The 56,062-nt window shown below is 71.1% G+C and carries 55 protein-coding genes and 1 pseudogene; 32 read left to right on the top strand and 24 right to left on the bottom strand.

Annotated features, from left to right (window positions below):
• Positions 1-170 precede the first annotated feature (170 nt).
• Positions 171-2,093 (top strand): glycoside hydrolase family 5 protein, encoded by a 1,923-nt coding sequence (locus tag ACFW6B_RS37655; RefSeq protein WP_386603729.1) that lies wholly within the window; start codon positions 171-173, stop codon positions 2,091-2,093.
• A gap of 184 nt (positions 2,094-2,277) precedes the next feature.
• On the opposite strand, the gene ACFW6B_RS37650 is transcribed toward ACFW6B_RS37655, so the two are convergent.
• Positions 2,278-2,913 (bottom strand): MerR family transcriptional regulator, encoded by a 636-nt coding sequence (locus tag ACFW6B_RS37650; protein ID WP_386603727.1) that lies wholly within the window; start codon positions 2,911-2,913, stop codon positions 2,278-2,280.
• Between the two features lie 79 nt (positions 2,914-2,992).
• Here ACFW6B_RS37650 and ACFW6B_RS37645 point away from each other — a divergent pair, with 79 nt between their 5' ends.
• A complete protein-coding gene (locus ACFW6B_RS37645) occupies positions 2,993-3,493 on the top strand; it encodes a DUF4188 domain-containing protein (protein WP_386603726.1) in 501 nt (166 codons plus the stop codon).
• Between the two features lie 16 nt (positions 3,494-3,509).
• Here ACFW6B_RS37645 and ACFW6B_RS37640 read toward each other — a convergent pair whose 3' ends face one another.
• Together ACFW6B_RS37640 and ACFW6B_RS37635 are read right to left on the bottom strand one after the other, a co-directional pair.
• On the bottom strand, positions 3,510-4,229 hold the full coding sequence (locus tag ACFW6B_RS37640) for a hypothetical protein (protein WP_386603724.1): 720 nt from the start codon (positions 4,227-4,229) through the stop codon (positions 3,510-3,512).
• Positions 4,230-4,554: 325 nt separating this feature from the next.
• Positions 4,555-4,830: pseudogene (locus tag ACFW6B_RS37635) on the bottom strand (hypothetical protein); the annotation flags it as partial.
• Positions 4,831-5,961: 1,131 nt separating this feature from the next.
• Here ACFW6B_RS37635 and ACFW6B_RS37630 point away from each other — a divergent pair.
• From ACFW6B_RS37630 to ACFW6B_RS37615, 4 genes are all read left to right on the top strand, one after another.
• Positions 5,962-6,192: a DUF397 domain-containing protein gene (locus ACFW6B_RS37630; protein ID WP_386603723.1), complete on the top strand. Its 231-nt coding sequence runs from the start codon at positions 5,962-5,964 to the stop codon at positions 6,190-6,192.
• A gap of 409 nt (positions 6,193-6,601) precedes the next feature.
• Positions 6,602-8,500, top strand: coding sequence for an FHA domain-containing protein (locus ACFW6B_RS37625; protein ID WP_386603721.1), 1,899 nt, complete (start codon positions 6,602-6,604; stop codon positions 8,498-8,500).
• Positions 8,501-8,641: 141 nt separating this feature from the next.
• On the top strand, positions 8,642-9,247 hold the full coding sequence (locus tag ACFW6B_RS37620) for a TetR/AcrR family transcriptional regulator (protein WP_386603719.1): 606 nt from the start codon (positions 8,642-8,644) through the stop codon (positions 9,245-9,247).
• Positions 9,248-9,568: 321 nt separating this feature from the next.
• Positions 9,569-10,543, top strand: a complete 975-nt coding sequence (locus ACFW6B_RS37615) for a patatin-like phospholipase family protein (RefSeq protein ID WP_386603717.1) — start codon at positions 9,569-9,571, stop codon at positions 10,541-10,543.
• 20 nt (positions 10,544-10,563) lie between these two features.
• On the opposite strand, the gene ACFW6B_RS37610 is transcribed toward ACFW6B_RS37615, so the two are convergent.
• Both ACFW6B_RS37610 and ACFW6B_RS37605 read right to left on the bottom strand, forming a co-directional pair.
• Complete coding sequence (locus tag ACFW6B_RS37610) at positions 10,564-11,256, bottom strand: VOC family protein (protein WP_386603715.1); 693 nt, start codon at positions 11,254-11,256, stop codon at positions 10,564-10,566.
• A gap of 58 nt (positions 11,257-11,314) precedes the next feature.
• Positions 11,315-11,845: a hypothetical protein gene (locus ACFW6B_RS37605; protein WP_386603713.1), complete on the bottom strand. Its 531-nt coding sequence runs from the start codon at positions 11,843-11,845 to the stop codon at positions 11,315-11,317.
• Between the two features lie 287 nt (positions 11,846-12,132).
• On the opposite strand from ACFW6B_RS37605, the gene ACFW6B_RS37600 reads away from it, so the two are divergent.
• A complete protein-coding gene (locus ACFW6B_RS37600; protein WP_386603711.1) occupies positions 12,133-12,876 on the top strand; it encodes a class I SAM-dependent methyltransferase in 744 nt (247 codons plus the stop codon).
• Positions 12,877-12,916: 40 nt separating this feature from the next.
• On the opposite strand, the gene ACFW6B_RS37595 is transcribed toward ACFW6B_RS37600, so the two are convergent.
• A complete protein-coding gene (locus tag ACFW6B_RS37595) occupies positions 12,917-13,582 on the bottom strand; it encodes a tetratricopeptide repeat protein (RefSeq protein ID WP_386603709.1) in 666 nt (221 codons plus the stop codon).
• A 361-nt stretch (positions 13,583-13,943) separates the two neighbouring features.
• On the opposite strand from ACFW6B_RS37595, the gene ACFW6B_RS37590 reads away from it, so the two are divergent.
• Entirely contained in the window at positions 13,944-14,594 is a 651-nt protein-coding gene (locus tag ACFW6B_RS37590) for a hypothetical protein (RefSeq protein WP_386603735.1), read from the top strand.
• A gap of 230 nt (positions 14,595-14,824) precedes the next feature.
• Positions 14,825-15,550, top strand: coding sequence for a spermidine synthase (locus tag ACFW6B_RS37585; protein WP_386603707.1), 726 nt, complete (start codon positions 14,825-14,827; stop codon positions 15,548-15,550).
• A gap of 40 nt (positions 15,551-15,590) precedes the next feature.
• On the opposite strand, the gene ACFW6B_RS37580 is transcribed toward ACFW6B_RS37585, so the two are convergent.
• The 5 genes from ACFW6B_RS37580 to ACFW6B_RS37560 are packed head-to-tail and all read right to left on the bottom strand — an operon-like array spanning position 15,591 to position 20,865.
• Complete coding sequence (locus ACFW6B_RS37580) at positions 15,591-16,487, bottom strand: STM4011 family radical SAM protein (protein WP_386603705.1); 897 nt, start codon at positions 16,485-16,487, stop codon at positions 15,591-15,593.
• 7 nt (positions 16,488-16,494) lie between these two features.
• Positions 16,495-17,844 carry an STM4012 family radical SAM protein gene (locus tag ACFW6B_RS37575; RefSeq protein WP_386603703.1) on the bottom strand — a complete coding sequence of 450 codons (1,350 nt, stop codon included), beginning with the start codon at positions 17,842-17,844 and terminating at the stop codon, positions 16,495-16,497.
• Positions 17,841-18,647, bottom strand: a complete 807-nt coding sequence (locus tag ACFW6B_RS37570) for an STM4013/SEN3800 family hydrolase (RefSeq protein WP_386603733.1) — start codon at positions 18,645-18,647, stop codon at positions 17,841-17,843. Before ACFW6B_RS37570 ends, ACFW6B_RS37575 begins: the two co-directional genes overlap by 4 nt.
• A gap of 58 nt (positions 18,648-18,705) precedes the next feature.
• A complete protein-coding gene (locus ACFW6B_RS37565) occupies positions 18,706-19,869 on the bottom strand; it encodes an STM4014 family protein (protein ID WP_386603701.1) in 1,164 nt (387 codons plus the stop codon).
• Between the two features lie 27 nt (positions 19,870-19,896).
• Positions 19,897-20,865, bottom strand: a complete 969-nt coding sequence (locus ACFW6B_RS37560; RefSeq protein ID WP_386603699.1) for an STM4015 family protein — start codon at positions 20,863-20,865, stop codon at positions 19,897-19,899.
• Between the two features lie 348 nt (positions 20,866-21,213).
• Here ACFW6B_RS37560 and ACFW6B_RS37555 point away from each other — a divergent pair, with 348 nt between their 5' ends.
• Both ACFW6B_RS37555 and ACFW6B_RS37550 read left to right on the top strand, forming a co-directional pair.
• Complete coding sequence (locus ACFW6B_RS37555; RefSeq protein ID WP_386603697.1) at positions 21,214-21,540, top strand: hypothetical protein; 327 nt, start codon at positions 21,214-21,216, stop codon at positions 21,538-21,540.
• A gap of 87 nt (positions 21,541-21,627) precedes the next feature.
• Positions 21,628-22,656 carry a DUF6745 domain-containing protein gene (locus ACFW6B_RS37550; RefSeq protein WP_386603695.1) on the top strand — a complete coding sequence of 343 codons (1,029 nt, stop codon included), beginning with the start codon at positions 21,628-21,630 and terminating at the stop codon, positions 22,654-22,656.
• A 34-nt stretch (positions 22,657-22,690) separates the two neighbouring features.
• On the opposite strand, the gene ACFW6B_RS37545 is transcribed toward ACFW6B_RS37550, so the two are convergent.
• Positions 22,691-23,488, bottom strand: a complete 798-nt coding sequence (locus ACFW6B_RS37545) for a class I SAM-dependent methyltransferase (protein WP_386603693.1) — start codon at positions 23,486-23,488, stop codon at positions 22,691-22,693.
• A gap of 343 nt (positions 23,489-23,831) precedes the next feature.
• On the opposite strand from ACFW6B_RS37545, the gene ACFW6B_RS37540 reads away from it, so the two are divergent.
• Complete coding sequence (locus tag ACFW6B_RS37540) at positions 23,832-25,139, top strand: phosphatase PAP2 family protein (protein ID WP_386603731.1); 1,308 nt, start codon at positions 23,832-23,834, stop codon at positions 25,137-25,139.
• A gap of 65 nt (positions 25,140-25,204) precedes the next feature.
• Here the strand turns inward: ACFW6B_RS37540 and ACFW6B_RS37535 are convergent, their stop codons facing one another.
• From ACFW6B_RS37535 to ACFW6B_RS37525, 3 genes are all read right to left on the bottom strand, one after another.
• Positions 25,205-25,555 (bottom strand): PRC-barrel domain containing protein, encoded by a 351-nt coding sequence (locus ACFW6B_RS37535; protein WP_386603691.1) that lies wholly within the window; start codon positions 25,553-25,555, stop codon positions 25,205-25,207.
• Between the two features lie 175 nt (positions 25,556-25,730).
• On the bottom strand, positions 25,731-26,486 hold the full coding sequence (locus ACFW6B_RS37530; protein WP_386603689.1) for a tetratricopeptide repeat protein: 756 nt from the start codon (positions 26,484-26,486) through the stop codon (positions 25,731-25,733).
• Between the two features lie 250 nt (positions 26,487-26,736).
• Positions 26,737-27,417: a DUF4328 domain-containing protein gene (locus ACFW6B_RS37525; protein ID WP_386603687.1), complete on the bottom strand. Its 681-nt coding sequence runs from the start codon at positions 27,415-27,417 to the stop codon at positions 26,737-26,739.
• Positions 27,418-27,846: 429 nt separating this feature from the next.
• Here ACFW6B_RS37525 and ACFW6B_RS37520 point away from each other — a divergent pair, with 429 nt between their 5' ends.
• From ACFW6B_RS37520 to ACFW6B_RS37460, 13 genes are all read left to right on the top strand, one after another.
• Complete coding sequence (locus tag ACFW6B_RS37520) at positions 27,847-29,055, top strand: globin domain-containing protein (protein ID WP_386603685.1); 1,209 nt, start codon at positions 27,847-27,849, stop codon at positions 29,053-29,055.
• Between the two features lie 115 nt (positions 29,056-29,170).
• On the top strand, positions 29,171-29,800 hold the full coding sequence (locus tag ACFW6B_RS37515) for a class I SAM-dependent methyltransferase (protein ID WP_386603683.1): 630 nt from the start codon (positions 29,171-29,173) through the stop codon (positions 29,798-29,800).
• A 208-nt stretch (positions 29,801-30,008) separates the two neighbouring features.
• Positions 30,009-31,025: a GlxA family transcriptional regulator gene (locus ACFW6B_RS37510; protein WP_386603681.1), complete on the top strand. Its 1,017-nt coding sequence runs from the start codon at positions 30,009-30,011 to the stop codon at positions 31,023-31,025.
• Positions 31,022-32,920 carry a thiamine pyrophosphate-binding protein gene (locus ACFW6B_RS37505; protein WP_386603679.1) on the top strand — a complete coding sequence of 633 codons (1,899 nt, stop codon included), beginning with the start codon at positions 31,022-31,024 and terminating at the stop codon, positions 32,918-32,920. Before ACFW6B_RS37510 ends, ACFW6B_RS37505 begins: the two co-directional genes overlap by 4 nt.
• Positions 32,892-33,545 (top strand): SRPBCC family protein, encoded by a 654-nt coding sequence (locus ACFW6B_RS37500; RefSeq protein WP_386603677.1) that lies wholly within the window; start codon positions 32,892-32,894, stop codon positions 33,543-33,545. Before ACFW6B_RS37505 ends, ACFW6B_RS37500 begins: the two co-directional genes overlap by 29 nt.
• Entirely contained in the window at positions 33,542-34,561 is a 1,020-nt protein-coding gene (locus ACFW6B_RS37495) for a 3-oxoacyl-ACP synthase III family protein (protein WP_386603675.1), read from the top strand. The genes ACFW6B_RS37500 and ACFW6B_RS37495 overlap by 4 nt, the downstream gene beginning before the upstream one ends.
• 241 nt (positions 34,562-34,802) lie before the next feature.
• Positions 34,803-35,120 carry a hypothetical protein gene (locus ACFW6B_RS37490; RefSeq protein WP_386603673.1) on the top strand — a complete coding sequence of 106 codons (318 nt, stop codon included), beginning with the start codon at positions 34,803-34,805 and terminating at the stop codon, positions 35,118-35,120.
• A gap of 71 nt (positions 35,121-35,191) precedes the next feature.
• Positions 35,192-36,082: a GNAT family N-acetyltransferase gene (locus ACFW6B_RS37485; protein ID WP_386603671.1), complete on the top strand. Its 891-nt coding sequence runs from the start codon at positions 35,192-35,194 to the stop codon at positions 36,080-36,082.
• A 94-nt stretch (positions 36,083-36,176) separates the two neighbouring features.
• A complete protein-coding gene (locus ACFW6B_RS37480) occupies positions 36,177-36,719 on the top strand; it encodes a GNAT family N-acetyltransferase (protein ID WP_386603669.1) in 543 nt (180 codons plus the stop codon).
• Positions 36,720-37,026: 307 nt separating this feature from the next.
• Positions 37,027-38,388: a hypothetical protein gene (locus ACFW6B_RS37475; protein ID WP_386603667.1), complete on the top strand. Its 1,362-nt coding sequence runs from the start codon at positions 37,027-37,029 to the stop codon at positions 38,386-38,388.
• Positions 38,385-39,815, top strand: coding sequence for a radical SAM protein (locus tag ACFW6B_RS37470; RefSeq protein ID WP_386603665.1), 1,431 nt, complete (start codon positions 38,385-38,387; stop codon positions 39,813-39,815). Before ACFW6B_RS37475 ends, ACFW6B_RS37470 begins: the two co-directional genes overlap by 4 nt.
• Before the next feature lie 10 nt (positions 39,816-39,825).
• Complete coding sequence (locus ACFW6B_RS37465) at positions 39,826-41,739, top strand: ferritin-like domain-containing protein (RefSeq protein WP_386603663.1); 1,914 nt, start codon at positions 39,826-39,828, stop codon at positions 41,737-41,739.
• Entirely contained in the window at positions 41,736-42,734 is a 999-nt protein-coding gene (locus ACFW6B_RS37460; RefSeq protein WP_386603661.1) for a hypothetical protein, read from the top strand. Before ACFW6B_RS37465 ends, ACFW6B_RS37460 begins: the two co-directional genes overlap by 4 nt.
• 210 nt (positions 42,735-42,944) lie before the next feature.
• Here the strand turns inward: ACFW6B_RS37460 and ACFW6B_RS37455 are convergent, their stop codons facing one another.
• From ACFW6B_RS37455 to ACFW6B_RS37445, 3 genes are all read right to left on the bottom strand, one after another.
• Complete coding sequence (locus tag ACFW6B_RS37455) at positions 42,945-43,430, bottom strand: hypothetical protein (RefSeq protein WP_386603658.1); 486 nt, start codon at positions 43,428-43,430, stop codon at positions 42,945-42,947.
• Between the two features lie 177 nt (positions 43,431-43,607).
• Complete coding sequence (locus ACFW6B_RS37450) at positions 43,608-44,072, bottom strand: NUDIX domain-containing protein (RefSeq protein WP_386603656.1); 465 nt, start codon at positions 44,070-44,072, stop codon at positions 43,608-43,610.
• On the bottom strand, positions 44,069-44,962 hold the full coding sequence (locus tag ACFW6B_RS37445; RefSeq protein ID WP_386603654.1) for an aminoglycoside phosphotransferase family protein: 894 nt from the start codon (positions 44,960-44,962) through the stop codon (positions 44,069-44,071). The genes ACFW6B_RS37450 and ACFW6B_RS37445 overlap by 4 nt, the downstream gene beginning before the upstream one ends.
• A 547-nt stretch (positions 44,963-45,509) precedes the next feature.
• Here ACFW6B_RS37445 and ACFW6B_RS37440 point away from each other — a divergent pair.
• Both ACFW6B_RS37440 and ACFW6B_RS37435 read left to right on the top strand, forming a co-directional pair.
• Positions 45,510-45,662, top strand: coding sequence for a hypothetical protein (locus tag ACFW6B_RS37440; protein WP_386603652.1), 153 nt, complete (start codon positions 45,510-45,512; stop codon positions 45,660-45,662).
• 52 nt (positions 45,663-45,714) lie between these two features.
• Positions 45,715-46,026 (top strand): hypothetical protein, encoded by a 312-nt coding sequence (locus tag ACFW6B_RS37435; RefSeq protein ID WP_386603650.1) that lies wholly within the window; start codon positions 45,715-45,717, stop codon positions 46,024-46,026.
• A 200-nt stretch (positions 46,027-46,226) separates the two neighbouring features.
• Here ACFW6B_RS37435 and ACFW6B_RS37430 read toward each other — a convergent pair whose 3' ends face one another.
• Positions 46,227-46,586, bottom strand: a complete 360-nt coding sequence (locus ACFW6B_RS37430) for a winged helix-turn-helix transcriptional regulator (RefSeq protein WP_386603649.1) — start codon at positions 46,584-46,586, stop codon at positions 46,227-46,229.
• 80 nt (positions 46,587-46,666) lie between these two features.
• Between ACFW6B_RS37430 and ACFW6B_RS37425 the strand changes: the two genes are divergently transcribed.
• Both ACFW6B_RS37425 and ACFW6B_RS37420 read left to right on the top strand, forming a co-directional pair.
• Positions 46,667-47,371 carry an SDR family oxidoreductase gene (locus tag ACFW6B_RS37425; protein ID WP_386603646.1) on the top strand — a complete coding sequence of 235 codons (705 nt, stop codon included), beginning with the start codon at positions 46,667-46,669 and terminating at the stop codon, positions 47,369-47,371.
• 66 nt (positions 47,372-47,437) lie between these two features.
• Positions 47,438-48,106, top strand: coding sequence for a hypothetical protein (locus tag ACFW6B_RS37420; protein WP_386603645.1), 669 nt, complete (start codon positions 47,438-47,440; stop codon positions 48,104-48,106).
• Between the two features lie 471 nt (positions 48,107-48,577).
• Here ACFW6B_RS37420 and ACFW6B_RS37415 read toward each other — a convergent pair whose 3' ends face one another.
• A complete protein-coding gene (locus tag ACFW6B_RS37415) occupies positions 48,578-48,889 on the bottom strand; it encodes a hypothetical protein (protein WP_386603643.1) in 312 nt (103 codons plus the stop codon).
• Between the two features lie 194 nt (positions 48,890-49,083).
• On the opposite strand from ACFW6B_RS37415, the gene ACFW6B_RS37410 reads away from it, so the two are divergent.
• A complete protein-coding gene (locus ACFW6B_RS37410) occupies positions 49,084-49,521 on the top strand; it encodes a VOC family protein (RefSeq protein WP_266309316.1) in 438 nt (145 codons plus the stop codon).
• Positions 49,522-49,569: 48 nt separating this feature from the next.
• Here ACFW6B_RS37410 and ACFW6B_RS37405 read toward each other — a convergent pair whose 3' ends face one another.
• The 4 genes from ACFW6B_RS37405 to ACFW6B_RS37390 form a co-directional block, all read right to left on the bottom strand.
• Complete coding sequence (locus ACFW6B_RS37405; protein WP_386603641.1) at positions 49,570-50,760, bottom strand: IS110 family transposase; 1,191 nt, start codon at positions 50,758-50,760, stop codon at positions 49,570-49,572.
• A 236-nt stretch (positions 50,761-50,996) separates the two neighbouring features.
• Positions 50,997-51,746, bottom strand: a complete 750-nt coding sequence (locus tag ACFW6B_RS37400; RefSeq protein WP_386603639.1) for a transposase family protein — start codon at positions 51,744-51,746, stop codon at positions 50,997-50,999.
• A 138-nt stretch (positions 51,747-51,884) separates the two neighbouring features.
• The gene (locus ACFW6B_RS37395; RefSeq protein ID WP_386603636.1) at positions 51,885-52,457 is read right to left on the bottom strand and encodes a dihydrofolate reductase family protein; all 573 of its coding nucleotides are present in this window, start codon (positions 52,455-52,457) and stop codon (positions 51,885-51,887) included.
• A gap of 196 nt (positions 52,458-52,653) precedes the next feature.
• Positions 52,654-52,974 (bottom strand): hypothetical protein, encoded by a 321-nt coding sequence (locus ACFW6B_RS37390; RefSeq protein ID WP_386603634.1) that lies wholly within the window; start codon positions 52,972-52,974, stop codon positions 52,654-52,656.
• A 173-nt stretch (positions 52,975-53,147) separates the two neighbouring features.
• Here ACFW6B_RS37390 and ACFW6B_RS37385 point away from each other — a divergent pair, with 173 nt between their 5' ends.
• On the top strand, positions 53,148-53,474 hold the full coding sequence (locus tag ACFW6B_RS37385) for a hypothetical protein (RefSeq protein ID WP_386603632.1): 327 nt from the start codon (positions 53,148-53,150) through the stop codon (positions 53,472-53,474).
• A gap of 268 nt (positions 53,475-53,742) precedes the next feature.
• Positions 53,743-55,815: a glycosyl hydrolase family 28-related protein gene (locus ACFW6B_RS37380; protein ID WP_386603630.1), complete on the top strand. Its 2,073-nt coding sequence runs from the start codon at positions 53,743-53,745 to the stop codon at positions 55,813-55,815.
• Positions 55,816-56,062: the final 247 nt, after the last annotated feature.

The raw sequence follows: 56,062 nt of genomic DNA, 5'->3' as shown, positions 1-56,062 counted from the left end.
TTGGGCGGGTGGGGGGGGGGGGGGCCGCCCCGGGGGCCCCCCCCCGCCGCCGCCACGGACATGAACCCGGCCCGCCTCGTCACGCCACGACACGGCGGCCGGCCCTGCTTTCCGGGGCCGGTGGACACAGACCCGCACGTCCCCGTACCCACACCCCTCACAGAGGTCCGATGCCCACCCTCAAGTTTGGCAAGTACCTGACATTAGCGGCAGTTTCCCTGCTCCTGCTGGCCACGGCTCCCGGGGCGGTCGCCGCCACCGCGGGTCCCGCGGACGGCGCGCGGGAAGCGACGACCGCGGCTCCGGCGGCCGAGACGTGGAAGGCGCCGCTCTCCACCCGCGGACGGTACGTCGTGGACGCCGACGGCAACCGTTTCCGGCTGAAGTCGGCCAACTGGGACGGCGCCCAGGGCTCCTGGACGGGCAGCGGCGGCAAGGACGACCCGGCCAACCACCACGCCGGCCAGGACTCCCACGGCATCCCCCTCGGCCTGGACCGCGCTTCGCTGCCCCAACTGCTCGACGACTTCCACCAGCTGGGCATCAACAGCATCCGGCTGCCCTTCTCCAACGAGATGATCCGTTCGACGACCCCGGTGCCGGACTCCGCCGTCGCGGCCAACCCGGGACTGCGGGGCAAGACGCCCCTCCAGGTCTACGACGCCGTGGTCGCCGCCCTCACCGGGAGCGGGTTCGCCGTCATTCTCAACAACCACACCAATACCTCGCGCTGGTGCTGCGGCGTCGACGGCAACGAGCGCTGGAACAGCAGCCAGTCCACCCAGCAGTGGGCGGACGACTGGGTCTTCATGGCCCGCCGTTACGCCGGTGACCCGCGAGTGGTGGGCGCCGACCTCTACAACGAGGTACGCCGCGACGTGCTGGACGACCCCAACTGGGGCCTGGGCGACGCCCACGACTGGTACGCGGCCGCCCAGCTCGCCGGGGACCGCATCCTCTCCGAGGCCAATCCGAACCTCCTCGTCGTCATCGAGGGGATCAACTGGACCGGTATCCCGGTCGACGGGTTCGCGCACGGCCGCCCCACCCTCACCCCCGCGCGGAACCTCTCGCACACCCTCGTCGCCTCTCACAAGCTGGTGTACTCCGCCCACTTCTACGGATACACCGGCCCCAACCACAGCGGGGCGACCGGGATCGGCGAGACCCACGACCCCCGCTACCAGGACCTCACCCGCGACCAGCTCCACCAAGTCCTGAACGACCAGGCGTTCTTCGTCTCCTCCGAGGCGAACCAGCACTTCACCGCTCCCGTGTGGATCAGCGAGTTCGGCATCGGCTCCGGTGAGACCGGAGCGGCGGCCCGGACCTGGTTCGGCAACATCACCGACTACTTCGCCGACCACGACGCCGACTTCGCCTACTGGCCGCTCGTCGGCTGGGAAGGCCACGACGACTGGTCCCTGCTGCGCTACGACACCTCCGGCAACCGGTACGGAATCCTCGACCAGTCGGACTGGCGCGGTACCGCGTGGAACCGGCTCATGACCGCGCCGAGCCGCACCGGGTCCGTCGCCCCGGTCCCGAGTCGGCACATGCTCGCCACCGATCACGGCGACCACGTGCAGTCCCTGCGGGTGCGCGCGGGCGGCGACTGGAACCCGGGTGCGTCCAAGGCGGTCTGCCCCGACGGCGAACGGCTGATCGGACTCGGTCACAAAGGTGTCCGCGCGCTGTGCACCGACGTCTCCACCGGCGACCTCCGCTCAACGGCCGCCACCCAGACGGTCGTCACCGACGAGCGCCACGTACCCGCGGGCGGCGACTGGGCCTCCGGCTACACCAAGTTGCAGTGCCCTGCGGGGAACTTCCTCATCGGCTACAGCCGCCGCGGTGGCCGTACGTCCGCGGCCCTCTGCGTTCCGGCGGCGACCTCGCTGGCGGGCGCCGGGCGAACCGTGTGGTTCGACCGCTCCGACAACCGGCCCGCGGGCGCGGCCGGAGGAGACTTCGCGAACGGCGACTACAAGGGCCAGTGCGCCGATGACGAGTACGCGGCCGGAATCGCCTTCACCACCCGCTTCGGTGCGGCGCAGGGCCCGGCCGCGCTGTTGTGCCGCAAGCTGAACTGATCGCGACGCGGCCGCCGTCGACGCGGCGCGCACGCCCGGACGGACCTCGCCCGCGCCGTGCCGTGACGTGACGACGTACGACCGCCCCGAAACCGCCGGGACCTGGCGGACCGAGCCCGCGCGCAAGGGCCGGCCGGGTCCCGGCGGCGTTTCCCGCCGAGCGGGCCGAGTCGGCCGAGCGGCCTCAGAACCGCCGGGCCGATTCCTCCGCGTGGGCCATGCGCCGCAGGTTCAGCAGCACCGGTTCGTACAGCACCGTGAGCGCGACGGCCGCCTCGATCTGCTGGGCCGGGGTCGGCTGTTCCTCGACCAGGTCCAGGTCGGTGACCGCCAGTTGCGCCGCCAGCCGCCCGTACGGCAGCAACTGCTCGGTGTCGCAGGGGTAGCCGAGCCGGACCAGCGCGGCGACCGAGTCGATCAGCCGCCGGTGGGCGGGGTTGAGCATGTCCACATCGGAGTTGCAGGACCACCCCAGTCGCTCCAGCAGCGCCTCCACCGAGCGGCAGGCGGTCGCCACCGCCGGATCGTCCTCGTCGGGCTTCTCGGCGCAGGGCAGTGCCCGGGTCGCCGCGCCCAGCCGCAGATGGTGGTCCAGAGACTCGTCCTCCGCGGCGGCGATCACCCCGCGCGCGTCGGCCACCGACACCCCGCCGATCTGGATCAGCGCCCGCACGAGACGCAGCCGGCGCAGGTGGTCCTCCCCGTACTCGGCCTGGGTCGCGGAGATCCGGCGGCCCGGCTGGAGGAGTTCTTCGCGCAGGTAGTACTTGATCGTGGCGGTCGACACACCGCTGCGCTCGCTCAGCTCCGCCAGCCGCATCCTGTTGCACCTTTCCTCGGACAGTGGCACTATCCAAGCATGGATAGTGTCACTGTCCAACAGGGGAGCGGGGAATCCCATGGGTAATGCACAGACCTCCGGGCAACGGGTCACGGCCGCCGCCGAGGGCGACGTCGTCGTCTTCCTCATCGGCATGCGGATCAACCGCTGGAGGGCCGTCCGCCACTGGTTCCCGGCCCTGAAGGCGATGCCGCGCATGCTCAGGGAACTCTCACGGGACGGCGACAGCGGACTGCTGGGCCACCGGGGACTGGGCGGCGGTCCACGTGTGTTCACCATCGCGCAGTACTGGGAGTCGCGCGAGAAGCTGCTCGCCTACGCGTCCGACCGGTCCGGGGAGCACCATCCCGCGTGGGCGGCGTTCAACCGCCGCCTGCGGAACAGCAAGGGCAGCGTGGGGGTCTGGCACGAGACGTACATCGTCCCGGCGGGTTCGTACGAGTCGGTCTACGTGGACATGCCGCCGACAGGTCTGGGCGCGGCATGGGGGGTCGAGCCCGTGGGACGACGCGGGGACCGCGCGGCGCAGCGGCTGGAGAGCCGGGCTCCGCGGCGCTGAACCGGCGTCCCGGGTCTCAGTCCTGTCCCGGGTGGATCCAGACCCGCAGCGGGCCGACGGGTTCGAAGCCGTGACGCAGGGCGGCGGCCAGGTCGTCGCCCTGCTCGTAGCCGACCACGGGCAGGGCGGGGAACAGCGAGTGGACCGTGTGCAGAACATCCGGCCAGGCCGTTCCGGGGTCACCGTCGCGTACGAAGACGTTGGAGACTCCGACCGCCCGGCCGCCGAGGCTTGCCACCGCTCCGGCGGCCACCCGGCCCCCGGCCGAGCGCCCGGCGAGCACGAGAACGGCCGGGTCGCCGAGCAGCTCGGGACGGAACAGGTCCGCGTCGCCGTTCCCGTCGTCCCGGGCCAGCGCCCAGTCCCGCAACGAGTCCGGGGTGTCCGCCACGTTCCAGGCGAGGGCCGGGGCTCCGGCGGGCTCGTGCGCCGGGCGGTGGATCCACTGCGCTTCGAACAGGACCCGGAAGCCGGCCCCGGTCAGGTCGAGGTCGGCGAAGCTGTCCTTGACGGAAGCGCCGGGTGCGGTGGTGTCGATCAGGGCCGGCAGCGCGGCGGGGTCGGCACCGGGCACCAGTGTCACCGCCTCCGGGTAGTACGGCGGGGTACGGGCCGACGAGACCCACGCCTGCTCCGTGAACCCGCCCCCCACGCCGTGTGACCGGCTCATCGCCGCGCACCACTCGGCGTTGTTGCGGGCGGCGGCCCGGACCATGGACGGATTCGGTGTCCTCATGGGTCCGGATCATGGCATGTCCCGCCCGGACGGGTCCTCGGCCCGTCCGGGCGGGCAGGAACCCCGAGAGGGGAAGGAGGTGGGGGAGGGACATGGGGGAGGGTTGTGAGGGCCCGAGACCGGGCAGGGATTCGGGCCCTCACGTGTCGCGCATCCGTCGGGGGCGTTTGCGCGCTGACCACTTCAACGAGCTTCATCTCCGAGGGATACGTTTCTTTCGCCGCACGGCCCGGCGGCCCCGGCTCGCCGGAGGCGGAAACGGTCGACGGCCCCGGATCACCGGAGGCTCCGGACCGCCTGAGGCGGAAACGGTCCGGCGGGCATCTCAGTCGACGTTCCAGCCGGCCGGCAGGTCCTCGTCGCAGAACACGCAGACGAAGTGGTCCTCGCGCACGACATTGACCTGTCGGCAGGACACGCAGCGTCGGAACACCACCTCGTGCGTGAACCCGTCGGGACACTCGAACCCGGCCCGGCCCAGAGCACCGGCGACGACCGCCCACGAACCGACGTCCGGGCAGTATCCGGTCGACTGGTTGCTGACCTCGTGGACGGCCCAGCGCCCGCACTCCTCGCGGAAGCTCATCTCCCCCGCGCCTAGGGCCTGTCGTCAAATTCCCGTCGTCGCCCGAAGGGCGGCCTCGCGGCGTCATGGGGGTCCCCCCTGCTCGAGCGGAGCCGAGAGCTCGGGGGAGCGTGCTCTGGGGGTCCCCCCGGCCGAAGGCTGGGGGAGTGCCGGGCGGAAGTCCTCGTACTGGACGTACTGGGGCTTTCGCCCGGTGCGGCGAGTGGGGGTCCCCCCTGCTCGAAGAGCTAGGGGGAGTGCCAGGCGTCGCGAGGCAGGCGGGAATTTGACGACAGGCCCTAGGACCGCTTCTCCGCCCGCGCACACCACGTGCTCGCTGCGGCGCGGCGCCAGGCGCAGTACGCCCTCGACGTCGACCACGAAGGTGAAGGGCTCGGCCCGCTCCCCGGCGTCGCGGGCGGACACCCACCGCGTGAAGTCCGCCGCGGAACGGATGCGCGCGCCCTCCCCGTCCGGCCGGACAAGACCTCGGAGTTCACCGGGCCCGACATAGCGGTAACCGGTTCGCGGCTCTTCCACGCGGGTCACGGTAGACCGGATCCGTGGCGCCGGCCGTCCCTGAGGCGCCGGCCGGTCCCGCCGGAGGGTGCCCGCTTCGGTACGGGTGGAGGCTCTTGCCGCCGGGTGGCGGCCGTGCCCCGGGGCCACGGGGGCGCGCGGGGAGCCCGGGCCGGTGCGCGGCGGCACGGGGATCATCAGACCTGTCGGTGAGGGGCAGGGTCATGGCAGACTGCTCGGCGTCCAGGGGGTCGATGAGGCGTGAGACGTGAGCGCACCGCGGTCTGCTCCGACCGTTCGCGATGCGGTGCCGGGCGTACGGCCGCGTCGGCGGTGACGGACGTGCAGCCGAACTTCCATGTCTTACAGGTGAGTTGTGGCCGTGCCGTCGTTCCGCCGAACCCGGAAGTGCCCGGGTCCCCGTCCCGCCTTCCGCTCCAGGACGCCCCGGACACCGTCGGCATGACCGACCTCGACCGTGCCGGTAAGGCCAGGACCGCGAACAAGTCGCCCCGGACCACGAGGAGTTCCGCCGCGCCCCGACGAAGTCGGCCCGAACCGCGCGGTGTCCGGCCGGACGAGTGCCACGCCCCACCCACACGACGTACCGGGCAATCCCCGGTGGACGTCCGCAAGGAGACAGAGACGATGAAGCACGCCGTGAACGCAGCCGAAGAGCTGGGAGCCCACGGGTGGAGCAAGCCCTGGAGCGCCGGCGGCGACGACGGCTGCGTCGAGATCAAAGAACTCGGCGGCGGCATCGTGGCGGTCAGGCAGGCGATGGACCCGGACGGCCCCGCCCTCATCTGTACCTCGTCGGTCATCGCCGAGTTCGTCGGCGGCGCCAAGGAGGGGCGGGCGGACTTCCTCGTCGGCTGACACGTATGCCCCCCACCACGGTGCCCGACCGCCACCCGGCCAGTTCCCACGACCACGCCCGTGACGGCGGAGGACCGAAGTGACAGACACAGGAACAGGTGCCGACGGGATCGGCACGAGCGGATCCCGCTGTACGTCGGCGTCGCCCGGAAGCCCTGGGGCCCGTTCCACCGGCGCCGGACGGCCTCTCCCGAAACGCTCCGGAATCGGGCATGATGGGGCATCCGTACCGATCAAGCGGCTCTACGCCGTCGTCGGACCGAACCGTTCACCGTTCCCGTACGTCGAGTGAATGTCGCTCCGCCCTACCCGTCGCGCGCCGCCCGGTCACGCCCGCCACGAGGTGCGTACGGGCGGCACCGCGGCAGCGGCAATGTCGTCAACCTGGGGAGGAAGTCCCGTGGCGCCGGTGCTTGTTGGACGCGAAGGACCGCTGGCCGGAGAACGGATACCGGTGATCGGCACCCGGGTCACGTTCGGACGCAATCCCGAGAACACCGTCGTCGTCTCCAGCCTGAGCGTCTCGCGCTTCCACGCGGAAATCGTCCTGGACGACACCCAGGGCTACGTCCTGCACGACTGCGGCAGCAGCAACGGCACGCTCGTCAACGGTGAGGAGATCGACTTCCGGCTCCTCAAGCCGGGGGACGACATCACCATCGGCGACCAGGAGTTCCGCTTCGAGGTCGCGGACGCCATGGAGACGATCATGGCGCTCTCCCTGCCCAGGTCGCTGACGCACGGCGACGAGGAGGTGGACAGGGGGCCGGTGCTGCGGGTCACCGTCGCGGGCGGAGGCCCCGTCGGTCTGTCGCTCGCCCTGCTGCTGGAGCACTTCCTCGGCGCCCAGGTGGAGATCACCGTCTACGACGGCCGGTGGCGCAAGCAGGGCCGCAGGATCGTCTGGAAGGACGAGAGCCAGGGCAACGTGCGGCGCCAGCAGGTGGTGACCGTACAGAGCCGCCAGTACCTCAGCCTGCCCGAGGAGGTGCAGGGCCGGCTCTTCGACCCGGACAGCTACACCGAGATGTGGCCCTCGGGGCCCGACTCCATCGGCGATCACCACCCGCGCAACATGCGCATCGCCTACATCGAGGACCGGCTCCTGGAGGTGGCGAACGAGAAGCGGGGCCGCATCAGGCTCGTTCCCGCCCGGTTCGGCGTCGAAGAGCAGCAGGACGCGCTGGCCGGCCAGCACGTCCTGGCGATCTGCGACGGCGGACGGTCCCACACGCGAGAGCACTTCGCCGCCAAGTTCGGCAAGGCGGACGAATCCATCTACTCGCTGAACGACCGTCATCTCCAGGACGTCGTCCTCGGCCTGCGCGTGAAGTCTGCCCTGGCCGACCCCATGGCCGTCCTGCTGACCGTCGGACAGAACCGGTTCCTGCTCAACTCCCTGCGTGGCGAGGGCTTCCTGAACATGCGCCTGACGGACACGGAGGCCGCGGAGGTCGTCGGCATCGATCCGGTCCGGCGGGTGTTCGAGGAGTGCATCGCCTCCCGGCCCTGTGTGATGGGGCGCGACGAGCACGGCGACTTCCGCTGCTCCACCCACAGCACGCTGTTCCTGCCGGCCCTCATCAGGGGTTCCGCCCTGTGGAGGCGGGTGGCCGAAGGACTGCGCCTGTTCGGCGTCGAGCCCGGAGAGCTGAGCGCGGTCACCTCGTTCCGCCTCAGCATGGTGCAACGCCCGCGCTTCACGGCCGAGTTGCTGCCGCCTGCCGCCGGCTCCCCGGGCACGTACGGATTCCTGCTGGGCGACGCCGCCAACGCCATCCACTTCTGGCCGGGCCGGGGACTCAACAGCGGTCTGGCCTCGGCGATCTCGCTCGCCCGGTCCCTCAACGGCGCGTGGAACGGCAAACCCTTCAGGGACGCGGACTTCCTGCGCCACGAGGCCGCCATGTCGATGCTCCAGTACCGCCACAAGAGCCGCGCCTGGAAGGCGATGGTGACCACCGACGGCGAGGGTGCCACCTGGGCCATCAAGGACATCATCGCGCACGGCATCGACGGGATCGCCGAGGAACCCGATCGCGAGGCCGACACCGCGACGCTGCTGGAGCGGCTGCGCGGGATCCGTTCCCGGCTGGCCACACGCATGACCGGAATGCCGGACGACGAGGCGATCCTCGAACGGCTGGGGACCCTGGAGGACAGGACGCTGCGCATGCTGGTGCTCAGCGGCGCCTGGGACACCCTCACCATGGGTGGTGAGGAGGTCGACATCGACATCTTCTACGGCCCGGACTCCGCCGCCGCGGCGGCGGCCGTCGAGGCCCTCGAACCGGCGGCCCAGGTCTGAGGCGTGCCGGGCCCGCCCGGGCGGGAACCGGACGGCCGGCCCGGTGTCCGCCGGCCGCCGGACCGCGCGGGTAAAGTGGGCGGTTCAGTCTCTTGTCACCAGCAGCCCATCAAGGCAAGACCCGAGCGGGAGCGAGCGAGCGTGCCCAGCGAGCGAGAGCCGGGCGTCCCGGTCGTCAGCCGATCCGCCCAGGCCGCGGCGACGAGACGACAGATCGTCGAGACGGCCCAGCGGCTCTTCGCCGGCCGTGGCTACCAAGCGACCTCGTTGCAGGCGATCGCCGACGAGATGGGCCTCACCAAGGCCGCGGTCTACTACCACTTCCGGACCAAGGCTCAGATCCTCCAGGCGTCGCTCGATCCGACCGTCGAGGAAATGACGGTGCTCCTGGACGAGTTGGCGGGCATGCCCTCGCGCCAGGAGAGGCTGGACGCGTACGCGGTCGGCTGGGTCGACTTCCTGGTGCGGCACCGCGCACTCGGAGCCATGCTCCTGCACGATCCCGAGATCCGGGCCGCCAGCGTCTACGCCGAGAACGACCGGCGCAGGCGACGCATCCTGCGGGTGCTGTTCGGCAGCTCGCCCACGCCCGCGGAGCGCATGGCCTACGTGATGTGCCTGTGGATGCTGGAGGGACTCGGCGAGCTGTCCGACCTCTCGGACGACGACCTGCGGGCCACCTTGCTGCTGACCGCCCGCGGCCTCCTCGCCGTACCGGGGGCCGCGGAGTCCGAAGGCGCGCTCTGACGCGGCGCCTCGACGCGGCGCTTCGAGGCGGTGTCTCGACGCGGTGCGTCGACATGGCCCATCGAGGTGGCCCATCAACGTGGCGCACCTTTGGCTAGCCGTCGGCTAGTGAGCGGCTTGTCGCTGCTAAAGTGACGGCCCGGGCGGGCGGTGCCTCCCACCCTGTGGCACGCGGCCGAGACCGTGGGGCCGACCGGCGGTCGGCCGCTCGACGACGGTCGGCCACGATCCCGGGTGGCGTGCGCGCTCGTGCCGCACCCCGCAGTCCCCGGGTTCCGCGTGCGGAAACCACCCCGAGCCGTCCCTGGAGCCCTGACCACGATGACGACCGCCCCGACCCCTCCCACGTCCGTACCCGAGGAGCCGCACGCGGTCTGGCGCGTGCTCACCGAGCGCGCGCGAACCGGCAGCCTCCCCGGCGCACGCGCCGACGGGCACCGCGTCGCGCTGGCCATCGAGGGCGGCGGGATGCGCGGCATCATCGCCGGAGGGATGGCCCTGGCCCTCCACGAACTCGGACTGACGAACGGCTTCGACGCCGTCTACGGCGCCTCGGCCGGTGCCGCCTCCGCCGCGTGGCTGCTGAGCACGAGCCCGGAGTCGCTGCGCTTCTGGGCGGTTCCCAAGTACGCCAGAACGCTGATCCGGCGCTCGAACCCGCTGCGCGGCAAACCGCTCGTGGACCTGCACGCCTTCTACGAGGTGCTCTACCGCTACGGCGACCAGGACTGCGCGCCGATGGACTTCGCCTCGATCCTCGCCCGCGACATCGAGTACCACCCGCTCGCCACCGACGCCGAGACCGGGGAATCCATCGACCTGCGGCCCTTCATAGGCGACGCCGCGGAACTGCGCCTCGCGCTGCGGGCCAGTGCCTCCCTGCCGCTCCTGGCGGGCGAGCCGGTGACGCTGCGCGGACGCCGGTACTACGACGCGGGCGTCTCCGAGTCCGTGCCGTACCGCACCGCGCTGGCCCAGGGGGCGACCCACGTCATGGTGCTGCGGTCGCGGCGAGCGGCCGACGTCGCGCGGCCCTCCCGCTCCGCCCCGCTCATCGCGAGGACCGTGCTGCGGCGCGAGCCCGCGGCCTTGAGGGAGGTGTTCCTCGGCCGCGAAGCCCGCCTGGCCGAGGACGACGCCCTCCTGGCCGACCACGCGGCCGTCGTCTCCGTCCGTCCCGCCCCGGACTCGCCGACCGTCAGCCGTCTGGCACGCGAGGGCGACCTCCTCGAAGCCGCGCTGGAGGCGGGACGCACCGCCGTGCACGGCGCCCACGGCCGGCTGTACGGCGCCTAGGCCGTGACCGGCACGTCGTGTCAGCCGTCCCGGCCCTGCCACGTGGTGACGCAGGCTTCGTTCCCCTCCGGGTCGGCAAGCACCCAGAAGGCGGGGGCGCGGGTCGAGGACACGAGCCGGCCCCCGGCCGCCAGCGCGGCTTCGATCCGCCGGGGTGCCTCGTCGTGCGGAACGCTGATGTCGATGTGGATGCGATTGCGCTGCGAGCGCGCGCGGTCCATTCGCTGGAACCAGACGGCCGGGCCTTGCCAGAGCGGGTCGACGAGGGGGTCCTCCGGCCCCTCGGCGCCCGCCTCGTCGGCATAGCCCAGCACCGCCTTCCAGAACGGCCGGATCCCGGCGATGTCCAGGGCGTCGATCGCGATCTCCAGAAGCTGGACGGACCGTGGCGTCCCCGTTCCGGGCCCGGGCTCCGGCAGGAACCCGGACCCGCCGACGGTGGCGGAGATCCGGCGTGCGAGTTCGACATCCCGGGCGGTGACCGCCGCGTGCTCCGACGACTGCAGGGTGAAGACGGCCAGGTCGGCACGGACGTCGACCCGAAGGTGGCGATCGGCGTCGTCCCCGCACACCGCGACGGCGTCCGCCGCCAAGCCGATCGCCTGGGCCAACGTCCCCACCGGAACCGACGTCTGCAAGGTGCCCAGCAAGTAGCGCCACCCGTGGTCCTGGACCGCCTCCGACGCTTCCCGTCGACTCAATGTCCGCTCCATGACCACATCCTCGCAGCCCCGCCCGCCGGTATCTCCGATATGTGGCACCAGTGCCGCGTCACTGGTCGCCCAGGTCGACGAAGCGGCCCGCCCAGGCCCTGAAACGGTCGTCCTGCTCCTTGCGCGCGTTCCAGAGCGCGTCCGGGTCCTCCGGCGGGCGAAGCCCGAACGTCCGGTCCAGCCAGGAGACGAACTCGGCGTGTCCCTCACTGTGTTCCTCGATGCCCCCGGAGCCCGAGAACCCTTCCGAGACGGGCTCGCGATCGATGGCGAGGAGCCGGAACAGCTCCCTCAGGTCGCGCGCGATCACATAGAGGTCGCCTTCGTCGCCGACGAACACGACGGGCAGCGTGGCGAGGTCGGAGCGGTCGTCGCAGCGCCACAGGGCGTAGTCGGAGCCGGTGCTGTTGGCCTTCGCGAAGGGGATGAACCGGCTGGTGAACCCGGGGTCCTCCGACCAGGTGCGGAGGCCCGCGTCCCCGTCGTACTCGACGAGCTCGAAGCCCTCGGAGTAGAGGACGGGACCGAGCCGGTCCTCGAACTCCTTGAGCAGGTTCAGTTCGGGGACGGGCGAGTACGACTCGCTCATACGGCTGCGACCTCCCGGTCTGATAGTATTGATCTTGAGGCGGTCGGGAGAGGTTACCCCGGTCCGCGATGCGTTGGTGGTCCAAGGAAAGACGCCCCGCTTCCTGCGGGGAAATGCAGGTGCAAGGCCTGCCCGGCGCTCCATGAAGACCCTGTCCCGTTTCGTCCGGGACAGGGTCTTTCTCGTCCCGGACGCTCCGGTGGAGGCGGCGGGGCCGTCCCCTCCGCAAGGTCACCGGTTCACACGAGGGGGCCCGGTGAGGGCGGCTTCTTCGCATACTGAGGGACATGGCCATCTATGACACGCTCGGCGCGACGTACGGCCGGACCCGGCGGCCCGATCCGCGGATCGCCACGCAGGTGCACGCCGCGCTCGGGGACGCCACGACGGTGATCAACGTAGGGGCGGGCACCGGTTCCTACGAGCCGGAGCAGACGGTTCTCGCCGTCGAGCCCAGCCAGATCATGATCGCCCAGCGCCCGTGCCCCTCCGCGCCCGCCGTGTGTGCCGTCGCCGAACGTCTTCCGCTGCGCGACGACGCCGCCGACGCCGTCATGGCGCTGCTGACCGTCCACCACTGGACCGACCTGGCGGCCGGCATCGCCGAACTCCGCAGGGTCGCCCGTCGCCGTATCGTCGTCCTGACCTGGGACCAGGAGATCTTCCGCGAGAGGTTCTGGCTCGTACGCGAATACCTCCCGCAGGCCGCGGTGTTCGACGATCACCGGGCCGTGCCGATCGACCGGCTGGCCGCACTGCTCGGCGGGGCACGGCAGGAGCCCGTCCACGTCCCGCACGACTGCACGGACGGATTCGGCGCGGCGTACTGGCGCCGGCCCCACGCCTATCTCGACCCCCAGGTGCGCGCCGGGATATCCATGTTCGCCCAGACCGGGGAGGACGCCCTCGCCCCGGGCCTGGCGGCGCTCACCGACGACCTCGCGACGGGCCATTGGCACCGGCGCCAGTCCGATCTCCTCGCGCTCGACACCATCGACGTCGGCTACCGACTGCTGGTGGCCGACGTCTGACCTCCACCGGGACGCCCTGGCCGAGCGCCACGACGAAACGTCACCGCTCGATGCGGTACCTCTCCCGGAGCCGCGCCTGCGCCTGCTCGATCCATACCGACACGCCCTTGGCCCCGCACTGTTCGGCCACGGTCCGGGCCTCGTCGAGATGTCCGACGGCCGCCTCGCGGTCGTCGGTGTCGACGGACAGGTGGGCGAGCGCCACCAGACCCGCCGCCACTCCGGGCATGAACCCGATCTCGCGCCTCAGCTCCACCGACTCGGTCAGCGACGCGCGGGCCCGGTCGAACCGCCCCGCCTCCACCGCGGCGAACCCGAGATGGCGGACCGCGTAGGACATGGTCCTCCGGTCACCGACGGACCGCGCCAGCTCGTAGGACCTCTCGAAGTACGGCACTCCGGTGGTGCCGTCACCGCGCACCACCTGGTGCCAGCAGCCGATCCAGAACAGGGCGTCCGCTTCTCCACCCGTATCCTCCAGCCGCCGGTACAACTCGGCCGCGCGCTCGAAGAGCACCAGCTCCCGCGGGTCCTCCCGGCGATCGTCGAGGAAGCGTACGTGCATCACCTTTCCGCGTTCCAGCGACACCGCCGCCTCGACGGCGTCGAGCTCCTGATCGGCCGCCGCGAGCGCGGAGGCGTCCCCGCCGAACATCGCCGACTCGTAGAGCTCCCGAACCCGCTCCATCCGGTCCCGCTCCCGCATCCCCCGTCCCTTCCGGGCGTGTCCGCCCCTGTTCGTGACACCGCACGCGCCCGCACGGTTCAGCAGCCAACCATCGTGCACATCCGAAGCGGAGACCGGTCCGGAACTCCGTTATGGCCGAAGACCGGCGCAATGAGGCCGCATCGCGTTCATTCCTGTCATGTGCATCGAAAGCGCGGGCCGCGCACCCGTCCGGGCCACAGGGCGCGCGGACCCGGCGGCCGGGCGGCAGGGTGATGGTGCCGACGCGGGGAAGCGGCGACGGAATCGCCGTCCGGGCCGTCGTGGCGGTGTCCGCGGTGGCCGCCTTGGACTCGAGGCCGGCCTTCGAGCGCGTTCATCAGGAGGTTTCGTGCACGACATGCCGCTCCTCAAGAGCGTCGGAGAACTGCTGCGCCGACGGCACGGTTCCTCGAGCCGCGATCGCCAGGTGGCGCTGCCCGACGGATTCACCCTGGACAGCGCGAAGGTCAGCGGGTTCACCACCGGAACGCTCGGCGCCGAGGACGAGGCGAGCCTGGCCGACGAGATCGCCCGGCTGCTCCCTCACCACTGGGACCTCCCCACCAAGTCGGTGGAGGCGCTCACCCCGGTCGTCGACCACCTCGGTGGCCAGCAGCAGTTGATGGCCTGGCTGGACCACCACCCCGGCCGGCCGCGGCTGATCGCGCGGATCTACGTCCTTCTCGGCCACCTCGACCGGTACGGCGAGGACCCCGCGGTGCTCGAGGCCGTGCGGCACGCCAGGGCCCAGGACCCCTTCCCCGTCGGCCTGCGCGGCTACCTGGTGCCGGAGACGAACGCCGAGACCCTGGGCAGTCTCGCCTTCAGGGTCGAGGAACTCCTCGGTGACGACCGCGTGGAAGACGCCGTCGCACTTGCCCTGGCGACCGCCGACTGGCTGCGCGGCGCGGCGGAGAACGCCGAGTCACCGAGTGCCGACGTCCGCGAGATGGGTGAACTCATGGGCCATGTGCACCGGGACATCAGCGAGGCGGCCGCTCGGTCCTGACACGGTGGGGCGCACGAACGGCGGGCCCGCCGCCCTGCTCGATCCGGTGCCGTCCGACCGTTCGGCCACCCGCCGGCGGTGTTCCCGTGTCAAGATCCTCCACAGCGTCGGGCCCGAGCCGGACCGTGCGGTGCGTCCTTCCGCCCGCACGGCCCCGGCCGGGACGCCCGGCGCCGGTGCCCGTCCCTCCGTCCGCGGGGGTGGGGCGAGGCTGGGGTGAAAGGCATCGGATGAGCGCGCGCTTCGAGGAGATCGACTGGCGGCCGACGCCCATGGGCGAGATCAGCCTGCGCCGACGGCGCGATCCGCTCTCGGGCGACGACGTGTACGAGGTGAAACTCGGCGACGAGTACCTGATGTCCAGCCTCTTCACCACGGGGGAGGTCGAGCTGGCCCGGCTCGGTCTGGCGGAACTGCCCGACGGCCCGCTCGACGTCGTGGTGGGCGGCCTCGGCCTCGGGTACACGGCCAGGACGGCCCTGGACGACCCGCGTGTGCGCTCGCTCGTCGTCGTCGACACCCTGGCCGAGGTGATCGACTGGCACCGGCGCGGGCTCGTACCCCTGGGCGCGGGTCTGGCTTCCGATCCCCGGTGCAGGCTGGTGCGCGGGGACTTCTTCGCGATGACCACCGGTGAGCCGCGGGGCCTCGACCCCGAAGCCCCCGGACGCCGTTTCCACGCGATCCTCCTGGACGTCGACCACTCGCCGCGCCATGTGCTGCACCCCGGCCACGCCGTGCTCTACACGCGGGGCGGTCTGACGGCCCTGGCCGAACTGCTCCGTCCCGGCGGTGTGTTCGCGCTGTGGTCGAACGACCCGCCGGACGACGAGTTCGGCTCCGTGCTCGCGGAGGTCTTCACGGACACCGCGGCGCACGTCGTGGACTTCGACAATCCGCTGCAGGGCGGGAGCTCCGCCAACACCGTCTACGTCGCCCGAAGGCGCGACGGCTGACACCACCCGGACCGGACGGCCGCCCCCGCGGGCCCGGCCCTCAGACGGAGCCGGCCGCGGGGACCACGGGAAGCAGCGGCCGGTCCCCGCCCGGCAGCGCCCGCGGGACGCGTTCCAGGACGCCGCCCGCGAAGACGTCGTACAGCGGCAGCGTCTCCAGGTGCACATAGCCGATGTGGCAGTCGCACACGGCCAGGGGGCAGGGGCGTGGGGCGAGGGCGGCACGGTAGGAGCCGTCGTACAGTCGGCCCAGTTCGGTCCGCACGAAGTGGCAGCGGCTCACCTTCCCGTCGCCGTCCACCGAGATCACCGACTCGCCGGTGCGGCAGGGCAGGCCGGCCGACCGGTGCGGGTGGCGGCTGAAGGGGAAGAGCGGGTCGAGCGCGGTCCACTCGTCGGCCTCTGCGTCCGTGTAGGTGTGCCCTTCGGCGGCGTTCACCCACAGGTACACATGCTCCGGGAGCTCCGCGCGCAGTCTGCGCGCGGGCTCCAGGTGCTCGGGCAGGCCGACGACGCCGACACTGAAACGGACGCCCAGCTCGCCGAGCCGCCGGGTCTTGGCGACGAACCGTTCGTGCGGTGTCTGCCCCGGGTGGTACGTGCACCACAGGGCCACCGTGTCCCGGTCCGCCGCCTCCAGCCAGTCGGTGCGGCAGCTGAGGTTCGTCTGGATGGCCACACGCCTGATGTGCGGCAGGTGCGACAGCTCCACGAGCGCGCGGCGGTACCAGGAGCGGACCAGTCCCTCGCCCCACGGGGTGAACAGCACCGACAGCCGGTCCTCGCGCTGCTCGCCCGCCCAGGCGGTGAACCGTTCCAGCGCAGCGCGGTCGGTCCGGAGCTGCGCGGTGGTGTCGCGGCGCTTCGCGAACGGACAGTACGGACAGTCGTAGTCGCAGGAGGCGAGCGGGCCGCGGTACAGGAGCGTCAGGTCCACCGGCGCCTCACTTCGTCTCGTAGGCGGCCATGGCGTCCCGGACGGCCGGGGAGAAGAACTCGGGGCCTATCGCGTCCGAGTGGGCGAGTCCTTCCGCGGAGAGGCACAGCCGGTCCTCGTCCCCGTGCGCGAGCCATCCCCGTGCGGCGAGCGTGCCGATCTCGGACGGGAAGTCGTCGCGGGGATCCGACCCGAAGCGCAGCCGGTAGTCCGCGACGGGCAGGCCCTCGGTCTGGAGGAGCGACTGGAGCAGGTGCCGGCGCCGCGCCTCGTCCTCGTCGACACGGCGGCCGTGCAGCGCGCGAGAGAAGTCCTCGGTGGCGGTGTAGTCGTCGATGATGCCGCGGATCTCCCGCATCGACACCGCGTAGTCGAAGGAGTAGTGCAGCGTGGACGTGTAGGAACGGGCACCACAGCCCAGACCGATCATGCCGTCGGTCTGGCAGGCGTAGTCGTCCGGTCCCTGCGGAGGGGCGTCCGAGCGCCGGAACATGCGCATCGACACCTGTTCGTAGCCGTGCGCCAGCAGGTGGTCACGGCCCTCCCGGTACCGGCGCAGCCGCTGTTCGTCCCACTCCAGGTCGGCCGTCCGCGCGTCGGCGTGCCGGCCGAGACCGGTGAGGGGACGGATGTAGAGGGGGTAGAGGTACAGCTCCTCGGGGCGCCAGGCCAGGGCCGCGTCCAGCGAGTGGCGCCAACTGGCCGCGGTCTGGCCGTCGATGCCGTAGATCAGGTCGATGTTGAGGACGGGGACGCCGGCCTCGCGGATCCGGGCGAGCGCCGCCTCCACGTCGGCCCGCCGCTGCGGCCGTACGGCGGCACGGGACTCCTCCTCGACGAAGCTCTGCACCCCGAGGCTGAGACGGGTGGTGCCCCGCTCGACCAGCACCGCCAGCCGGTCGGCCGTGGCCGTGGAGGGAGAGGCCTCGACGGACAGCGGGATCGCTCGGAGATCGGCGCCCATCTCCCGCTCGGCGATGTCGCACAGCCGCTCCAGCTCGGCGGCCTCCAGGAACGTCGGTGTCCCGCCCCCGAACGCGGCGTTGGCGAACCGGGGGGTCTCCTCGTCACCGAGGGCCTCGCGCATCGCGACGGCCTGGCGGCGCACCGCGTCCAGATAACGTCCCGTCAGGTCGCCGGGGGCGCCGATCCGGGTGAACAGGTTGCAGAAACCGCAGCGGACCTCGCAGAACGGGATGTGCAGGTACAGCGAGAGCGACCGCCGGGACTCGCCCGCCCACAGGTCCTTCAGCACGGGGCGCGGGGCGAGCGGCCGGTAGGCGGTCTTGTGGGGATAGGCGTAGGTGTAGCTCTGGTACGGGCGCGGCGGGCCGGCCGGGGCGGTGGCGAGCGTCATGCGGTCGGCTCCAGGAAGAAGTGGCTGTAGGGCACGGTCCACACGCAGTCGTGACCGAGACGGTGGCCGGTGTAGCCGTCGTCCCCGTAGGCCGTGCCGTGATCGGAGCAGACGACGGCGAAGCAGCGGCGGCGCGAGCTCATCGCGCGGAACAGCCGTCCGACGTGGGCGTCGACGTACTCGAGGGCCGCCGCGTGGGTGGCCCGGCTGTCGCCCGCCTCGCGGGTGGCACCGGGCAGGTGGAACCAGTTCGGCTGGTGCAGCGCCGACGCGTTCAGGAACAGGAACAGCCGCTGCTCCGCGGGAAGTCCGGCCACGACCTTCTCCGCCCGCGCCACCTGCGCCTCGAACGAGGTGGGCGAGGCCACCCCGAACTCCGGCTCCCAGTGGCTCTCCTGGAAGAGTCCGGGCAGCACGCCGCCGAGCGCGCCCTGCTTGTTGAAGAAGCCGACGCCCCCGATGCACACCGTGCGGTAGCCGTGCGCGGCGAGGCCGGACACCAGGTCCGGGGTGTCGAAGACGAACGTGCGGTCCGCCGTCGTCTCGCTGCCCGCGAACCGCGCCGCGAACAGCCGCGGATGCGGCCCCGGTGCCGCGGGGGTGGGCAGGAAGCCCGCGAACATGGCCTGGTGGGAGGCGTAGGTGAAGTTCCCCGGCGCGTGCCGCCGCTCCCAGGTGCCGCCGGGCAGGTGCGCGGTCAGGTTCGGCAGACGGCCGGCCGCGGAGAGCTCGACGGCCACGTCGTGGCGCAGGGTGTCGAGGGTGAGCAGGAGCAGGTCGTCCCGCCCCACCACCTCGTTCATGTCCGGCGTTCCGGCCGGTCCGGGGGCGGAGGGCGTCATGACCGGTGCGCGGTCGGGATCAGGCTGGGGCATGTGCTGTCCTGGCGGGGGTGTCGAGCGGAGGTGCGGGTCGTACGGGGAAGCGGTCGGGGGCGAGGGAACGATACGCGGCGACCTGCGCCGCGTACGTGTCCATGCCTTCCGCGCCGCTTCCCGGCAGGCCGGTCAGCCGGGGGAGCAGGTCGCCGAAGGCGTTGACCTCCCCGACGGCGAACCGGCGCCATCCCACGGCGGGCAGCAGGTCGACGCCCACGCACAGGGTGCCGGGGAAGCAGGCGGCGGCCCGTTCGCCGACGGAGAGCGCCTCCGCCCACCGGTCACCGGCCAGTGCGCGTACGGCCGCGAGGTCGCCGCGGGTCCCGCCCAGATGCAGATTGGTCAGGGGGGAACGGCTCGTGCGGACGACGGCGTGGGTCGCGCGTCCGGCCACGACCACGACACGCAGGTCCGCCGACCTGCCGCCGAGCGAGGCCTTCGGCAGCCAGCGCTCGACGTGCAGTCCGTCCGGCGCCAGCGCGTCCACGATCGCCGCGATCTGCGCCTCGTCCGTGTAGCGGCGGATCCGCAGGGAGTTGTGGAGGTCGCCGGCAGCGGTGCGTTCGACCGAGGTCGTGGCCCGGATCCGGCCGGAGGCGGTCGTCTCGACGGCGAGCACGCCCGACGCGGACGAACCGTGCGCGATCTTGACGAAGACCCGCCTCAGCGCGGCCTCCGCCATGAGTTCCCGGACGCCGTTCCAGTCCTCCACGGTCCGAAGCGCCCCCGACGTGGGGGACTGCGGCACCGGCACACCCGCCGCGTCGAGCCGGGCGTGGCACAGCCTCTTGTCGAAGAGCACCGCCAGGTCCGTTGGGTCGTCGAGCCGCCGGCCCCCGCGCAGCGACCCCACGCACTTCAGGAAGCCCGCGTACCAGCGCGCCGACCCCTCCACCCGGGTCGGCTCGTCGACGCCGCGCAACAGCCGGTCCACCTCGGCGTTCTCGCCGGGGGACTCCAGCCGGACGACCTCGTCGTCCGTGAAGTCGTGCCCGCCGTCCCGCAGGACGTCCCGCCACTCGACCACGCGAGGCGTGCCGCAGCCCGCCTTCTCGGCCGCCGTCCTGAACAGGTCCACCCGGCGGTTCTCCCCGTTGGCGACGACCGCCCACTTCACCGGCGCGCCCCGCGGCCGCAACCCGCCCATCCCGCCTCCTCGTTCTTCGTCGCGGAGCTACTCGCCCACCGCGACGAAACGCCACACCGTGCCGTCCTCCTCCTCGTCGGACTCCGCGTCGTCCTCGTCGGCGCGGACCTCGACGCCGGCGGCCTCCAGCGTCTCCAGCAGGCGGGCCCGCACCGCGGTGCTGAGGTAGTTGTGGTGCAGGTCGAGCACCTTGAGGTGAGTCAGCGGCTGGCCGGAGAGCAGGGCCGTCGCGCCGTCGTCGGTGAGCACGCCCATGGAGACGTCGAGGTGTTCGAGGCGTGCCACGACCGGGGCCGAGGCCAGCGCCGTGCAGATGGCGTCCTGGATCTCGCTGTTGCGCAGGGCCAGCCGGGTCAGGCCGGGCAGGCGGCTGCCCGCGAAGAACGGCTCCAGATCGGCGATGTCGGCGTCGCCGCCGTACTCGGAGGTGCCGAGCCACAGGTCCAGCGCGACCAGCGAGGGCAGGTCGCTGGCGGCGATGCCGCGCACCACCTCGGCGGGCAGGCCGCCGCTCTCGACGGTCAGCGTGCGCAACCGCTCGTGCCGGACGGCGGGGAAGACCAGCTCGTTGCCGCCGCGCACACCGAATTCGGTCAGCGAGGGGAACGCCTCCAGGAGGGGCGACACATCCCCCTGGACGATCCAGGAGATCTCGCACTCCTCCCCCACGATGTCGGCGAGGAACAGGGCGCGCAGCGCGGGCAGCCGGTCGCGGGCTGCCACCAGGGCGTCGATCACCGCGTGGGGAGACGTGTCGTAGACGTCGCTCCACGCGCCGACGATCAGCGCCCGCACCCGCTCCGTGTCCACGGCGGCGAGGAAGCGCGCGAAGGCGTCCTCCCACGGCTCCTCGCTGTCGTAGGCGTCCACGGCGACGCGCCAGGCGACGGTCTCGGGCGCGGGGAGCGAGGTGGCCCGGGGCGACTTGTCGCCGGCCTCGGGGAAGGTGAAGGCCGGCAGGCCGTGGAATTCCTCGAGATGGCTGTTGACGGTCATGCGCGCCCGCTCCTTCGTGCTGATTCCGGTGGACCGACGGTGGCGAGTCCGGAGCGCGCGGCCCGCACCCAGACAGACGATTTCTACCAAGAGCCACTGACATCACGGCGAACGGGGGCGGCACCTGTGGACAGGAGGCGGTGGAACGGCCGACGGGCGCACGGCCCCGGGCGGTCCGGCCGGGACGACGGCCGGCCCTGCGGGGCACGCCACCTGGTCACCGGGGGTGCGTGGCCGGTCCGGGGCCGGTGACGCCGGGGGCGCGCGGGTGGTCAGGGGCCGGTTGTCAGTGGTCGCCTCTACGGTTTTTCCCATGGCACATCCCGTGCCGTGCCGGGAGGGAGACCCATGTTCCGCCAAGGAGACGTGCTGATCGTGCCGTTGGACGAGAAGGCGGTGCCGGACCACGTCCTCGACGCGGCGTCCGAGCCCCGTGACGGCCGCGGACGACTCGTGCTGGCCCTCGGCGAGGTCACCGGGCACGCCCACGCCGTGGTCGGTCCGGGGCGCCTGATACGGGAGGGCGGGGTGTTCGGCCCGATGCTGCTGCACGTCCCCGACGGGGCACGGCTCGTGCACGAGGAGCACGCGGCGATCTCCCTCCACAAGGGGTGGTACCGGGTGATCCGGCAGCGCGAGTACGTGCCGGGCTCGGTGCGGATCGTCGCCGACTGACGGGTCCGCCGGCGGTCCTGGTGCCGCGGCACCAGTCTCCGGGCGCGCGCCGCCGCCCGGGCAGAGGGGAAAACGGAGAGGAACGGTGTGATGGAGCAGGGCAGTTGGCGTGCCACCGCGACGCGGACGGGGGCGGCCGACCGGGCGGCGGCCGAGGAGGGCGTCAGGCTCGCCTATCGGAGGGCCGGGCTGGACGGGCCCGAGCGCATCGTCTGGGCGCGGTCACCGCACGAGGCCGTACGCATGCTCATGGGCACGGCGCCCGTCGACGGCGCGGTGCTGGGCGACACCGGCCCCAGCGTCCGGAACGCCGTCGTCACCGGTCCCTGGGCCGAGGAGCGGGCGCGTGCGCACGAACGGCTGGGACCGGAGGGCTGGAGCGGACACTGGCGGGCCACGGGCGCGGCCCTGTGGGAGTCGGCCCGCACACTGGCCGACCGGGTGCGTGCGGGCATCGTCGAGGACCTCGCCACCGGGCGGCGGGAGGAGAGCCGGGTGCGATTGCTGCTCCTGGACGCGACCCTGGGCCAGCACGACGCGGCGTGGCTGAGCGCCTTCGACCCCGACGGGGCGAGTGCCCTGGCCGGGATCGCGGCGGTGGCGCGCGAAGCGGGCTGGTGGTGGCCGTACGAGAAGGTGGCGGTCGTCAGCGAGCGGCCGCTGAGCCTGTACCGCGACGAGGCCGGACGCCTGGACCGGGGGGACGGGCCGGCACTGCGCTACGCGGACGGCTTCGAGCTCCACGCGTGGCGCGGGATGCCGGTCCCGCGCACCTTCCTCGACGAACTCACCGCGCTGACGCCCGAGCGGATACGCGACGAGGAGAACGCCGAACTGCGCCGGGTGATGCTGGAGTACTACGGCTACGACCGGTACCTGGACGAGTCGGGGGCCGTTCCCGTCCACCGCGACGAGACGGGTGTGCTGTGGCGGGTCGAACTGGCCGGGGACGAGGACGTGGTCATGGTCGAGGTCGTCAACTCGACCCCCGAGCCCGACGGCACGAGCCGTACGTACTGGCTGCGCGTCCCGCCGGCCACCCGTACGGCTCGTGAGGGAGTGGCGTGGACGTTCGGCCTCGCCGCCGAGGCGTACGAGCCGTCCCGGCAGACGTGAGGACGGCCGACGCTCCCCCGAGGGAGGGCCGGGCTCAGGGACGCTGCCCCCAGGCGGTCATCATGCCGGGGCCGAGTTCGGCGAGCCGGGGTGAGGCCAGGTAGGCCACCGCCTCGTCGATGACGGCGGAGTCGACCCGTCCGGTTTCCTCCAGGGCGGGGCGCATCCGGTTCCACGTCTCGGACCAGAAGCGAGCCAGCGGGCCGCCGGGGACCAGTGGTGGGCAGACCAGTTCGCCTGCGACGTTCCGGAGTCCTTCCTCCCTCAGGAAGTGCGGATAGGCCGGGACGTCCGACGTGTCGGTGCCGATGGTCGACCGCAGCGCCTGCCACATGGCGTCCATGGTCCGCCGGTAGGCCGATGCGGAGTCCAGCGGATTCGGTACCTCCACGGCGTCGCCAAGCACGAGCCAGCCGCCCGGATTCAGCCATCGCGCGAGACGTGAGACGAGTCGGCGGCGTTCGGGCAGGTGCATGAGGACGAACCGGGCGTGGACGAGGTCGAAGCCGCCGAGCTCCAGGCCCTCGTCCCGGAGATCGGCGGTGACCACCTGGACGCGCGGGCCCGCGAGGGTCCCCAGGCCGCCGGTGTCGCGGTCCAGCGCGACCACCTCCGCGGCTCCCGCCTCCAGCAGCCAGCGGACCACGGTCCCGGTCCCGGCTCCCACCTCCAGGCAGCGGCCGCCCGGCGCGGCGGCCAGCGCGTGCAGACGGTCCGTGGTGACGGGGTCGTAGACCAGTGCCGCCGCGTCGATGCGCTCGGCCTCCTGCGGATGCTCCGGCTCGAACAGGTCTTCTCCGTAGTGGCCGCCCGAGGCCGGGGAGCCGCTCACGACCGGCTCTCCGGTCCTGGTCCCGCGAGGGGTCCGCCGCCTGTCCACGCCATGAGAACCCCTGTGTGCCGAGGATCGATTTACCGACAGAATGGCAGAATTCGGGCTCCCCGGCAGATCGCCGCATGCGGGATCCGGCGACCTTTGTACGGGCTGTGGCCCTTGAAACCCACCTGTAACGCTCATAGCATGATCGAACTCACGACGATTGCCCTGATCGTCCGTCCTTCACTAGAAGAACACGCTGTCTAGCGCGAAGGGTGAGCCACATGACCAATACCTAAACAAATCGGCCAAACAGTTGATATCTATAACATCACGAGCAATTTCACGAATAAAAAACATAGCCGAATTCGACGAGCGGCGCCGGTCACGGATAATCCTGGGGACCGTCGCGGGCGTGGTGACCTTCGGGTTCCTCGTCGCGATGGAGATCATCGCGCGTCACTACGGCGATCACGGGCCGATCGTCAACCAGGCCCGAGAGGTGATATTCACCCCCACCTCGGGGCCGCTGCTGTACGCCGGCCTGGCGTTGACGATGGTCGTCCTCTCCTGGCGGCAACGGTTCATCGCGCTGGGAATCGCGGCCGGCATCGACGTCGTCTTCTTCCTGGTGCGCCTGGTCGTCGACGCCAAGATGATGTTCGGCAACGGAGCCTTGTGGGTGATCCTGGGCTATGCGTTCATCGCCGTCACCCGCCGCACCGGCAAGGAACGCGTCCTGCTCCTGAAGGGCGTCGGACTGGGACTGCTCCTGGTGGCCGGTCACAAGACGGGCGACACCTGGCTGATGATCACGTCGGAGACCCGCCCGTCCGTCCTCGACGCGTACGTCGCCACGGCCGACCACGCGCTGGGCAACCCGTCGTGGGTGATGGGCCGGATCGTCGAGGCCACCGGCCCGATCGGCTACCACGCCATCCACCTCGTCTACGGCCAGCTCCCGCTCGCCGCGGCCGTCTTCGCGCTCTACCAGCTGCGCCACGTGGCCCAGGAGCGCCGTTTCCCGGCCCATCACCTGGTGCGCACCTTCCTGGCCATCGGACTGGTCGGGCCCGCCGTCTACATGATCTTCCCGGTGGTCGGGCCGATCTTCGCCTACGGCGCCGAAGGCGGGCAGTGGGCGGCGGCCAACCTGTGGCCGCAGACCCCGCTGCCGGTCGGTACCCCGCACGCGATGCCGTTCGACGAGATCACTCCACGCAACTGCATGCCCAGCCTCCACACGGCCTGGGCCACCACGCTCTTCATCCACACCCGCGAGGGCTCCCGGCTCCTGCGGAACGCGGGCACGTTCTGGCTGACCGGCACGCTCGTGGCCACGCTCGGATTCGGCTACCACTACGGCGCGGACCTCATCGCCGGTGTGGTGTTCGCGCTCACGATCGAGGCGACCATGCGCTCGTTCGCCCGGGGATGGGACCGCTCGGGAGCCGCGCTGGTCGCCTACGGCTCCGTGGTCTTCGTCGCGCTCGTGACGTCGTACCGCTATCTGTCGGTGGAGATGGCCAGGTACCCCTGGGTGTTCGGACCGCTTCTCCTGCTGGCGCTGGCTTCCGTGATCTACGTGTATCTGCGGACCGTCCGGCAGTGGAATCCGCAGGCCGAACCCGTGCAGCAGCCTGAACCGCAACTCGCGCGGGCGTGACCGCTCCGTACCCGCCGTCGGAGCGGGGGGAGGGGGCCGGACCGCCGGCCCCCTCCCGGGGCGGGTCAGGCGCGGTGGCTCTGGTAGTAGTCGCCGACCGACTCGTGGTAGTCGGCGTCCCCGACGTGTCTGGCACTGTCGAACTCGGGTGATTCCCTGATCTGCTCCTGGGTGAGCGAGACGTGGACCGTCCGCTCGGCCCGGTCGACCCGTTCCACGGTGCCGGCCGGCAGCAGGACGTGCCTGCCGAAGATCCACACGCCGATGTCGACGACGAGATACGAGGAGTCGACGTCGTCCGAATGCCTGTCGACCTTGCCGATGGCGCCGTCGACGGCCTTGACCTTGTACCCGACCAGATCCGTGCCCGCCACGTGCCCGGTGGCCGGATGGTAGCCCCAGATGCTGTCAGTCATGACCGGCTCCCTCATCGAGAAACCCTCGCTCGCCCGCAGCGGAACAGGGGAGTCGCGCAGGCGTCATCCACGTTAGACGAAGCCGGCGCGGGATGACGGACGGGACCTCCCGGACCTGCCGGAACCCCGATCGTCCCGCGCCCGTGCCGGGGCGCGATTCCCGGGAGCGGCGATGTCAGGAGAAGTCGCTCCGCCGCTGCGCGGGGTTGACGGTGTCACGTCGCTGCTGGAGCCGGCGGGCCGACCTGAGGGCCGCTATCTCCCGCAGGTGCGCCTGGCTCTGAAGCGTCATCATCGACCCCAGGGCGTGCCGCGCGGTCATGGGGTTGTCCACACAGGACTGGTACATCACGGCGGCCCGCTCGTTGTCCTGGTAGAGGGCGCGGTAGATCTCCGCGGCGCGGTACTGGGCGTAGGGGTGGCTGCGCGTGGCGGCGGCGAGGAAGCACTCCAGGGCGTGTTCCGCCGGGGTCCGAGTGGCCGGAATGAGTTGTTCCAGGTACAGGTCGCCCAGGACGAGCATCGCTTCGGGCTCGCCCAGTTCTGCCGATCTGCGGTACCAGCCGGCCGCTTCGTCCAGCGACTCGACGATGCCCGCTTGCGGGCAGCCGTGGTGGTACAGCGAGGCGAGGTAGAAGGCCGCTCGCGGTGAACCACTGCTGTGCCGCAGCCGTGGTACCGCGCTCGCGTACCGCCCCTGGGTGTAGTCGATGTGCCCCAGCAGTTCGATCGCGGCACTGTGGCCGGTGGCCGCCGCGGTTTCCAGGAAGTGGACCTCCGCGCCGGGGTGCTGCCCGCTGTTCCAGCAGTGCAGGCCGATCCGGTAGTACTCCTCGGCACCGGTCGGCTCGTGCCCGTCCACGGTGAAGTTGGTCCCCTGCCACTGCACCATGTCGCTGCCTTTCGCGTCGTGGCCTGCCCCGGCGGACACGTGGGGCTCGTCGTTCCACCGCCTCGCGAGGAGGCGGGGCTCGACGACGGGGACAAGTCGGCCGTCGGCCGGTGTTCCAGCCGTTCCCGTGCGTCGTCCCGGCAGGCCGGGGCCTCAGCAGATGGTACGGCTCGTCAACCGGCACAATCGTAGGCCGGGTTGCCCGAAGATCCGCCCGTTGTGCGGCATCGATCGCCACTATGGCCCGATTTCAGCGGCAGTGACAGATGTTGGGGTAGGCAGGTCCGGATCATGCCGACGGCGTCGGGTCCGCCCCCTGCGCGGAGGCCGTCCGCAGGGCGTTCCGCAACCTGCGGCTGAGCTGCCGGACGACGCACATGGACAGCACGGCGGCACAGACGCACAGACCACCGCCCAGCATCACCTGTTCCAGGGCCTGGCCGGTCTGTGACGTGGTGTCCGCCTGCTTCATCGCGGACAGGCCCTTGCCGCCCTCCGTGCCGGCGGCGAGGACGAGGAGCCACCAGACGGTGAGCAGGTGATGGCCGCGCGGGCGCCGCGGACCGGGTTCGGCGGCCGCCCACAGGTCATTGACGATCATCTTGGGGACGAACAGGTTGGCACCCGGGAGCACCCATCCGAAGAACAGCCAGGCGCGGTGGCGACGCTGCCCCTCGGGCCAGAGCCGTTCCGCGATGCCGCGCATGCCGGTCATCCAGAGCATCAGGAGAAGCACCGCCGCCACGGTCATGGCCTGCCACCAGCCCAGCAGGTTCCCGAACCACATGTCGGCGTCGAGCAGACGCAGCGCCTCGGCGTCATCGAGGTGGGACCGTGCGGACGACGCCGACAGGACCTGGTGCTTGTGCCATGCGGCCAGCCCGGTCGCCCCGGTCAGCAGGGTGTATGCGGTGAGCACGCCGCAGGTCCACAGGGCCGGCCCGCCCAGCGGCTTCACCGCTCTGTCCACGACACACCTCCGCAAGCCGCTGTTCGGACTTTCCGCAGGTCGGCGGGCGATCCTAACCCGTGGAGAGAGGAAGCCGCGGTTCTCCGCCGAACCGCCTTCGACGCCCCCGGACTCCCGGACTCCCGGACTCCCGGACTCCCGGACTCCCGGACTCCCGGACTCCCGGACTCCCGGGCCCCCGGACTCCCGGACCGGGTCCCGCACCCCCGACGATCCATGGCGAAGCCCACCGATGCAGGAACAGCGGGTGCGAGGGGCGCGGTCCCCTCCTAGCGTGGAGCGCGGGCGCCGCGGCGCGCTTCCGGCGATCGGCTCCCCCAGGACGGCGGCCCCGGTGTCCGTGCGGGCGGAGCGCCCCGACCGCCGCCGGACGATGCCGTGGCCGCCCGATGCCCGCCCCGCACCTCGCCCGCGCTGGAGATACGCGTCATGCTCTCGAACACGTCTCAGCCCATCATCACGGCGACGCTGCCCGTCGTCGGCGAACACATCGGTGAGATCGCCCAGCGCTTCTACCGTCACATGTTCGCCAACCACCCCGAGCTCCTGGACGGGGTCTTCAACCGGGGGAACCAGGCCCACGGAGAGCAGCAGCAGGCACTCGCCGGATCCGTGGCGGCGTTCGCGAGCGGGCTGGTGAGCACTCCGCAGCGGACCCCCGAACACCTGCTGAAGCGCATCGCGCACAAGCACGCGTCTCTGGGGATCCGTCCGGACCAGTACCAGACCGTCCACGACAACCTGATGTGGGCCATCGTCGACGTCCTGGGCGACGCGGTCACCCCGGAGGTCGCCGCGGCCTGGGACGAGGTCTACTGGCTGATGGCGAACGCCCTGATCAACCAGGAACGCGGCCTCTACAGCGCGCGCGGGGTGACACCCGAGACGGTCTGGCGCAAGTGGGAGGTCGAGAAGAAGATCAGGGAGACCCGGGACGTCGTGACGTTCGTGCTCAAGCGGGTGGACGACCGTCTGGTGACGACCTCGCTCCCCGGCCAGTACGTCACCGTGCTGATCGACATGCCCGACGGGGTGCGCCAGCCGCGCCAGTACAGCCTGACCCGGGCCGACGACGGCGAACACCGTCAGTTCTCGGTCAAGCGGGTACGCGGCAACGGCGAGCCCGAGGGAGAGGTGTCCGCCCTCCTGCACGACACCGTCGACGTGGGCGACGTCCTCACCCTGTCGCTGCCCTACGGCGATGTCGTGCTCGACGACTCGGGACGGCCGGTGGTGTTCGCCACGGCGGGCATCGGGATCACCCCCATGGCCGGAATGCTCTCCCACCTCGTCGAGGCCGAGTCCCGGCTGCCGATCACCGTGCTGCACGCCGACCTCGACGAGGCGTCGTTCGCGCTGCGCCGCCAGGTGGTCAGCGACGTACTCGAACTGCGGAACGCCGAGATGTACCTCTGGTACGAGAAGGGCGCGCGGACCAACGAGCCCGTGAAGGGCTGCTTCGAGGGGATGATGGACCTCTCCCACGTCGATCTGCCGGACGACGCCGTGTACTACATGTGCGGGCCGCTGGCCTTCATGCAGCCACTGCGGAGCGCGCTGCTCGGACGCGGCGTCGCGCCGCAGGACATCCAGTACGAGGTGTTCGGCCCGGACCTCTGGCAGGCGGACCTCGACTGACGACGCCCCCTCGAACCGGCCGGCCCCGTCAGCCGTACACAGGCGCCGCACAGCGGCCGGCCGTGAGCGTCTTCGGGCAACTCCCTTGGACAGCAAGGGTGTTACGGTCTCGCGAATGACGGAACACCAGGACGAGACCAGGGCGGCCTACGACGGCGTCGTCGAGTTGTACGCGTCGTTGTTCGCCGACCGGCTGGAGACGCGGCCGTTCGCGCGGGCCATGCTCGGCGCCTTCGCCGAGCTGGTGCGCGACACGGGGAACGTGCGGACGGCCGACGTCGGGTGCGGGCCCGGCCATCTGACGGCCATGCTGCACGGGCTGGGGCTGGACGCCTCCGGGTTCGACCTCTCCCCGGCGATGGTCGACCACGCCCGCCGCGCCCATCCGGTACTGCGGTTCGACGAGGCGCGCATGGAGGCGCTGCCGGTCGAGGACGGCGCGCTCGGCGGGGTGCTGTCCCACTACTCGATGATCCACACCCCGCCCGGGGAACTGCCCGCGCTGCTCGCCGAGCAGGTGCGTGTCCTGGCGCCGGGGGGTCTGCTCCTGGTCTCGTTCTTCGGGACGGAGGGGTCGGAGCCGGTCCGCTTCGACCACAAGGTGGCGCCCGCCTACAGCTGGCCGGCCGACCGGTTCGCCGGCCTGCTGACGGGGGCCGGGTTCGTCGAGGTCGCCCGGCTCCTCCACGACCCGGTCTCCGAACGGGGCTTCCTCGACGCCCACTTGCTGGTCCGCCTCCCCTGAGCCGCGGTCCGCGGTCCGGGACACCCCGGGCTCCGGACCGGGGGCGGCCACCCCCGTGCCTGTGAGTTGCCTCACCCGCCGGGACCGGCGGTCGTGCGCGAACCGCCTGGCCAGCGGCCCGTGACCCGCCTCGGACGTACGCCCGTTGGCCGGATGCGTCAATGATCTGTCATTGCGGTCAGTCGGAGATCCGATACAGGCTGTGACCGTGTCAGAGCGACGTGTTGTTGTGGTGGTGTACGCGGGTTCCATGGCGCTGGACATCACCGGGCCGATCGAAGTGTTCGACATCGCCAACCGGCTCCTCGGCCCGGGGGCAGCCCCTTACCGGATCGAGCTGGTCTCCGCCGACGCGCCCCTGGTGCGGACGAGTTCAGGGGTGAGCGTGGAGGCGCTGCCCCTGGAAGCGGGACAAGGGCAGGTCGACACGCTCCTCGTGCCGGGGGGATGGAGTGTCGGCGAGGCGCTGCGGGACCAGGTGCTGGTCTCGTGGATCGGTGCGGCGGCGGCCCGGTCGCGCAGGGTCGCCTCCGTGTGTGGCGGATCCTTTCTGCTGGCCGAGGCCGGCCTGTTGGACGGCAGACGCGCCACCACGCACTGGGCGTACGGCGAGACGATGGCCGGCCGCTATCCGGCGGTCACGGTGGACACCGAGCCGATCTTCGTCTGGGACGGTCCCTTCGTCACCTCGGCGGGCGTGTCGACCGGGATCGACATGGCACTCGCCCTGGTGGAGGCCGACCACGGAGCGGCACTCGCCCTGGAGACGGCACGGTTCCTGGTCCTCTTCCTCAAGCGGCACGGAGGCCAGTCCCAGTTCAGCGCCTTGCTGGACGCCCAGTTGGCGGACCATCCGCCGATCCGGACGGCGCAGGAGTGGATTCTGGAGAACCTCCACAACCCGTTACCCGTGGCCGAGATGGCCGAGCGGGCCAACATGAGTCCGCGCAACTTCGCCCGGGTCTTCCGGCGAGAGGTGGGTACGACCCCCGGTCAGTACGTCCAGCGCACCCGGATCGCCCGCGCCCGCGAACTGCTGGAGACGACCGACCTGCCGATCAGCCAGATAGCGGGCCGCTGCGGGTTCGGCGCCCCCGAGACGTTCTTCCGCTCCTTCGGGCGGACCCTCGGACTCACCCCGAAGGAATACCGGCACCGCTTCCAGATCGTCACGCCGTCCGGCCTCGTCGACCGGCACCACGAGAGGGACGGGAGCCCCGTATGACCACGACGGCGGACGTACCCGGAACCGGGACGACGCGTATGGCCGACTACCTGGCCGACGAGCTCGCCCGGGCCGGAGTCACCCACATGTTCGGGGTCGGCGGAGCGAACATCGAGGACCTGTACGACGCCGTGCACCGCGGCGGAGCCGTTCGCGGCGTGGTCGCCAAGCACGAGTTCTCGGCCGTCACCATGGCCGACGGATACGCCCGGACCACCGGGCGCCTCGGGGTCGTCGCCGCCACCTCGGGCGGTGGCGCGATGAACCTGGTGCCGGGCCTCGCGGAGGCGTACGCCTCCCGGGTGCCGCTGCTCGCCCTCGTGGGCCAGCCGCCGACGGTCCAGGAGGGGCACGGCGCGTTCCAGGACACCAGCGGCAAGGGGGACTCCTTCGACGCGGGCGAGGTCTTCACCCCGATCTCCCGGTTCTGCGCCCGGGTCGAGGACGCGGACTCGCTCGTCGAACTGCTGCCGCGGGCGATGGCGGCGGCGCGGACCGAGCCGCGCGGTCCCGCGGTCCTGCTGCTGCCCAAGGACGTACAACAGGCGCGCATACGGACACCCGGCCGCGCTCCGGCGCCGGCGGGGGCGGGGCGAACAGGGATCACGCGAGCGGAGGCCGCGCGCTCCGGGGTCGTACCGGCGAGGGGCACACGGGCAGGGGGCGTGCCGGCGCCGGCCGGGTTCTCGCAGGCCGCCCTCACCGAGGTGTCGGACGTCCTCCGTGGCGCGGACACCGTCCTCGTCATCGCCGGTGAGGGCGTCGCCGCAGCGGACGCACGTGCGGAACTGTCCGTACTGGCCCGGAACCTCGGGGCGTGGGTCGCGGTCACCCCGGACGCCAAGGACGTGTTCGACAACCGTGATCCGCGGTTCGCGGGCGTGGCCGGGGTGATGGGCCACGCCAACGTCGAACACTGTCTGCGGCGGGCCGACGTGTGCCTGCTGGTCGGCACACGGCTGCCGCTCCTGGCGCGCGGCGGGCTGGAGCGGGCCCTCGCCGCCACCGACGTCGTGTGCCTGGATCCCGAGAAGCCGTTCGTGGCGGGGACGGCGCTGGGCGGGGACCTGAGGGACGCGCTGCGCGCGGTGACCGGCCGGATCGCGCCGGACCCGCGTGCCTGCCCACCGCAGCCCGGCCCCCTCCCGGCCACCGCGGCGGGCCCGGACTCCCCGGCCGCCCGCGGAGCGACGGTCCCGTATCCCCAGGCCATCGCGGCGGTGGAGGCGGCGCTGCCCGAGGACGCGCACGTCTTCGTGGACGCGGGCAACACCGGTGCCAGCGCGGTCCACCTCCTCCCGGCACCGCGCCACGGCCGGTTCGTGGTGGCGCTCGGCATGGGGGGCATGGGCTACACCTTCGGCGTGGGCATCGGCGCCGCGCTCGCCACCGGGCGGCGCACCTACGTGCTCGCCGGTGACGGGGCCTTCTTCATGCACGGCGCGGAAGTGCACACCGCCGTGGAGCACTCGGCGCCCGTCACCTTCGTCGTCTTCAACAACAACGCCCACGCCATGTGCGCGCTGCGCGAGGAGTTCCTCCAGGGCGGTGGCCGCGACGACGACACGTTCGGCCGGACCGACATCGCCGCCGGGGTGGCCGCCGCCTTCCCGTCCCTCGACGTGACCGGTGCGGAGAGCGCGGTCCAGCTCCGGGAGGCGCTGCTGCGCGGCAACGCGGGCGCGGGGCCCGCCTTCGTGGCCCTGGACTGCGACCCGAAGGAGATCCCCCCGTTCCTCCCCTTCCAGCCCTTCGCCGAAGCCACGGGCGGCGCGGGCCGTCCCGAAGGGGCCGCGCCCGCCGAACCCTCCGACCGCGCTGAACACCCCGACCGTGCCGAACCCTCCGACAACAGGAAGAACTCAGATGAGCGACGAGCCGTCCGCGCCGGCTGACATCCCGGGCCTGATGCGGATCGAGAACCCGGGCAGGGACGAACTGACCGCGCACTGCGTGGAGCTGACCCACTCCGTCTACCCCCACCACCAGGTCTACGGGCAGTACTGCACCATCCACGAGTACGTCGACTGCCCGCCGGAACTGACCTACGACTACCTCCGCCAGGGCCACCACCTGGAGGAATGGACCTGCAGCCTGCGGGACTTCGCCCCCTCCGGCACACCGGGCCTGTGGGTCGGCCGCGACCGGCTGGAGGACGACACCAGGATCTACTGCAGGACCGTCGCCAACCCCGAGGCCATGACGGTGGATTACCACTGCTCCTGGGACCAGGGCGACAAGCTGTGGATGATCTACCTGATGCGTGTCGTACCGGCCCCGCTCGTGCTCGGCAGACCGGGGTCGGTGATCACCTGGACCAACTGCCGTCACCCCTACTACGACACGAACCCGCACCCCGGTCTCGCTCCCCGCCCCGACCGGCCCTGGGTGGGCGACTACTGGGACCTGTTCTATGCGGGCCACACCGTGGAGATGAACAACCTCAAGGCGATCCTGGAACACCGCCACCGCAACGGTCAGCCGGTCAGCGTGCCTCCCGTCAGGGCGGTGGCGCGGTGACGACGGTCAGCCTCACCGACGTAGCGGGCTACCTCCCGGGTGATCCGGTCCCGGCGGAGTTCTACACCGAGTACCCCGGAGCCGAGGACAAGCTCCGCGACAACCCCATGTTCAAGGCCCCGCCGGCACGCCACCACGTCGCCGCGGACGAGACCAACACGGACATGATCGAACGCGCCGTGCAGCCCCTGATCGAACGGCACGGCAGGGACGAGATCCGGGGCGTCGACGTCCTGCTGGTGCACAGCCAGCTCCCGGACCTGCCGTTCGTCGGCGCGGGCACCGAAGTGGCACGCAGACTGGGCCTGAACCCGGAGTGGCTCGTCGACGTGGCCAACGCGGGCTGCGCCTCTTTCGTGTACATGCTGAAGCTGGCCCGGCAGATCCTCACCACCACCGACGCGAGGACCGCGTTGATCTGCAACGCGCAGAGCGCCGCCGGTCAGTGCTTCACCCAGTCCGAAGTGCGCCGGCTCGCACAGGCCGCGATCCCGGGCGACGGCTGCGGTGTGGGATGGGTGACGACGTCGGCCGGGTCCCCGGTCCTCGACGTGGAGACCCGGCACATCGGCGAGTTCGCCGGCGACATGACCGTGGCGGCCGACGACGGCCGCAAGTACTGGGAGCCGGGGGAGTCCCAGCTCCGGATCGGGTTCACCGACGCGAGCGTCGCCAAGGTGCTGGCACGCGGAAACCGGCTGGTCCCGGAGGTGGTCACGGACCTGTGCCGACGGCTCGGAGTGGAGACCGGCGACATCGACGCCCTCGTCACCAACCAGCCGAACCGCACCTTCCTGCGCAACTGGACGGAGGCGCTGCAACTGCCCGCCGAGCGGCACCTGAACACCTTCGACCGGTACGGCAACCTGTTCGGAGCGGCGATCCCGGTCACCCTGGACCACGCCCTCGCCTCGGGCCGGGTGAAGGACGGCGACCTCGTGGTGCTGGGCGGCTTCGCCCACGCCGGCGACTTCGCCGGGGCCGCCGCCGTGCGCTGGTCCGGCGGACGAGGGTGACTTCAGGCGGGCAGGTCAGGACAAGGCATGGCCGGGCTGGTCCGGGCTGGGCGGGTCCGGTCACGGGGCGGGGCCTCGAAGCGCCGACGGCCGTCTGCCCGTAGTACACCGTCTGCCCGTCGTACGAGGTGATCAGCCGCCGATGACGCCGTCAGCGTGACGTTCGGCGGTGAACGCAACCGAAGGGGGCCTCGCGGTGATCTGGACAGGTGGTTCACAACTCATCGGTGAGGAGACAGAGATGACCCCCTGGAGCAGCGAGGCCCTCGGTTCCGGCGCCTTCGTCGACCCCTACGCCGTGCACCCTCGTGACACCGCCGCGCCCGCTCAGGCGCGGCCCCGCGACGACGGCGACTTCCTGCTGGCGCCCCCCGACCCCGCCGACCGCCTCGGCCACACCCTCGACCCGCAGGACCAGAGGCGCCTGGCCCTGCACGCGACCCTCACCGCCGCCGGCATCCCCCCGATGCCCGAGGACCGCGCGGTCATCGACCAGATCAGCGCCCTTCCCGCGGACGTCAACGAGGTCCTGCAGCGCTGGCTGCACCACACCCTGTGACACCGGCCGCGGCGGCGTCGTGGGGCGGGACGCGGGCTTCCCCGGGCCGAAGAGACCGGAGATCATGGGGCATGAGCCTCGACGACTGGCACTTCACCCAGGACATGGACGAATTCCTCGCCCGAACAGGAGACTTCCTGCGCTCGCGTCCCGTCATGCACAACACACCCCTGACAACGCTCGCGAAGATGCAGGCGCATGGGGCGAACGCACACGGCGTGAACGCACACGGCGTGAACGCACATGGTGCCGAGGCCACCGTCTTCGGCCGCCTGGAGTCAGGGGGCGAGGTCCGGGCCATCGCGTACCGCACCGCGCGGGGCCGTCTGACCGCCACGCCGCTCGCCCCCGAGCAGGCCGACACCCTCGCCGCCCGGCTGACCCGGCTCGGTCACCGGATCTCCGGCGTCACCGCGGACCAGGACACCGCCGCGGTTTTCGCCGAGGCGTGGCGGCGGCACCAGGGCGCGGCGCCGGTACGCGACTGGTGGGGCCGCCTCTACCGGCTCGGCACGCTCACTCCGCCCGAGCCGGCGCCGCAGGGCCGGGGCCGCCAGGCGGGCGAGCGGGACCACGAGCACGTGATGAGCTGGTGCCGGGAGTTCGCCGCGGACGTCGGGGAGGCCGTCACCATAACCGCCGAGTCCTGGGCCGGCACGCGCTTCGCCGAGAAGCGCTACACCTACTGGGAGACCCCTGACGGCACACCCGTCTCCATGGCGGGCGCGAACCCGCTGGTCGGCGGCCAGGTCCGGGTGGATCCCGTCTACACGCCGGCCGGCCTCCGGGGGCGCGGCTACGCGGGCGCCGTGACGGTCGAGGTCACCCGGGCCGCGCTGGCCGCGGGCGCGACGGAGGTCGTGCTGTTCACGAACCCGGCCAACACGACCAGCAACGCCCTCTACCAGCGCATCGGATACGTCCCGGTCACCGACTTCACCGGATACGCCTTCTCCGGCTGAGGACTGCCCGGCTGAAGGGCCGTCCGGCCGGAGGCGCTCTCCAGGGCCCCGGTTATCCTGCCTCGTTCCGAACCGGCCAGGGAGGTCCCGCACCATGAGCAGCACCACGTCGTCGTTTCCCGAACGGATCGAGCTCACGGGGCAGGGGCTCGTCCTTCGTGACTGGACGGAGGCCGACCTGACCGCGATGCCGGAACTGTTCGACCACCCCGACATCGCGTACTGGACACCGCTCGTCTCCCCCTTCGACGAAGCCGCCGCCCGCGCACGTCTGGACCGGGACCGGGAGATGCGCGCGCAGGGCACCGTCATCCTGCTCGCGATCACGGTCGACGGCGGAGCGCCCCTCGGCGAGGTGATGCTGCGGCGCGCCCCCGAGGGCATGGAGATCGGCTACGCGGTCGGCCCGGCGCACCGCGGTCAGGGGCTGGCGGTGCGGGCGGTACGGGTGATGGCGGCGTACGCGTTCGAGCGGATGGGCGCCGAGCGGGTGATCCTGGAGCTGGAGGCCGAGAACGCCGCCAGCGTCGCCGTGGCCACCAGGGCGGGCTTCACCCTCCTCGACGTGCCGCTGATCACCGGCGAGGAGAAGGGACGCCCCTTCTCCCTGCAGACGTGGGGCCTGAGCCGCCCGTGACAGCGGGAACTTCCCGGGGCACTCGGTGGGTGTCCAGCTGAGGGAGTGTTGTCCAACACCATTCCCTGCATGGCCAGTTGGTCGTTGCGCTTGCCGTGGGGAGCGGGCGGTGGCGTGGCCGACATCGATGACGAGGCGGTCTTTGCGGCGAGCATGCATGTCCCAGCGCGTCAAGCGTGACACAGCGTAACGAATGTCGTAGATTTGGTCACATTCCGTCATGATGTCGTGCCGTGTGGGACCAGGAGCCGACTCGGCCGCGCACGCAGTTCTCCACGCCTGAGCCCGCCACAGCTAGGAGCTGCCGGTGATCGACCAACTCTGGTTCCATCCACCGCTCGCCATCGCCCGGTTGGGGCGTTCTTCCGTGCCGTGCGACAACTACCACTGGGGACAGAGCGACCTGTCGCCGCGCGGCAGCGGCAAGACCACCGTCGTCCCGGCCGCCACCCTCGACCTTGCGGAGGACGGCACGCTCACCGAGCGGATGCCCACGAAGGTGCAGTTCAAGGACGCCGACGGCTGGCGGCCGGTGTGTCCGTACTTCGAGCTGCACGCGTCCTGGACCAGCGGCGGCAACCGCCGAACCGGGCCGCTCACCGCGGCGGTGCTGAAGGAGTTCGGGCTGAGTCCGGCCGACCTGCGATGGCGGGTGGCGGTGGCCAACCTCAAGGCCTACCACTACACCCAGGCCCCCGGTGACCGGATCGAGGCGCACGCCGAGATGCAGGGCGACGACCACAGCCCCCACGCACTGGACGGCGCCTCTCCAGAGGGTGTCGACCGGCCGCTGGTCCCGGTCGGCGCCAAGCTGCCGCTCGGCTCGGTACAGCTGCCCGCTCCGAGCGCCGCCCTGCCGGAGTTGCGGTTGCGGTTCACCCCGGGGTCCGGCGCGGTGTACGGGCCGACCGACCTGGTGACGCGCGCAGAAGGCACCGACTACGAGCTACCGCCGCAGCGGCTGATTCTCAACCGGCACGCGGTCTGGTGCGGTTTCCCGCTGCAGAACACGAGTGACGATCCGCGGACCGTCCCGGGCGGCCTCTTCGCGGGTGCGGAGCGGGCGCGGGATCCTGAGAGCCTGGGCATGGTCGACGACGTCTGCGACGGCACCGTCGTCGTCACCCTCCCGGGCGGTCCGAAGGCGACCGCCCGGATCGTGGTCAGCCCGCCCGACTTCGCCCCGGACCGGCGCCCCTTCATCTCGCTGGCCGACGGGCTGGCGGACCGGGTCCAGCGCGCAGAGGTGCGCGATCCCGCGTACCTCGCCGACGAGCAGCTGACCGTCCTGGAGATCCGGGACCTGTTCGAGCGAGTCCTGGAGACGATGGGGAACGTCAACGTCGACGTGCAGAACGAGCGCGTCGGCCGGCCGATGGAGGTCCCGGAGGGACTGACCTCCGTCCTGCTCGAACTGACCGACCGCGGACGGCGGCGGCACCGCCGGTACGTGGTGCTGGAGGTCCTGGAGGACCTGCTGCGCGAACAGCCCGACCTCATCCGCCGGGTGGTCCGCGAACCCGTTCCCGACGAGCCGGCCTGGGACAGCCGGATGCCCGTCGCGATGCGCGGCGCCGACGGCTCCGCGCTCCACCTGACACGTCGGCAGTACGACCTGCTGGTCGGCTGGGCCCGGACGCTGCGCGAGAACACGGAGGCGGGCTCGTGACCGTACTCCTCCAGATCGGCCGCCGCCCGCCCGAGGACGGGGGAACCCGACACGCGCCGCCCGACCCTCGTTCCGAGGTCAGGCTCTTTCGCAGTGCGTACGGAGCCCATCTGTTCGTCACGGACGGCAGCCGGGTGTACGACCTGCCCGAGGAGACCGCGGCCACGCTGGAGCGCTGGACGGCGACTCAGGAGGGCACCCTGGAGGAAGTGGCCCGCGAGCTCTCGCTCCCACTGCGGGACGAGCGGCGCATCGACGGAACGCCCGCTGAGCCGCCGCCGCTGTCCTCCCTCTCGCTCAACGTCATGCAGGCCTGCAACCTGAGTTGCGGGCACTGCTACGCGGACGAGGGGAAGTTCGGCGGTGCCGCCCGCGCGATGCCCCGGCAGACGGCGTTCGCGGCGGTCGACCGGCTGCTGGCCGAGGCCTCGCCCGGCGCGGACGTGGTGGTCGGGTTCATGGGCGGTGAACCGATGCTGGCCCGGGAGCTGGTGCACGAGGTGGTCGCGTACGCGGAGCGGGCCGGAGCCGTCGCCGGTCATCGGGTCCGCTTCGCCCTCACCACCAACCTGACGAGCGTACGGCCTGAGGACGCCCGGCTGTTCGCGGAGCACCCCTTCACCGTCACGGCCAGCCTCGACGGGGACCGCGAGGGCCACGACGCACTGCGGAAGGCACCGGGCGGGGGCAGCGCGTACGACAGACTGCGGGCCGGCCTGGAGACGCTGGACCGGCACGGACGTCCACGGCACCTGGCCGCGCGGGTCAGTGTCACCCCGCACACGAGTCGGCTGCTGGACGTACTGGAGCACGGCATCGGGCTGGGTTTCGACGAGGTCGGCTTCGCCGCCGTGGTCAGCGCCCCTGACCCGACGTACGAAATCACCGCCGAGACCTTCACCGGGTTCCTGGACCAGATGGTGGAGTGCGGTGAGAAGGCGCTGCGCGAGCTGTCCGCGGGGCGCGCCTATCCGTTCGGGAACTTCCAGACCGCGATGCACGAGCTGCACCGTGGCACGCACCGCCCGTACCCGTGCGGCGCGGGGGCCGGCTACCTCAGCGCCTCGGCCGACGGAGGCTTGTACGCCTGCCATCGGCTGGTCGACGATCCCGCCTTCGCCATGGGGTCGCTCGCCGCCGGGTCCGACGTCCCGGCCCGCGCCGCGCATCTGGCGGCACGGCACGTGGACCGGCAGGAGCCCTGCCGGTCCTGTTGGGCCCGTTACCTGTGCGGTGGCGGTTGCTACCACGAGGTGAGCCGCCGGGGCCGGCCCGGCTGCGACTACATCCGCGGCTGGCTGGACTTCTGCCTGCGAGCTTACGTCGAACTCTCCAAGGCGGCACCGGAGTTCCTTTCTCCACCGCCCGCATCCGCAGTACGACTCGTCAGCCCTGCCAGTCCCGCGAGCGCCGTCGGCGCTGTCTGAAGGAGTTTCCATGGCCGACCTTCCGACTCCCGACGGGAAGATCTTCCCGCGCAATCTCACCGCCAGAGCCGACCACGTCGTACACGGGAACCCGGCCGGTACCCGCCCGGAGAGCGGTGTCGACAACTGCTTCCCCGGCCTGGAGTTCGACCAGCGCAATCTGGACAAGCGGTTCTTCCCTGGACTGACCGTGGATTTCCAGCGCGGCAGCGGCTCCAAGCTGCTCACCGTGCACGACGGCGGGGCGGCGGCGGTCGCCGGGCTGACCCAGGCCGACGTGGACGACCCCGACAGCCCCCTGTACATCTGGGCACTGTGCGGACGCACGACCGTGGATCAGACGGAGTTCTCGGCTCCCGTGATCGACTGCAGCGGGCTGAGCGGCTTGGACGTGTGGCGGCGTGTCCACGATCTGCTGCCCGGGCGGATCGCCGTACTGCTCGGCCCTGGGCCCGGGGCGTCCTCGGAGGGTTCGCTCGCCATCGGCGATCTGAACAGCCTGCGGCAAAGGGACGGAGGGTTCGTTCGGCGGAGCCCCGGTGGCGGCTTCGAGCTCGCGGTCCTGGTCGCCGAACGGGCCCGCTACCTCGACGAGGAAGGAGTGATCGACCCGGAGACGTACGAACCGGGCGACCTCACGCGCAGTCTGTGCGCTCCGTGGCAGTACGACTTCCGTGACTGCGGGTGCTGGTACTGGGCCGCGTCCAAACCCGATGTCACCAGCAGCTCGGACGGCGGCGTCCCCCAGATGAATTTCCTGCGCAGGGATCGGCTACCGGTCGCCGACCTGGACTCGGACGCGAGTGACTCCAGCGCCACCAGAGGCAGACGTACGGCGCTGGAGTTCACCTACCCCGGACTGATCGCGAACTGGGACGTGCTTCCCGTGGTCCTCAACGACCGCGAGGACGACACACTCGGTATTCCGGTCCCCGGCCCGGTGACGCTGCTGGACCGGGCCAGGGTGATCAAGGAGCTGAAGAGGCTGGCCACGGTCGAGCACGCTCTGTGCGTGGAGTACCTGTTCGCACACTATTCGCTGCGTGCCCCCATGGAACTGCCCGATGACGCGAGCTCCCAGACCGTGCTGATCCATACGGCCGCCGCGGAGGTGTTCGCCGTCGCGGTCGACGAGATGCGCCACCTGCGCTGGGTCAACGAAGCTCTCGGGGTCCTGGGCGAGCCGGTGACCCTCGGCCGTGCGGAGAACATCGAGAGGGACGGCGATCACCCCTTCGAGCTGCGCCCCCTCACCGAGGCCACGTTGCAGTGGTTCATCGACGTCGAGGCCCCGAGCCAGGTGCAGGGCACCGGGATCGACGGGATGTACGTCCAATTGCACGAGACACTGGTGAAGAAGCCGGAGCTGTTCAAGGAGTCAGACCGGCTGGCCCACCTGATCAAGCTCATCATCGACGAGGGCGGCGACCACTTCCGCCGCTTCACCGCTGTCAAGGCGCACCTGGCCGTACTCGCCCCGCAGCAGTGGGTGCGCGACCTCGGACCGGGCACCGGAACTCCGCTGCAGACGCAGCTCCTGACGCTCAGCGATCAGTACTACGCGATGCTGCTGGGAATGCTGCAGGACACGTTCGGGTTCGGCGATCGGGCGGGCGGGATGCTGATCGAACTGTCCCGCCGCACGATGGTCAACCTGCACGAGGTCAACCACCTCCTCGCCGCACGAAACGTGGCACCCCGCTTCACGCTGCCCGCCTGGCTCGCCCCGGGAGGCGGGGACGCCTTGCCGGACGAGCCGTTCACACGGGCTGCCGCGCTCGCCACGATCCCTCCCCTCGAAGCGATCTTCGCACTCGGCACCCCAGGAGCGCGTGACCTGGCGACCCGCCACCTGGCCGACACCGAGGCACTGCTCGCCGTACTGACCGTTCAGGACGGCGGTGGGACGGACGGCGACGGGTGAGCACGGTTGTCACGATCACCGGATCCGGCCTCGCCGAACTCACCTGCGCCTGGCTGCTGGCCGGGCGCGGCCATCGGGTCAGGCAGGAGACCGGCACTCCGGCGGCAGGCGCCCGGCCGCTGCTGCTGACCGGCCCCACGCTTGACCTGCTGCGCTCGCTGTGGGGCGACGGACTCCTCAGCGGTACGCACCTGTTGAGTCACCGTCAGGTGCGCTGGGGGACCGGCGAGCCCCCGACACGGTTCGCGCAGCCCACCCGTGTGGTGGACGGCGCGGTGCTGGCGGAACGGATGCGGGAGCGACTCGAAACGGTCCTCACCGTTTCGGCCGACCCTGCCCGGTGGGTGGTGACGGCGCGGGCGCCGGACGACCCGGGCGGCCAACGAAACGCCGGGCGAAGGCAGTTGCTGGCCGGAACCGCGCCACTGCGGCCCGGGGTGGAGGAGCGGACCGCACTGCTGAGCACCACCGAACTCGGCTGGCTCCAGCTCACCCCACTCGGTCGGGGTGACTGCCTGGTGCAGGCCATGGTGCCCGGCCCGGCAAAGGACGCCGCCGGACTGCTGGCCCGACTGCTCGCCGAGTCCGGACTGGGCCGTGTTCTGCGCCGTGTACCGCACGCGGCGGTCGCTGTCCGGGCCGCCCCGCGGCTGCACCGCGCACCCGCGTCACCGCCCGGCGAACCGAATGCGGCCGGTCGGCTGACCGTTGGGGCGGGAGCCATCCGTTACGACCCGCTCAGCGGCACCGGCACCGCACAAGCGCTGCGGACGGCCATCCTGGCCGCCGCTGTGATCGACGCAGAGGCAGCCGGGACCCCGGCCACCGCGCTCTGCGCGCACTACACCGTCCGGCTGCACGCGGCGTTCGGCGAACACCTGCGTACCTGCGCCAAGTTGTACGGCACCGCCTTCACCTCTGCCCTCTGGGCGGACGAACTGGACGCGGCCCGGTTCGGCTTCCGCGTTCCGGAGCCGCCGGTCGCCGTCGTGTGACGGCCGGACGGGGCCGATCGGACCTGCGTGCCTCCTCACCCGGTACGAAGGATCTGGAAGCGATCGGGTTCCGCCGGGCTCGACCGACGACTTGGACCGGCACCCAGACCTGTTGCCGGACGCCGATACCGGCACGAGGGAGAAATCGACGCCAAGGCAGGGGAGTCAGCGAAGGACCGCTGACTCCCCACCCGCTCGTGGCCCTATGCCTCATACACGGCCTTGAGCCGGCCGGAGGCATGGGAAGTCAGCTCGAGTGGGCACCCCGACGGACTCGGTAGAGCCGGCATGAGACCGGGTTGCCGTCCTCGGGCGCGTCGAGGACGTCGATCCTGTCCACCAGGAATCCGTGTTCGACGAGAAGGTCCTCCCACAGCGTTGGATCGAGTAGATCACGTCGTAGGGCTCGGCGTCTTTCAGGTACTCGACTGCGTCGGCATGGATCAGGCGGAGTCCGGGCACGTCGGCATGGCGAGCGCCGGCGCGTTCGTGCTGGGTGACGGAGCTTTCCACGGCGTGGACCACGGCGCCGATGTCGAGGACCCTCTTGCCGGACAGGTCCCCCAGGACCTCGGCGCCGGGACCGTTCGGCCAGAAGCCCCAGTCGATGCGGTCGGCGTCGGGGATCTCGGTGCCGCGGTCGATGTGGTGCCTGCCGTACGCGGTCCAGGCTGCCAGGTTCTGTTCGTTGCTCACGGTGGTCTTCTCCGATCGAAAGGGACTACGGGCGCAGGGCGAAGCAGGCCGGCCGGTCGAGGCCGAGGGCGGTCACGGTGGACCAACGGGAGGTGAGGAGTGCGACTGTGCCTGGGGCTCGGCCCGCGACGGCGCAGTGACGACGTCCGGGCGCGAGGCGGGATCGGGGGGATGCCGTCATGGCGCACCGCCACTTGCCGGAACGGTGATGTTCCCGTACAGCCGCCCGGCCAGGAAGCCGGCCAGGACCTCCCGGGTGCAGGGGTGGCAGTCCGTGGGCGGATTGCCGGGATCGATCCACAGGACGGACCGGTGCTTGTCCGGTTCGGCGTTGCGCGGTTCGCCCTGCCACCGCTGGGCGGTGAACACCACACCGATCACCCGCACCCCGTCAGGACCGCGATAGTGCAGCGTCTGGCAGATCTCCAAGTCCCGGACGGCCACACGAACGCCGGTCTCCTCGTGCAGCTCGCGCGCCGCGCCCTCGTCGAGGAACTCACCGTCCTCGAGTTTTCCGCCGATCACGGTGACCTGGTTCGCAGAGGTCGCAGACGTGTCGCCGTGCCGCACCGCCAGGATCCGTCCGTCGTCACGCTGGAGCAGGACCACGACGTTCGCCGGGCTCAAGTGCCGCTCGCTCACAAGGCATGCACCTCCAGCCGGGCCAGCGTGGCACGCCCGCGGGCGACGATCACATCGTCGCCCGCGGGGGCACCCCACGCGATGGCGCTCGCCGCGTCCAGCACGGACAGGCAGCGCAACGCCCCGTGCTCCTCGGCGGTGAGCGTGCGGCCGTACCCGTCGAGGAAAGCCTCTTGAAGGTCGGGACGGTGGAGCCAGGAGCCGCAGACGAGGGGGACGAGGTCGGCAACCACGGCATGGGGGCGGGCCCGTTCCAGATCCACCGCCCCGAACACGGGTGCTGCGGGGCCGGTGTCGAGCAGCCAGTTGCGTTCCTGGAAGTCGCCGTGGACGTATCCCGCAGGCGGCGATCCGAGCCGGCCGAGCACGGCGGCGTGCCACCGTACGGTCCGACGTCCTTCCGCAGTGATCAAGTCCCCGGCCCGGTCCAGGTGTTCTTCAGCGCCGGCGGCGGCGCGGGCTACCTCCGCGGCGGCATCGGCATGGTCCTGGGGCGACAGTTCGCCGGGGCCGCCGTGGAAGCGCCGCAGCCAGCGGCCGGCCTGCCGGTGCAGCATGCGCTGCGCGGCGGGAGCGGGGGAGAGCGCCTTCACCGTGCGACCGGGTACCGGGGAGAGCAGCAGGGCCCGCTGGAGGGGGTCGGCCGCCAGCAGCAGGGGTGCCGTACCCGGCTCCATGCCCGGTGCTGCTTCCCGCAGGGCGCGGGTGGCACGGGCAAAGGACGTCGGGCTCGAGGCGACCTTCGCGAAGACGGTCCCGATGGCACAACTCAGCCGCCACACGAGGGAGGTGTCGCGGTCGTGGGAGACGTCACGGACCAGATGAACCGGACCGACGACGTTGCGGGCCCACCTCAGCAGGGCGGGTGGAATCGGCTTTTCGACACTCATGCCCCCCACCTCGGTTCCGGGTGTGAGGGATCCGCGGCGAACGCGGTTGCGGCGTCAACACCGTGCACGATCCGGACCCGAGGGGACGGGGAGAGCCGGACTCGCCGTTCGAAAGCGGGAGGGACGAAGACGAGGGCGGGGACGGGATTCATGTGTTCCTCCTGGGAAGACGAGCGGCTTGGTGACATCACAACTCGGCTGCTGGAAAGGCCGTCACGGGCAAGAGCAGGCGAAATGTCGTTCAAAAGTTCGAAGGTGCGGGACGCCCCTTGCGGGGACTGGGTGATGCGGGCGTGACGCGCTGTTCGATCACTCGCCCAGGGGGTCGTCACCCGGTCGAGCGATTGCTCCGGGCGCCCCGCGTCTTGGACCAGCCCGTGCCTCGTCCAGTGCTTCGGCATCCTGGCTGCCGAAGCAGTCGAAGAGCCTTGCGCGGCGCACGGTTGATCTCCGGGTCGCGGTCGTTGCGCGGACGAACTCCTCATCCCGGGGCGCGAGACGGGGCCGGGCTTTCTCCGGATGCCGCTCCAGCTTTCCCGGCGGCAGCGTGCCGTTGGCCGGCCGGGGCAGGGCGCTGGAGGACCACGGACTGAAGCAGGTCCCGCTCCGCGCGCCCGCCGCGGACTCCACCGCTGCCCGGGAGCGGCTTCGTCCCGTCCCGGACGACCACGCCGTCGGCGAGTTCACGGCGCACGAGTAGTTCCTCACGGATCACCACCCAAGCTCCGGACCGTCGGTGGTGAGATGACTTCATGCGACCTGAGCACTGCGTGACCAGGAACCACATCGAGGTGTGGCATGGACGTGTGCTGCCGTCGGGGCCGGAACGGATCGGGTTCCGGACGGTTCTGCGCGGCTCGCTCCTGCCGATCCTGGTGTGGACCGGCGCCGCGTGCTTCGCGTACTTCGTCTGCGACCCGCTCGTGGCGGTGGTCCTCGGTGGGCTCTTCGCGTTGTCGTTCATCGTGGGGTTCGGGCTCCGTCGCAGGGCAAGGCACTCGGTTCGCTGCAGCGTCTACGGTGCGCTGGGCGGAGTGCTGGACAAGTCCATGGCCGGGCTCTGAACGTTGCGGCGGAGGCGGGAGCGGTGATCAACGCGATCGTCCGGAAGCACCGGACGGGAGCTCCGTGGGCGGATCGGCCCACGGAGCTCGGCTCGTGGAAGGGCGCCTGCGACAGGCGCCGAAGGTTGCCGAGCGGAGCACGGCCGGATTCCCTCCGCCTGCGGCCGCGACCGGTTTCATGCCGGCAGTGGACTCATGGGTCAGAGAGTCGGCCGGCGGGATCGGGCCGCCTCGATGTCCGGGACATGCTCTTCGGCCCAGAGCCGTACGGCGCGGAGCGGGATGAGCAGAGAGCGGCCCAGGGGCGTCAGGGCGTACTCGACGCGGGGCGGGTTCTCGTCGTACGCGTGGCGGCTGACCAGACCGTCGGCTTCCAGGGAGCGCAGGGTCTCGGTCAGGACCTTCGGGGTGACGCCCCGGATGTGCGCCTTCAGTTCGCTGAAGCGGCGAGGTCCGTCGTCGAGTGCGTTGACGACGAACACGGTCCAGCGGGCGCCGATACGGTGCAGCACCGTGCGGCTCGGGCAGGTCGCCGCCATCACGTCGTACGCCTTGCCCATCGCTGCTCCCAGTTCCGTTGAAGATACCGGTATCAAATCCATACCGTGGTGCCCGATCCTACGGAAGGGAGTCGGGAGACATGGAACGGATCCTGGTCATCGGCGGTGCACGGGCGCTGGGCGCGGCCGTCGCGAGGCGTGCGGCGAAGGACGGGTACGAGGTTGTCGTCGGCGCCCGGGATCTGGCTGCGGCCGAAGCGCTGGCGGGTGAGATCGGCGCCACGGCGGTGCGGGTCGATCTGCAGGAGGAGTCGACGCTCGCGGCCGCGGCGGAGCGGCTGAAGGACGGAATCGACCACATCGTGACGACCGGTTCGGCACCGCACGATGTTCGCGCGACCGAGCTGGACCGCGACAGGCTGCTGGCCGCGTTCACGGCGAAGGCGGTCGGCCCGATGCTGGTGGCCAAGCACTTCGCGCCTCTCCTGCGTCCGGCCGGGTCGATGGTGCTGTTCTCCGGTGTCGTCGGCTGGCGCCCTGGGCCGGGATCACTCGTCAAGGGGGTCACGAACGGTGCGGTCGAGTACGTCGCGCGCCACCTGGCGGCGGATCTGGCGCCGGTACGGGTCAATGCCGTCTCGCCCGGTGTCGTGGACTCGGGTGCATGGGATCGCCTCGGTGAGAAGAAGACCGCTTTGCTGAGCAAGAGCGCGGACGGGACCTTCGTCAAACGCCACGGCGAGGCCGGCGACGTCGTCGACACGGTGATGTGGCTCCTGGGCGCGGGCTTCGTCTCCGGCGAGACGATCCACATCGAGGGCGGCGCCCGCCACAAGTCCGCCTGATCTGCAGTGGCGTCCGTCAACTCGTGCGAGGCAGCGTTCGCGAGCTCGAAATGTGACGCGGTGTGGGTGCTCAACGCCGTGTACGAGCACGAGCAGGGGCCGACCGAGGTGTCGTACGACGAGTACCACCAGGCGCGTCTTGCCGACGGGAGCATCCGGCCCCCCATCGTCGGAGGCATCGGCGTCGATGCAGTGAGCGTCACCACGGGAGGAGGTCTGGGCCGTGCCCGGCACCCCGGCCCTGGCTGGCGGCGGCTGCGCCGGACCGACCTTGCCCACCGGACCGGCGACCCGGTGGTGCCCGACGGGCTGGTGCCCTCCTACCGTTGCTTCCCCTCGGCCAAGAAGGAGGGCAGCCGGCCACTGGGCATGATCCCGCCGGCCGAAGGAAGCCTGGACCGTGAGACCTGGAATCGGCTGATCACCGTACTCGCCCGGTACAGCCCCGCAGGCCCGGACACCCGCTGCCTGGCCTACTACAGCCCGCTGACGCTCGGAGCCACCGACTTCGACGACCTCCACGTGCGCGCGGGCCGGCTCGGCGACGCCGAGATCCTGTACGACCAGTCCGAAGCAGACTTCAGCCCGTCCAATCTCTGGGCCGATGACCGCTCCTGGGTCCTGTGCACCGACTACGACCTGTGGGCCACCAAGGTCGCCGGTTCACCGGCCCTCGTCAACGCGTTGCTGAACGACTCCGAAATCGAGGCGGTTCGCCTGCCTTGGGCACACTGACGACGAGCCGCCTTGGCTCCCTCTCCGGAACGTGTTGCCGGATCGCTGCGGTGCGGCCGGCGGTGGTGGGAGCAGCAGCCCGCCGTGCGACGTCAGTGGTTCTCCCGGTCCGGTGCGAAGAAGCGGGCTCCACTGACGACGGTGTCCCCGGCCCTCGTTCAGGTACCGCTGCCAGCCCAACCTGTTCTGAGAGCTCTGCACAACGGAAGCGACCGCCCCGTCCAGCGCCGCCTTGACCTGGTCAGGGCTCATCCCGAACCGCAACGGCCCGACCCCCACCAACGGGTCGAGCACCCACCGTTCCCGCTGCTCCTCCGGCTTTCTGGTCCACCGACTCACCGGCACGCCGCTTGCGGTGCCTGGGCTCGCGCCGGGCCTGGGCTCGGGCGCATCCACAGGTGCGGTACTTGATGCCGGTGGTGCGGTTCTGCCCGTACCCGGCCCGGCCGCTCTGCCGGTGGGCCCTGGTGCTCAGAACCCGTCACCCCACCCAAAGGTGACCTTGTACGCGCGCTGTAGTGCGTGCCGACCGTGGTCCCCGTCCGCGTGGGCCCATGCGAGGGCCGCGGCGAACCAGAGCAGAAAGACTCCGCTGACGATGCCCAGAGCGACCGGCTTGCCGTACCAGCCGAGCAGGACCAGGGCGATGGTCACGACGGCCGCGCCGAGGTGGGCTCCCCGCAGGTCGAGCGACGCGGCCTTGCGTGCCTTTCTGCGTTCGGCCCGTTCCGCGGCGAAGCGTTCCTCGCGAACAGACTGCGGTTCGTTCTCGTCGAAGTTCATCTCGTCCCCCTGGCGCTGACGTTACATGGGCCCGGGGGGAAGAGCGGGGGCTGTGGACCTCGACAGGCCCTGCCGGGGCTCTCCGAGCAGTGATTCCTAATGCCGTTCGTCAAGCCGCGGCGCACGCTTGAGGTAGCGGGCAGGATGTGTCGGAGGTGCGCGGTACAGTCCGTTCATCCGACTGGGGAGGGCTCATGGCGACCAAGTGGAGCTTGACGATCGACTGCGCGTACCCGGCGAAACTGGCCGCGTTCTGGGCGCTGGCGTTGGGCTACGAGGAGAAGCCCGCGCCCGCAGGGTTCGGGAGCTGGGAGGAGTGGTTCTCGCATCATGAGGTTCCGGAGGACGAGTGGGATGACGGGGCGTACCTCTCAGATCCGGACGGCGTGGGCCCCACCTTGTCCTTCCTGAAGGTGCCGGAGCCAAAGGTGGCGAAGAACCGGCTGCATATCGACGTGCAAGTTGGTGGCGGCCGTGAAACCCCGTGGGAGGTGCGCTGGCCGCGCGTGGTCGAGGCGGTGGAGCGGTTGACCGCTGCGGGCGCGACCGTGGTCCGCGAGGACGAGTTGCAGGGCAGGCCGGATCACGTGGTGATGGCAGACCCGGAAGGTAACGAGTTTTGCCTGGTCTGACGGGGTCGGTCAGACCAACTGGCCGCGCGCAGCGTGTCGCGTCCCTGCCTATGCGGCAGCCCTTGCCGGCGGAGCCGGCTCGTAGCGCCGTCCGTCGCGCAGAAGGGCCCAGAGGACGTTGACGCGGCGGCGAGCGAGAGCCAGGACGACCTGGGTATGACGCTTACCCTCGGCACGTTTGCGATCGTAGAACCGCCGGGATTCCTCGCACGTTCGGATGCTGAACAAGGCGGAGGTGCAGAAGACGCGTTGGAGTCTGCGGTTGTATCGCTGGGGGCGCCGTAGATTGCCGCTGATCTTCCCGGAATCTCGTGGTGCTGGGGCGACGCCTCCGAAGCCGGCGAGGCGGTCGGGAGTGCCGAAGACGCTCATGTCGCCGCCGGTGGCGGCCAGGAACTCGGCACCGAGGATGATGCCCAGGCCGGGCATGCTGGTGATTACTTCGAAGTGGTGGTGCTCGTGAAACCGGGCCTCGATGAGCTTGTCGATCTCGGCGACTCGCTGGTTGAGGCCCATCACCTCCGCCGCCAGCGTATGCACCATCCGGGCGGTCAGTCCCTCGCCCGGCAGGCTGGTGTGCTGGCGCTCGGCCGCTTCAAAGGCGACCTCGGCCAGCCGGTCGGCGCGGAGGACCTTGCGGTTGCGCAGCCACGTCTCCAGCCTCTTGCGGCCGATCCGGCGGAGGGCGGCCGGCGTTTGGTAGCCGGACAGCAAGACGAGCGGGCCGACGTTGGTGACGTCGAGCGTACGCTCCAGACCGGGGAAGATGCCGGTGAGTTGAGCACGGAGCCGGTTGACGGTGCGGGTGCGGTCGGCGACCAGGTCCATGCGACGGCCGGTGAGAATCTTGAGGTCGGTGACCGTCTCGTCGCCAGCCCGTAAGGGGTGAAGGTCGCGGCGGATACGAGCCTGATCGGCGATGACGGCGGCGTCTTTGGCGTCAGTCTTGCCTTCGCCGCGGTAGCCCTCGGAGGCCCGGTGGATGGCCCGGCCGGAGAGGTAAAGCACCGGCTGGCCGTGATTGAGGAGGAGCGTGATGGCGAGGGCGGCTCCGCCGTCGGCCAGATCGATGCCCCAGGTCACCGTCTCGCCCAGGGCCAGGACGTCGGCGAGGAGTTGGAGAAGTTCGGGTTCGTCGTTGGCGACGCGCCGGGACAGCAGCCGACGGCCGCTCTCGTCGATCGCGACGCAGTGGTGATGGGCCTTGCCTGCGTCGATGCCGGCCCAGATCCTGGCCATGGTGCCTCCGTGCGGTGGGGTGTGCTGGTGCCTCCCGACGGACGACCTCGCTGTCGATTCCCTACGGAGCGATCATTCGCAATTCCTAATTGGCAGCCGAGTCGTCGTGGGGCATCGGGCGGCCAATCGATGGAAGCCACAGACGGCAGAACCTTGAAAGCCACACCCGACGCCCCTGGGTGGGCCAACCATACGAAGGGCTCGCCCGGTCCCGCAGAACAACGTAGGGAGCGTTTTCAGCGCTGCCTCTCCAGGGTGAGGACGGCTTTGGTGATGACGGTCATGCGGTTGGGGCTGATCCGGGATCTACGGAAGATCTGCCAGGACTTCAGCCGTGCCATGCCGCGTTCGGCCGGCGCTCTCGCCGCGGCCAGGGCCCGGTTGACGGTGCGCTGGGTCAGGGTGGGTTCACCGCCCGGTGGCCGTTTGAGTCCGGTGGTGATCCAGGGGCCGGCGCCTTGGTAGGCGCGGTCGGCGAGGATCGGGACGCCCTGGCGTTCGCAGATCCGGATGATGCGGTGGGTGCGGGCTGCGGTCAGGTCGTGGGTGCGGCCCGGCAGGGCGGGCGAGATCCACAGGACCTCACCGGCGGGGTCGGTGACGACCTGGACGTTCACGCCGTGCCGGCGGTGCTTGGCCGAGTAGTCGGCTCGGCTGTCGCCGACGCGGTCGCACTCGGCGAGCGTCCCGTCCAGCAGGACGAACTCCGGATCAAGCTCGCGCAGCGTCTTGAGCAGGCCCGGGGCCCGTTCGGCGAGCAGGGCGGTCACGGCGGTGACATACGCGTGGGCGGTGCCGACGGATATCCCGAAGCCGGATGCGAGCCGGGTAAGGGTGTCGTGGTGGCGTAGGTCCACCAGAGCGACGAGCGCCCGCTGGTGCGGCGGGAGTTTGCACCGTCGGTCACCCTCACGGGTGACGATGAGCATCGTGACCCACTCGACGAGGGCATGCGGGAGGTCGAGTGCGGCAGGATAGGGAACCAACAGGGTTCCTGTGCCGATGGGTCGAGACTTCGAACACCTCCCCCAACGGCACGGGGGCTTTGTGCGTTGCGGCCCTCACCTCGTCCTCACCGGCGTCACCCGATCAGTGACCACACTGAAAACGCTCAGTGTTCCCCGTCAGCGGACGACGTCGAAGACGTTCTTCTGCAGGCCGTTGGCGTACGCCTCGTGCTCGACCAGCTTCAGTTTCTGGGTGTCCTTGTCCGTGGCGCTGAACAGACGCTTGCCCGCGCCGAGCAGGAGCGGGAAGACGAGCAGGTGGTAACGGTCGATCAGACCGGCGTCCGAAAGGCCCTGGTTCAGGGTGGCGCTGCCGTGGACGATGATCGGGCCGCCCTCGGTCTCCTTCAACGCGGCGACCTCGTCGAGCGAGCGCAGGATCGTGGTCTCGCCCCAGTTCGAGACGAGGTCGTCGTCGGTGAGGGTGGTGGAGACGACGTACTTCGGCATCACCTTGTAGTCGGGGAAGTCCTCCATGTCCGGCCACAGCGGGCTGAACGCCTCGTAGCTGACCCGGCCCATCAGCATCGCGGCGGCTTCCTTCTGCTCCCGGCCCTTGATCTCGAACGCCTCGGGGACGAACTCGACGTCCTTGTAGGTCCACCCCGAGTTCCGGTAACCGGGCTCGCCGCCCGGGGAGTCCACGACGCCGTCGAGCGAGATGAAGGCGGTGCTGATCAGAGTGCGCATCCAGGATTCCTCGGTGTCTCGTGTCGGGTTCTGGCCAGGCTCGTTCGGTGCACGCTTCGGCCATGTTCGCAGCTTCCGCGCACCGACCGTGACCTTTGACTGCCGATCACGAAGAAATTCATCGGTCGCTCGCCCCTCCCGGCGGATCATGTGGCTGCCGGGGTGACGGAGCCGGACTCTCGCGAGGCGTTCGGGCTCAGACGTCATCGAACGGTTCGTCACTCCACCTGAACCAAGCACGACCGTCACTGACGTGCAGGAGGAACTCCGCGACCGGACCTGACGGGGCCACCAGCGACAAGGTGTCCGAGATCCGGTCGTAGGAATCGTCGAACCGTTCGTACTCCTCCGCCTCCAGCAGAGCCAGCGACTCGTCGAACCACGGCCTCACCTCTTCGAACGTCGGCGTCGGAACGAAGCGACCGTTCAGCCAGGGAAAGTCGGCCTCGTCGATCACGATCTCGCCGAGCAGGTCCTCCTGCCGCACCAGCCGCCAGACTTCGCCCTCGAAACCCATCCCGTCAGCTCTCCATCCGCGTCCCGGTGCCGCCGGGCAGCCTCTCACGCGACAAGTGACCCTCCGCGTCCATGTGATGTCTCATCGTCACAGAACTGTCATGACGGGCACGCCCGCCGGGTGGGTGTGCCAGCGTGACGGCTGATCATGTTTCTGGACTTCGGGGAGACCCTGTGCACCACCGTACGTTCCCGGCCGCTCTCGCGCTGGCCGCGCTCGCGTTCGTCACCGGCTGCTCCGGCGGTGACACGGGAGACCCCTCCGGCGCGGGCGGGCGGCAGGTGCCGGGCGTCTCGGCCGACCGGGACCGGACGGGTCGGGGGTACGCCGACCCCGTCGACCGGTGCGCCGCCGCGATCCTCGCGAATCCGTACGGCAGCGTGCCCGGTGAGTGCGAGGGCCTGTCACCCGACCAGTGGGACCAGGTGACAGAGGTCCTGGAGATCGACGAGGAGCTCAGCAGGAAGGGACGGGAGGCCGCCCTCGAGCTGCTCGACTGATCCGGGCCGCAGCCGACGCGGCCCGTCCTCGGCGACGGTGCCGGTGGGCCGCCCGGCGGCTCCGGTCGGGAGAGCGAGAATCCGTACGCAAGAAATCGACTTTGGCTTGCAGAATCTGTACTTCGGAAGGGAAAGACGTGCTCGACATCTTGTACGGGTGACCGTCGCACCCTAATGTCCCGGTACGCAGCGGCACGGTCCGTCCCTCCGCGCCACCGCGCACCGAGCGGCCCTCGGTGTCCTCCGTTCCGAGAGAAACGAGAACCCGATGGCGCGCTACACCATTCGCGCGGTTGCGGAGCGGGTCCGCAGCCGAGCACGGAGGCCGGCCCGGACGGCCGCGGCGGTGACCGCCGTCGCCGCCGGACTCGTGCTCGCGCTCGGCGCTCCGGCCCCGGCGGCCTCCGGGCACGGCGGCGGTGGAGGCGCCCCCGTGGTGACCCGGGCCGCGCTCGATCCCGCCCTCGTCGCGGGGCGCGGCGCCACGGTGGACTTCGCCGAGCAGGAAGCGGAGAACGCGTCGACGGACGGCACCGTCATCGGTCCCGACCGCACCGCCTACACCCTGCCCTCCGAGGCATCCGGCCGCGCGGCGGTACGTCTGAAGCCGGGCCAGTACGTCGAGTTCACGCTGCCGCGCGCCGCCAACGCGCTCACCGTGCGCTACAGCATCCCCGACGCCCCCGGGGGCGGTGGCATCACCGCGCCCCTCGACGTCTCCGTCGACGGACGGCACCGCGCCACGATGACCCTGACCTCGCGCTACTCGTGGCTGTACAACCAGTACCCGTTCAGCAACGACCCCCGCGGCGACCTGCTGCACCCCGACTGGTGGATCACCGAATGCGGTTGCGTCCCCGCCGCCACCACCCCGGTGCCCACCGTCGACAAGCCGTTCAGGCCCAGCCACTTCTACGACGAGCAGCGGCTGCTGCTCGGCAGGCGGTACGAGGCCGGCGACACCGTCCGCCTCACCGCGCCCAGGGGAAGTGCCGCGGCCTGGACCGTGATCGACCTGCTCGACGCCCAACTCGTCGGCGCCCCGCACGTCGAGAAGCGTGCCGTCGACGTCCTGGCCTTCGGGGCCGATCCCACCGGCCGGCACGACGCGGCCGACGCCTTCGACCGGGCCATCGCCCACGCCAAGAAGCGGCACCTCAAGGTGTACCTGCCGCCGGGCACCTACCAGGTGAACCGTCACGTCCTCGTGGACGACGTGACGATCGTCGGCGCCGGCAGCTGGTACACGATCGTCAAGGGCCACCAGGTCACCCTCGACACCCCCGCGCCCGACGGCTCGGTCCACACCGGTGTCGGTTTCTACGGCAAGGACGCGGCGGACGGCGGCAGTCACGACGTCCATCTGTCGGGCTTCACGGTCGAGGGCGACGTCCGCGAACGCGTCGACACCGACCAGGTCAACGCCGTCGGCGGCGCGCTCGGCGACTCGACGATCGACGGCCTCTACCTGCACCACACCAAGGTCGGCATGTGGTTCGACGGCCCGATGGCCCGGCTGCGGGTCACCCGCACCGTGATCGCCGACCAGATCGCCGACGGCATCAACTTCCATACCGGCGTGACCGATTCGAGCGTATCGGACACCTTCGTGCGCAACACCGGCGACGACGGCCTGGCCATGTGGTCCGAGAAGACCGCCGACGCGCGCAACGTCTTCGCCCACAACACCGTGCAGTCCCCGGTCCTCGCCAACGGCATCGCCCTGTACGGCGGCACCGACAACGCGGTCACCGGGAACCTCGTCGCCGACCCCGTCCGCGAGGGCAGCGCCATCCAGGTCGGCTCCCGGTTCGGGGCCGAACCGTTCGGCGGGCACCTGCGGATCACGGACAACACCACGGTCCGCTCAGGGCCGTTCGAGCTCAACTGGAAGATCGGCCTCGGAGCCATCTGGTTCTACGCCCTGGAGCGGGACATCGACGCCGACATCGAGGTCACCGGCGACCACTTCCTCGACAACACCTACAACGCGGTCATGTTCGTCTCCGACTTCCCCGTGAAGGACAAGTACGCGATCCGGGGCGTCCGTTTCAAGGACATCCGCGTGGACGGCACCGGAACCTCCGTGCTCAGCGCCCGCTCCGCGGGTTCGGCGTCCTTCGAGAACGTGGACGCCCGCGACGTCGGCGCGGTCGGGATCAACAACTGCGGGTCCTTCAACTTCCCCGCGTCCGGATCCGAGTTCGCGGTGAACGACCTCGGCGGCAACGACGGCGGCGGCACGACCGGCCCCTGGCTGGCGTCCTGGGAGCTGCCGAACACCATCACCTGCGACGACCGGCCGCCGGTGGTCCCGCCACCGGCTCCGGCGCCCTGGTGAGGAGCACCCGCCCCTCTGCCGGGCTTCACCGTCGAGGGTGAAGCCCGCGAAGGCGTCGACACCGACCGGGTCGACGCCTTCGCGGCGCGCGTGCCGGACACGGCACTGCGGGACGCGGCGCGCCGAAGGCCCCCGCCCGGGGCGCGACCCCCCGGGGCCGGCCCGAGGTGGTACCAATGCCCCGCCCGGGTGCCGCCCGCGGGTGTATGAGCGGGGGAGCGGCCATGCGGTCGCTTACGGGGGCGCC

Origin of the sequence: Streptomyces sp. NPDC058751 (assembly GCF_042746485.1) — a bacterium.
In the GTDB taxonomy this organism is placed as follows: Bacteria; Actinomycetota; Actinomycetes; order Streptomycetales; family Streptomycetaceae; genus Streptomyces.
Note: the sequence above shows the minus strand (reverse complement) of the source record. Positions and strands in the feature narration are given on the sequence as shown.

What these genes read in the sequence shown, in the direction of transcription:
- ACFW6B_RS37655 (WP_386603729.1), top strand. Translation starts at nt 171, where the DNA reads ATGCCCACCCTCAAGTTTGGCAAGTACCTGACATTAGCGGCAGTTTCC.
- ACFW6B_RS37650 (WP_386603727.1), bottom strand. Translation starts at nt 2,913, where the DNA reads ATGCGGCTGGCGGAGCTGAGCGAGCGCAGCGGTGTGTCGACCGCCACG.
- ACFW6B_RS37645 (WP_386603726.1), top strand. Translation starts at nt 2,993, where the DNA reads ATGGGTAATGCACAGACCTCCGGGCAACGGGTCACGGCCGCCGCCGAG.
- ACFW6B_RS37640 (WP_386603724.1), bottom strand. Translation starts at nt 4,229, where the DNA reads ATGAGGACACCGAATCCGTCCATGGTCCGGGCCGCCGCCCGCAACAAC.
- ACFW6B_RS37630 (WP_386603723.1), top strand. Translation starts at nt 5,962, where the DNA reads ATGAAGCACGCCGTGAACGCAGCCGAAGAGCTGGGAGCCCACGGGTGG.
- ACFW6B_RS37615 (WP_386603717.1), top strand. Translation starts at nt 9,569, where the DNA reads ATGACGACCGCCCCGACCCCTCCCACGTCCGTACCCGAGGAGCCGCAC.
- ACFW6B_RS37610 (WP_386603715.1), bottom strand. Translation starts at nt 11,256, where the DNA reads ATGGAGCGGACATTGAGTCGACGGGAAGCGTCGGAGGCGGTCCAGGAC.
- ACFW6B_RS37605 (WP_386603713.1), bottom strand. Translation starts at nt 11,845, where the DNA reads ATGAGCGAGTCGTACTCGCCCGTCCCCGAACTGAACCTGCTCAAGGAG.
- ACFW6B_RS37600 (WP_386603711.1), top strand. Translation starts at nt 12,133, where the DNA reads ATGGCCATCTATGACACGCTCGGCGCGACGTACGGCCGGACCCGGCGG.
- ACFW6B_RS37595 (WP_386603709.1), bottom strand. Translation starts at nt 13,582, where the DNA reads ATGCGGGAGCGGGACCGGATGGAGCGGGTTCGGGAGCTCTACGAGTCG.
- ACFW6B_RS37590 (WP_386603735.1), top strand. Translation starts at nt 13,944, where the DNA reads ATGCCGCTCCTCAAGAGCGTCGGAGAACTGCTGCGCCGACGGCACGGT.
- ACFW6B_RS37585 (WP_386603707.1), top strand. Translation starts at nt 14,825, where the DNA reads ATGAGCGCGCGCTTCGAGGAGATCGACTGGCGGCCGACGCCCATGGGC.
- ACFW6B_RS37575 (WP_386603703.1), bottom strand. Translation starts at nt 17,844, where the DNA reads ATGACGCTCGCCACCGCCCCGGCCGGCCCGCCGCGCCCGTACCAGAGC.
- ACFW6B_RS37570 (WP_386603733.1), bottom strand. Translation starts at nt 18,647, where the DNA reads ATGAACGAGGTGGTGGGGCGGGACGACCTGCTCCTGCTCACCCTCGAC.
- ACFW6B_RS37565 (WP_386603701.1), bottom strand. Translation starts at nt 19,869, where the DNA reads ATGGGCGGGTTGCGGCCGCGGGGCGCGCCGGTGAAGTGGGCGGTCGTC.
- ACFW6B_RS37560 (WP_386603699.1), bottom strand. Translation starts at nt 20,865, where the DNA reads ATGACCGTCAACAGCCATCTCGAGGAATTCCACGGCCTGCCGGCCTTC.
- ACFW6B_RS37555 (WP_386603697.1), top strand. Translation starts at nt 21,214, where the DNA reads ATGTTCCGCCAAGGAGACGTGCTGATCGTGCCGTTGGACGAGAAGGCG.
- ACFW6B_RS37535 (WP_386603691.1), bottom strand. Translation starts at nt 25,555, where the DNA reads ATGACTGACAGCATCTGGGGCTACCATCCGGCCACCGGGCACGTGGCG.
- ACFW6B_RS37520 (WP_386603685.1), top strand. Translation starts at nt 27,847, where the DNA reads ATGCTCTCGAACACGTCTCAGCCCATCATCACGGCGACGCTGCCCGTC.
- ACFW6B_RS37515 (WP_386603683.1), top strand. Translation starts at nt 29,171, where the DNA reads ATGACGGAACACCAGGACGAGACCAGGGCGGCCTACGACGGCGTCGTC.
- ACFW6B_RS37505 (WP_386603679.1), top strand. Translation starts at nt 31,022, where the DNA reads ATGACCACGACGGCGGACGTACCCGGAACCGGGACGACGCGTATGGCC.
- ACFW6B_RS37500 (WP_386603677.1), top strand. Translation starts at nt 32,892, where the DNA reads ATGAGCGACGAGCCGTCCGCGCCGGCTGACATCCCGGGCCTGATGCGG.
- ACFW6B_RS37490 (WP_386603673.1), top strand. Translation starts at nt 34,803, where the DNA reads ATGACCCCCTGGAGCAGCGAGGCCCTCGGTTCCGGCGCCTTCGTCGAC.
- ACFW6B_RS37485 (WP_386603671.1), top strand. Translation starts at nt 35,192, where the DNA reads ATGAGCCTCGACGACTGGCACTTCACCCAGGACATGGACGAATTCCTC.
- ACFW6B_RS37480 (WP_386603669.1), top strand. Translation starts at nt 36,177, where the DNA reads ATGAGCAGCACCACGTCGTCGTTTCCCGAACGGATCGAGCTCACGGGG.
- ACFW6B_RS37465 (WP_386603663.1), top strand. Translation starts at nt 39,826, where the DNA reads ATGGCCGACCTTCCGACTCCCGACGGGAAGATCTTCCCGCGCAATCTC.
- ACFW6B_RS37445 (WP_386603654.1), bottom strand. Translation starts at nt 44,962, where the DNA reads ATGAGTGTCGAAAAGCCGATTCCACCCGCCCTGCTGAGGTGGGCCCGC.
- ACFW6B_RS37435 (WP_386603650.1), top strand. Translation starts at nt 45,715, where the DNA reads ATGCGACCTGAGCACTGCGTGACCAGGAACCACATCGAGGTGTGGCAT.
- ACFW6B_RS37430 (WP_386603649.1), bottom strand. Translation starts at nt 46,586, where the DNA reads ATGGGCAAGGCGTACGACGTGATGGCGGCGACCTGCCCGAGCCGCACG.
- ACFW6B_RS37425 (WP_386603646.1), top strand. Translation starts at nt 46,667, where the DNA reads ATGGAACGGATCCTGGTCATCGGCGGTGCACGGGCGCTGGGCGCGGCC.
- ACFW6B_RS37415 (WP_386603643.1), bottom strand. Translation starts at nt 48,889, where the DNA reads ATGAACTTCGACGAGAACGAACCGCAGTCTGTTCGCGAGGAACGCTTC.
- ACFW6B_RS37410 (WP_266309316.1), top strand. Translation starts at nt 49,084, where the DNA reads ATGGCGACCAAGTGGAGCTTGACGATCGACTGCGCGTACCCGGCGAAA.
- ACFW6B_RS37405 (WP_386603641.1), bottom strand. Translation starts at nt 50,760, where the DNA reads ATGGCCAGGATCTGGGCCGGCATCGACGCAGGCAAGGCCCATCACCAC.
- ACFW6B_RS37395 (WP_386603636.1), bottom strand. Translation starts at nt 52,457, where the DNA reads ATGCGCACTCTGATCAGCACCGCCTTCATCTCGCTCGACGGCGTCGTG.
- ACFW6B_RS37390 (WP_386603634.1), bottom strand. Translation starts at nt 52,974, where the DNA reads ATGGGTTTCGAGGGCGAAGTCTGGCGGCTGGTGCGGCAGGAGGACCTG.
- ACFW6B_RS37380 (WP_386603630.1), top strand. Translation starts at nt 53,743, where the DNA reads ATGGCGCGCTACACCATTCGCGCGGTTGCGGAGCGGGTCCGCAGCCGA.